55 protein-coding genes, 1 tRNA gene and 1 pseudogene are annotated in these 52236 nt (G+C 65.5%); 20 read left to right on the top strand and 37 right to left on the bottom strand.

What is annotated here, in order from left to right:
- Positions 1-34: 34 nt before the first annotated feature.
- Complete coding sequence (locus tag VL973_RS06255) at positions 35-700, bottom strand: carbonic anhydrase (RefSeq protein ID WP_325283167.1); 666 nt, start codon at positions 698-700, stop codon at positions 35-37.
- A gap of 106 nt (positions 701-806) precedes the next feature.
- Between VL973_RS06255 and lipA the strand changes: the two genes are divergently transcribed.
- Together lipA and VL973_RS06245 are read left to right on the top strand one after the other, a co-directional pair.
- On the top strand, positions 807-1736 hold the full coding sequence (lipA, locus tag VL973_RS06250) for a lipoyl synthase (RefSeq protein ID WP_325283166.1): 930 nt from the start codon (positions 807-809) through the stop codon (positions 1734-1736).
- Positions 1736-2239 (top strand): type II toxin-antitoxin system RatA family toxin, encoded by a 504-nt coding sequence (locus VL973_RS06245; protein WP_325283165.1) that lies wholly within the window; start codon positions 1736-1738, stop codon positions 2237-2239. Before lipA ends, VL973_RS06245 begins: the two co-directional genes overlap by 1 nt.
- Here VL973_RS06245 and VL973_RS06240 read toward each other — a convergent pair.
- From VL973_RS06240 to VL973_RS06230, 3 genes are read right to left on the bottom strand one after another with little or no spacing between them, the layout of a single operon-like run.
- Complete coding sequence (locus VL973_RS06240) at positions 2158-2709, bottom strand: CinA family protein (protein ID WP_325283164.1); 552 nt, start codon at positions 2707-2709, stop codon at positions 2158-2160. The genes VL973_RS06245 and VL973_RS06240 overlap by 82 nt on opposite strands.
- The gene (locus tag VL973_RS06235; protein WP_325283163.1) at positions 2706-3245 is read right to left on the bottom strand and encodes a hypothetical protein; all 540 of its coding nucleotides are present in this window, start codon (positions 3243-3245) and stop codon (positions 2706-2708) included. The genes VL973_RS06240 and VL973_RS06235 overlap by 4 nt, the downstream gene beginning before the upstream one ends.
- Complete coding sequence (locus VL973_RS06230; RefSeq protein WP_325283162.1) at positions 3242-4402, bottom strand: bifunctional 2-C-methyl-D-erythritol 4-phosphate cytidylyltransferase/2-C-methyl-D-erythritol 2,4-cyclodiphosphate synthase; 1161 nt, start codon at positions 4400-4402, stop codon at positions 3242-3244. The genes VL973_RS06235 and VL973_RS06230 overlap by 4 nt, the downstream gene beginning before the upstream one ends.
- Before the next feature lie 91 nt (positions 4403-4493).
- Between VL973_RS06230 and dusB the strand changes: the two genes are divergently transcribed.
- The 7 genes and pseudogenes from dusB to hflX all read left to right on the top strand — a co-directional run bounded on the left by dusB (position 4494) and on the right by hflX (position 13614).
- Positions 4494-5492: a tRNA dihydrouridine synthase DusB gene (dusB, locus tag VL973_RS06225; protein ID WP_325283161.1), complete on the top strand. Its 999-nt coding sequence runs from the start codon at positions 4494-4496 to the stop codon at positions 5490-5492.
- On the top strand, positions 5468-6553 hold the full coding sequence (locus VL973_RS06220) for a two-component system sensor histidine kinase NtrB (RefSeq protein ID WP_325283160.1): 1086 nt from the start codon (positions 5468-5470) through the stop codon (positions 6551-6553). Before dusB ends, VL973_RS06220 begins: the two co-directional genes overlap by 25 nt.
- Positions 6550-8001, top strand: a complete 1452-nt coding sequence (gene ntrC / locus VL973_RS06215; RefSeq protein ID WP_325283159.1) for a nitrogen regulation protein NR(I) — start codon at positions 6550-6552, stop codon at positions 7999-8001. The genes VL973_RS06220 and ntrC overlap by 4 nt, the downstream gene beginning before the upstream one ends.
- An 87-nt stretch (positions 8002-8088) precedes the next feature.
- On the top strand, positions 8089-10323 hold the full coding sequence (locus VL973_RS06210; protein ID WP_325283158.1) for a sensor histidine kinase NtrY-like: 2235 nt from the start codon (positions 8089-8091) through the stop codon (positions 10321-10323).
- Complete coding sequence (gene ntrX / locus VL973_RS06205; protein WP_325283157.1) at positions 10320-11696, top strand: nitrogen assimilation response regulator NtrX; 1377 nt, start codon at positions 10320-10322, stop codon at positions 11694-11696. The genes VL973_RS06210 and ntrX overlap by 4 nt, the downstream gene beginning before the upstream one ends.
- Positions 11697-11806: 110 nt before the next feature.
- A pseudogene (gene hfq, locus VL973_RS06200) lies at positions 11807-12316 on the top strand (RNA chaperone Hfq); the annotation flags it as partial.
- Positions 12317-12327: 11 nt separating this feature from the next.
- Positions 12328-13614 (top strand): GTPase HflX, encoded by a 1287-nt coding sequence (gene hflX, locus VL973_RS06195; protein ID WP_325283156.1) that lies wholly within the window; start codon positions 12328-12330, stop codon positions 13612-13614.
- Between the two features lie 2 nt (positions 13615-13616).
- Here hflX and mazG read toward each other — a convergent pair whose 3' ends face one another.
- The 10 genes from mazG to VL973_RS06145 all read right to left on the bottom strand — a co-directional run bounded on the left by mazG (position 13617) and on the right by VL973_RS06145 (position 22735).
- Positions 13617-14357, bottom strand: a complete 741-nt coding sequence (gene mazG, locus VL973_RS06190) for a nucleoside triphosphate pyrophosphohydrolase (RefSeq protein WP_325283155.1) — start codon at positions 14355-14357, stop codon at positions 13617-13619.
- A 63-nt stretch (positions 14358-14420) separates the two neighbouring features.
- Positions 14421-15008: a retropepsin-like aspartic protease family protein gene (locus VL973_RS06185; protein WP_325283154.1), complete on the bottom strand. Its 588-nt coding sequence runs from the start codon at positions 15006-15008 to the stop codon at positions 14421-14423.
- Positions 15005-15769 carry an MBL fold metallo-hydrolase gene (locus VL973_RS06180; protein ID WP_325283153.1) on the bottom strand — a complete coding sequence of 255 codons (765 nt, stop codon included), beginning with the start codon at positions 15767-15769 and terminating at the stop codon, positions 15005-15007. Before VL973_RS06180 ends, VL973_RS06185 begins: the two co-directional genes overlap by 4 nt.
- Positions 15766-16542, bottom strand: a complete 777-nt coding sequence (locus VL973_RS06175) for a TatD family hydrolase (protein ID WP_325283169.1) — start codon at positions 16540-16542, stop codon at positions 15766-15768. The genes VL973_RS06180 and VL973_RS06175 overlap by 4 nt, the downstream gene beginning before the upstream one ends.
- Positions 16542-18098 carry a methionine--tRNA ligase gene (gene metG, locus VL973_RS06170; RefSeq protein WP_325283152.1) on the bottom strand — a complete coding sequence of 519 codons (1557 nt, stop codon included), beginning with the start codon at positions 18096-18098 and terminating at the stop codon, positions 16542-16544. The genes VL973_RS06175 and metG overlap by 1 nt, the downstream gene beginning before the upstream one ends.
- Before the next feature lie 53 nt (positions 18099-18151).
- A complete protein-coding gene (locus VL973_RS06165; RefSeq protein ID WP_325283151.1) occupies positions 18152-19126 on the bottom strand; it encodes a DNA polymerase III subunit delta' in 975 nt (324 codons plus the stop codon).
- Positions 19123-19749, bottom strand: coding sequence for a dTMP kinase (gene tmk, locus VL973_RS06160; RefSeq protein ID WP_325283150.1), 627 nt, complete (start codon positions 19747-19749; stop codon positions 19123-19125). Before tmk ends, VL973_RS06165 begins: the two co-directional genes overlap by 4 nt.
- Positions 19746-20912, bottom strand: a complete 1167-nt coding sequence (locus tag VL973_RS06155; RefSeq protein ID WP_325283149.1) for a D-alanyl-D-alanine carboxypeptidase family protein — start codon at positions 20910-20912, stop codon at positions 19746-19748. Before VL973_RS06155 ends, tmk begins: the two co-directional genes overlap by 4 nt.
- Positions 20913-20943: 31 nt before the next feature.
- Entirely contained in the window at positions 20944-21726 is a 783-nt protein-coding gene (locus VL973_RS06150) for an SPOR domain-containing protein (RefSeq protein WP_325283148.1), read from the bottom strand.
- Positions 21710-22735 (bottom strand): lytic murein transglycosylase, encoded by a 1026-nt coding sequence (locus VL973_RS06145; RefSeq protein ID WP_325283147.1) that lies wholly within the window; start codon positions 22733-22735, stop codon positions 21710-21712. The genes VL973_RS06150 and VL973_RS06145 overlap by 17 nt, the downstream gene beginning before the upstream one ends.
- 119 nt (positions 22736-22854) lie before the next feature.
- Here VL973_RS06145 and VL973_RS06140 point away from each other — a divergent pair.
- Positions 22855-22944, top strand: a tRNA-Ser gene (locus VL973_RS06140).
- Between the two features lie 4 nt (positions 22945-22948).
- Here the strand turns inward: VL973_RS06140 and VL973_RS06135 are convergent.
- From VL973_RS06135 to rpsB, 13 genes are all read right to left on the bottom strand, one after another.
- The gene (locus VL973_RS06135) at positions 22949-23182 is read right to left on the bottom strand and encodes a hypothetical protein (RefSeq protein ID WP_325283146.1); all 234 of its coding nucleotides are present in this window, start codon (positions 23180-23182) and stop codon (positions 22949-22951) included.
- 358 nt (positions 23183-23540) lie between these two features.
- Positions 23541-23774, bottom strand: coding sequence for a 50S ribosomal protein L31 (gene rpmE / locus VL973_RS06130; RefSeq protein ID WP_325283145.1), 234 nt, complete (start codon positions 23772-23774; stop codon positions 23541-23543).
- Between the two features lie 116 nt (positions 23775-23890).
- A complete protein-coding gene (fabZ, locus tag VL973_RS06125; RefSeq protein WP_325283144.1) occupies positions 23891-24376 on the bottom strand; it encodes a 3-hydroxyacyl-ACP dehydratase FabZ in 486 nt (161 codons plus the stop codon).
- Positions 24373-25008, bottom strand: coding sequence for an OmpH family outer membrane protein (locus VL973_RS06120; protein WP_325283143.1), 636 nt, complete (start codon positions 25006-25008; stop codon positions 24373-24375). The genes fabZ and VL973_RS06120 overlap by 4 nt, the downstream gene beginning before the upstream one ends.
- A complete protein-coding gene (bamA, locus tag VL973_RS06115; protein ID WP_325283168.1) occupies positions 25008-27695 on the bottom strand; it encodes an outer membrane protein assembly factor BamA in 2688 nt (895 codons plus the stop codon). Before bamA ends, VL973_RS06120 begins: the two co-directional genes overlap by 1 nt.
- 131 nt (positions 27696-27826) lie before the next feature.
- On the bottom strand, positions 27827-28960 hold the full coding sequence (gene rseP, locus VL973_RS06110) for an RIP metalloprotease RseP (RefSeq protein ID WP_325283142.1): 1134 nt from the start codon (positions 28958-28960) through the stop codon (positions 27827-27829).
- Entirely contained in the window at positions 28957-30114 is a 1158-nt protein-coding gene (locus VL973_RS06105; RefSeq protein ID WP_325283141.1) for a 1-deoxy-D-xylulose-5-phosphate reductoisomerase, read from the bottom strand. The genes rseP and VL973_RS06105 overlap by 4 nt, the downstream gene beginning before the upstream one ends.
- On the bottom strand, positions 30111-30902 hold the full coding sequence (locus VL973_RS06100) for a phosphatidate cytidylyltransferase (RefSeq protein ID WP_325283140.1): 792 nt from the start codon (positions 30900-30902) through the stop codon (positions 30111-30113). Before VL973_RS06100 ends, VL973_RS06105 begins: the two co-directional genes overlap by 4 nt.
- On the bottom strand, positions 30899-31630 hold the full coding sequence (locus tag VL973_RS06095; protein WP_325283139.1) for an isoprenyl transferase: 732 nt from the start codon (positions 31628-31630) through the stop codon (positions 30899-30901). The genes VL973_RS06100 and VL973_RS06095 overlap by 4 nt, the downstream gene beginning before the upstream one ends.
- A gap of 37 nt (positions 31631-31667) precedes the next feature.
- Positions 31668-32225, bottom strand: coding sequence for a ribosome recycling factor (frr, locus tag VL973_RS06090; protein WP_325283138.1), 558 nt, complete (start codon positions 32223-32225; stop codon positions 31668-31670).
- Between the two features lie 24 nt (positions 32226-32249).
- Complete coding sequence (gene pyrH / locus VL973_RS06085; RefSeq protein WP_325283137.1) at positions 32250-32972, bottom strand: UMP kinase; 723 nt, start codon at positions 32970-32972, stop codon at positions 32250-32252.
- A gap of 110 nt (positions 32973-33082) precedes the next feature.
- Positions 33083-34015, bottom strand: coding sequence for a translation elongation factor Ts (tsf, locus tag VL973_RS06080; protein ID WP_325283136.1), 933 nt, complete (start codon positions 34013-34015; stop codon positions 33083-33085).
- 108 nt (positions 34016-34123) lie between these two features.
- The gene (gene rpsB / locus VL973_RS06075) at positions 34124-34939 is read right to left on the bottom strand and encodes a 30S ribosomal protein S2 (RefSeq protein WP_325283135.1); all 816 of its coding nucleotides are present in this window, start codon (positions 34937-34939) and stop codon (positions 34124-34126) included.
- A gap of 265 nt (positions 34940-35204) precedes the next feature.
- Here rpsB and VL973_RS06070 point away from each other — a divergent pair, with 265 nt between their 5' ends.
- On the top strand, positions 35205-35426 hold the full coding sequence (locus VL973_RS06070) for a hypothetical protein (RefSeq protein ID WP_325283134.1): 222 nt from the start codon (positions 35205-35207) through the stop codon (positions 35424-35426).
- Here VL973_RS06070 and VL973_RS06065 read toward each other — a convergent pair.
- On the bottom strand, positions 35377-36165 hold the full coding sequence (locus VL973_RS06065) for a CDP-alcohol phosphatidyltransferase family protein (protein ID WP_325283133.1): 789 nt from the start codon (positions 36163-36165) through the stop codon (positions 35377-35379). The two genes, VL973_RS06070 and VL973_RS06065, sit on opposite strands and share 50 nt — an antisense overlap.
- Positions 36165-36896, bottom strand: coding sequence for a phosphatidylserine decarboxylase (locus VL973_RS06060; RefSeq protein ID WP_325283132.1), 732 nt, complete (start codon positions 36894-36896; stop codon positions 36165-36167). The genes VL973_RS06065 and VL973_RS06060 overlap by 1 nt, the downstream gene beginning before the upstream one ends.
- 142 nt (positions 36897-37038) lie before the next feature.
- Between VL973_RS06060 and VL973_RS06055 the strand changes: the two genes are divergently transcribed.
- Both VL973_RS06055 and VL973_RS06050 read left to right on the top strand, forming a co-directional pair.
- On the top strand, positions 37039-38259 hold the full coding sequence (locus tag VL973_RS06055) for an NADP-dependent isocitrate dehydrogenase (RefSeq protein ID WP_325283131.1): 1221 nt from the start codon (positions 37039-37041) through the stop codon (positions 38257-38259).
- A 77-nt stretch (positions 38260-38336) separates the two neighbouring features.
- Positions 38337-39116 (top strand): TSUP family transporter, encoded by a 780-nt coding sequence (locus VL973_RS06050; RefSeq protein ID WP_325283130.1) that lies wholly within the window; start codon positions 38337-38339, stop codon positions 39114-39116.
- 3 nt (positions 39117-39119) lie between these two features.
- Here the strand turns inward: VL973_RS06050 and mltG are convergent, their stop codons facing one another.
- The 3 genes from mltG to VL973_RS06035 form a co-directional block, all read right to left on the bottom strand.
- Positions 39120-40088, bottom strand: coding sequence for an endolytic transglycosylase MltG (gene mltG / locus VL973_RS06045; RefSeq protein WP_325283129.1), 969 nt, complete (start codon positions 40086-40088; stop codon positions 39120-39122).
- Positions 40089-40098: 10 nt separating this feature from the next.
- Positions 40099-41361, bottom strand: a complete 1263-nt coding sequence (fabF, locus tag VL973_RS06040) for a beta-ketoacyl-ACP synthase II (protein ID WP_325283128.1) — start codon at positions 41359-41361, stop codon at positions 40099-40101.
- Between the two features lie 227 nt (positions 41362-41588).
- Positions 41589-41825, bottom strand: coding sequence for an acyl carrier protein (locus VL973_RS06035; RefSeq protein ID WP_256507241.1), 237 nt, complete (start codon positions 41823-41825; stop codon positions 41589-41591).
- A 122-nt stretch (positions 41826-41947) separates the two neighbouring features.
- On the opposite strand from VL973_RS06035, the gene VL973_RS06030 reads away from it, so the two are divergent.
- The gene (locus VL973_RS06030) at positions 41948-43177 is read left to right on the top strand and encodes a glycosyltransferase family 87 protein (protein WP_325283127.1); all 1230 of its coding nucleotides are present in this window, start codon (positions 41948-41950) and stop codon (positions 43175-43177) included.
- Here the strand turns inward: VL973_RS06030 and fabG are convergent.
- Entirely contained in the window at positions 43131-43871 is a 741-nt protein-coding gene (gene fabG, locus VL973_RS06025; RefSeq protein WP_325283126.1) for a 3-oxoacyl-[acyl-carrier-protein] reductase, read from the bottom strand. The two genes, VL973_RS06030 and fabG, sit on opposite strands and share 47 nt — an antisense overlap.
- Before the next feature lie 10 nt (positions 43872-43881).
- Positions 43882-44817, bottom strand: coding sequence for an ACP S-malonyltransferase (fabD, locus tag VL973_RS06020; protein ID WP_325283125.1), 936 nt, complete (start codon positions 44815-44817; stop codon positions 43882-43884).
- A 187-nt stretch (positions 44818-45004) separates the two neighbouring features.
- Here fabD and VL973_RS06015 point away from each other — a divergent pair, with 187 nt between their 5' ends.
- The 4 genes from VL973_RS06015 to rplI all read left to right on the top strand — a co-directional run bounded on the left by VL973_RS06015 (position 45005) and on the right by rplI (position 46826).
- Positions 45005-45388: an RcnB family protein gene (locus tag VL973_RS06015; RefSeq protein ID WP_325283124.1), complete on the top strand. Its 384-nt coding sequence runs from the start codon at positions 45005-45007 to the stop codon at positions 45386-45388.
- 185 nt (positions 45389-45573) lie between these two features.
- Complete coding sequence (gene rpsF / locus VL973_RS06010; protein WP_325283123.1) at positions 45574-45993, top strand: 30S ribosomal protein S6; 420 nt, start codon at positions 45574-45576, stop codon at positions 45991-45993.
- A complete protein-coding gene (gene rpsR / locus VL973_RS06005; protein WP_007403456.1) occupies positions 45993-46217 on the top strand; it encodes a 30S ribosomal protein S18 in 225 nt (74 codons plus the stop codon). Before rpsF ends, rpsR begins: the two co-directional genes overlap by 1 nt.
- A 12-nt stretch (positions 46218-46229) precedes the next feature.
- Entirely contained in the window at positions 46230-46826 is a 597-nt protein-coding gene (gene rplI, locus VL973_RS06000; RefSeq protein WP_325283122.1) for a 50S ribosomal protein L9, read from the top strand.
- Between the two features lie 246 nt (positions 46827-47072).
- Here rplI and VL973_RS05995 read toward each other — a convergent pair whose 3' ends face one another.
- From VL973_RS05995 to mutL, 3 genes are all read right to left on the bottom strand, one after another.
- A complete protein-coding gene (locus tag VL973_RS05995) occupies positions 47073-47402 on the bottom strand; it encodes an Mpo1-like protein (protein ID WP_325283121.1) in 330 nt (109 codons plus the stop codon).
- 76 nt (positions 47403-47478) lie between these two features.
- Complete coding sequence (locus VL973_RS05990) at positions 47479-48330, bottom strand: class I SAM-dependent methyltransferase (RefSeq protein ID WP_325283120.1); 852 nt, start codon at positions 48328-48330, stop codon at positions 47479-47481.
- A 65-nt stretch (positions 48331-48395) separates the two neighbouring features.
- Positions 48396-50177 carry a DNA mismatch repair endonuclease MutL gene (gene mutL / locus VL973_RS05985; protein WP_325283119.1) on the bottom strand — a complete coding sequence of 594 codons (1782 nt, stop codon included), beginning with the start codon at positions 50175-50177 and terminating at the stop codon, positions 48396-48398.
- Positions 50178-50334: 157 nt separating this feature from the next.
- Between mutL and VL973_RS05980 the strand changes: the two genes are divergently transcribed.
- Both VL973_RS05980 and VL973_RS05975 read left to right on the top strand, forming a co-directional pair.
- Positions 50335-51375, top strand: coding sequence for a rod shape-determining protein (locus VL973_RS05980; protein ID WP_325283118.1), 1041 nt, complete (start codon positions 50335-50337; stop codon positions 51373-51375).
- A 16-nt stretch (positions 51376-51391) separates the two neighbouring features.
- On the top strand, positions 51392-52236 hold an 845-nt coding region (locus tag VL973_RS05975), incomplete at its 3' end, for a rod shape-determining protein MreC (protein ID WP_325283117.1).

Raw genomic sequence — 52236 nt, 5'->3', positions numbered from 1 at the left:
CGGCGCCCGCCACCGTGGCGGGCGCCGTATCGGATTACGCCGCCTCGATCGGCAGCTTGACTTCGCGCGGCTGCGGGAAGCTGAACGCGCCGCTCTCGTCCATGACGTGCAGTTCGCCGTCCATGATCGAGAAATAGGCGCCGTGGACCTTCAACTGGCCCGCCGCCTTGGCGTCCTGCACGAAGGGGAAGGTGTCGAGGTTCTCAATCGAGGTGCGAACCGCCTCATATTCCATCTCACGCGCGGCTTCGGGTCCGGTGCCGTAAGCAGCCTTCACCTTCTCGCGCGCGTCGGACAGAATATCGACCCAGGCGGCGACGAAGCCGCCTTCACCGGGGGCGGCGTCCTTGAACACGTTCGACAACGCCGCCGCGCAGCCGCCACATGCGCCGTGGCCCATGACGACAACCTCCTCGACCTTCAGCTTGGTGACGGCGAACTCCAGTGCCGCCGACACGCCGTGACGGCCGCCATCGTCATCGAACGGGGGCACCAGCGCCGCGACGTTGCGAACGACGAAGATCTCGCCGGGCAGCGTGTCGAAGATCTGGGCCGGCTCGACGCGGCTGTCGGAGCAGGCGATAATCATCACCTTCGGCTCCTGCTTCTCGCGCAACGATTGCCAGCGTTCATGCTGGCGGTGCAGGTCGGACGTGCGGAAGCGGTGATAGCCGTCGACCAGTTCAGCGAAATGAGTCATCTGTCTCCTCTCTAGCTTGGGTGGAATCACAGGTTCCAACGCAGCACATTTAGCACCGTTTCCGCCGCCCATTGTATCAAAGCATTGCGAAGGCTATCTGCCGCCCATGACCGACAGCCCCGCGCTTGCCCCCCGCGCGCCCCGTTCGCGCAAGCCCGACTGGATCCGCGTCAAGGCACCGACCTCGACCGGTTTTGCCGAGACCCGGGACCTGATGCGCCGCCTGAACCTCGCCACCGTGTGCGAGGAAGCGGCGTGTCCGAACATCGGCGAGTGCTGGACCAAGAAACACGCGACCGTCATGATCCTGGGCGATGTGTGCACGCGCGCCTGCGCCTTCTGCAACGTCAAGACCGGAATGCCGCGCAAGGTCGATCCGCTGGAGCCGGAACATACCGCCGTCGCCGCCGCAGAGCTGGGCCTTGAGCATATCGTCATCACATCGGTCGACCGCGACGACCTGCCCGATGGCGGCGCCAGCCAGTTCGTCAAGGTGATCGAGGCGCTGCGCCGGAATACACCCAGGACGACGATCGAGATCCTGACCCCCGATTTCCGCAACAAGGCGGAAGCTGCGGTCGAGGCGATCGTCGCGGCGCGCCCTGACGTCTATAACCACAACCTTGAAACCGTGCCGCGCCTGTATCCGACGATCCGGCCAGGTGCTCGCTATTACGCGTCGCTGCGGCTGCTGGAGAGCGTGAAGAAGCACGATCCGTCGATCTTCACCAAATCGGGTATCATGCTTGGCCTGGGCGAACAGCGGCTGGAAGTGCATCAGGTCATGGACGACATGCGATCCGCCGATGTCGATTTTCTGACGATGGGCCAATATCTGCAACCCACGCCGCGCCACGCCAGGGTCGAGGATTTCGTGACGCCGCAGGCGTTTGATGCCTATGCAGCGATCGCGCGGGCCAAGGGTTTCCTGCTGGTGGCATCGTCGCCGCTTACCCGGTCGAGCTATCATGCGGGCGAGGATTTCGAACGCCTGCGCGCCAATCGCGAGGCGAAGCTGGCGCGCGTCAAGGCCTGATGCCCAGACACAACGAGACGCGGCATCTGCCCTATTCCCCCGAGCAGATGTTCGACATGGTGGCCGATGTCGGTCGCTATGCCGAATTTCTGCCGTGGGTCAGCGCCATCCGCGTGCGATCGGACAGCGACACCGAAATGGTCGCCGACATGATCGTCGGCTTCAAGGGCCTGCGTGAGAGTTTCACGTCGCGCGTGCAAAAGGAACGGCCCGGCCATATCCGGGTCGATTATCTCGACGGGCCGCTCAAATACCTGAACAATGACTGGACGTTCCGGCCCGACGGGCAGGGCGGCTGCATGGTCGACTTCTGCGTCGATTTCCAGTTCAAGAACCGGATGTTCGAAATGCTGGCCGGGCAGGTGTTCGACCGCGCGCTTCGCAAGATGATCGGCGCGTTCGAGGAACGCGCCGCTACGCTTTACGGCGCGGGTTCTTCAGCCGACGCCTCGGGTTCGGCGGCGCCCGGCAACAGCAGTTCGAGCGCGCACGACGCGGCCTGAAGCCGCACGCCCGCGCGGCCATTATCCTCGAACAATCGCGAATCGGCGTGGATGTCGCGCGGGTCGGCGCCGCGCACCGCCTTGGCAAAAACGACGGTGCCGACCGGTTTCTTGTCGGTGCCGCCGCCCGGCCCCGCAATGCCGGTGATCGCGACCGCCACATCGGCGCTTGAATGTTCGAGCGCGCCTTGCGCCATTCGCCAAGCCACCGCGATCGACACCGCGCCGAATGTTTCAAGCACGTCGAGGCTGACGCCCAGCGTGACGCGCTTGGCATCGTTGGAATAGGTGACGAAACCGGCATCGAGCACTTCGGACGAGCCGGGAATCTCGGTAATCGCCGCCGCGACCAAGCCGCCGGTGCAGCTTTCGGCCAGCGCGACACGACGCCCGGCAGCCTTGTTTTCCGCAACGACGCGACGCGCCAGTTCGACCAGTTTTTCGGGCAGCATCGTGGCTTGATCGGTCATCGCGGCTGGACCTCACAGATCGGAAGTGCGGGACGACGACCGGCCTTGCGATCACGATCCCCGGCAAGTTGCAGAAAAGCGACGGCAAGTCCCGCGACGTTGCGCGGCGGGAGTGGCGCCATCAGCGACAGGATGCGGTCGAGCCGCGGGCAGTCCGATGCCGTGATCTCGGCCGCGACCAGCGGTGCGACGAGCGAGGCGACCGCCGGCGCTGCAAACGCCGAGTCAAGCAGCGGCGCGACGTCCGGTCCGGCAATTTTGGCGATCGCGGTCCGGGCGGCGGGCCAGGCCTCGGCGCTCACGCCGGCATAACGCTGGCCCAAGGTTGCGCCGGATCGCCGCAGATAAGCGTTGGCGGGCAGGATCGGCGCACAGATGCGATTAGTCTGCGCCAGCAGATCGGGCGCGAGGTAGAGCAGCACCGATTCACCCTCCCGCTCGGTCAGGCACGTCGCTGCCGAGCGTGTCTGCGCCGCGACGCTCGCGGGCAATGCCATCAGCGTCAATGCCGCGCCCAGAACGGAAATCGCCTTCATGCGCCGTTCTCCCGAGTAACAGGCACGCGAACCGTGGCGAGCGCCTGCGCCGCGATCCCTTCGCCGCGCCCGGTGAAACCCAGCCGCTCGGTCGTGGTTGCCTTCACGCTGACCTGATTCTGATGCAGCCGCAGCAGGTCGGCGATGCGCGCGCGCATCGCTTCGCGGTGCGGACCGATCTTCGGCGCTTCGCACATCAAGGTCAGGTCGACAAAGTCGATGACGCCGCCCCGTTGCGCGACGAGCGCGGCGGCATGTTCCAGGAACTGCGCTGAATTGGCGCCCTTCCATTGCGGGTCGCTGGGCGGGAAATGCTGGCCGATATCGCCAGCGGCAATGGTGCCGAGCAATGCGTCGGTGATCGCGTGCAGCGCAACATCGGCGTCGCTGTGCCCCGACAATCCCCTGTCATGCGGGATCAGGATGCCGCCCAGCCACAATTCCTCACCCGCCTCCAGCCGGTGAACGTCGAAGCCGGAAGCGCTGCGGCTGACCATCTGTGCGCCGAGCATGGCTTCGGCACGCGCGGCATCGGCGGGCCAGGTGATTTTTTCCAGCATCGGGTCTCCTTCGACCAGAGCGACGACGTGACCCGCGCGGCGCAGCATCTGCGCGTCGTCGGTCGCATCGGCATCATGGGGCCAAGCGTCGTGGGCGGCGATCAGTTCCGCCAGGGCAAAGGCCTGCGGCGTCTGGATACGATACAGCCCCTTGCGATCGACCGTGTCGCCCAGCACGTCGATCCCGCGCGCCAGCGTATCGGCAACCGGCAGCGCGGGGGTCGCGCCAGCGTCGGTATCGAGCGCTGCGATCAGCGCGTCGATGACGCGATCGGGCACGAACGGGCGCGCGGCGTCGTGCACCAGCACCCGGTCGAAACCCGCCGCGGCCAGCGCGACCAGTCCGTTTCGAACCGATGCCTGCCTTGTCGCGCCGCCGGTGACGAACGCAACGTCGCCCAGCGCCTCGGCCAGCGCGGCTTGCTGCCCATCGGCGATCACGACCAGCACATGGTCGATGCCCGGATGTGCGGAAAAGGTCGCATGGCTCCATGCCAGCATCACACGCCCGCCCAGCAGCCGGAACTGCTTTGGCGCGCCCATGCGGGTGCCCTGGCCGGCGGCGACGATCAGGGCGGCGGTCTTGGCTCGGTCCATCCCGCGCCGCCTAGCTTAATCGCCTCGCCCCCGCCAGCCTTGCCAGGCCCCGGCCCTTGGGCTAGATGCTGCCCGTTTTTCAGGCAAGTCAATGACCATGCTCGCTCCTATCCAGGTCGGCCCGGTGCGGATCGACAACCCCGTGATCCTCGCGCCGATGACCGGCGTCACCGATCTGCCGTTCCGAAAGATCGTGCGGCGCTTCGGCTCAGGGCTGAACGTCACCGAGATGATCGCCAGCCAGGCGATGATCCGCGAAACGCGCCAGTCGCTGCAAAAAGCGGCCTGGGACCCGGTTGAGGAGCCGGTGTCGATGCAGCTCGCGGGCTGCTCGCCTCGCGAAATGGCCGAGGCGGCGCGGCTGAACGAGGATCGCGGGGCGGCGATCATCGACATCAACATGGGCTGCCCGGTGAAAAAGGTCGTCAATGGCGACGCGGGTTCGGCATTGATGCGCGACCTGCCGCTGGCGGCCAGCCTGATCGACGCGACGGTCAAGGCGGTCAAGGTGCCCGTGACCGTCAAGATGCGGATGGGCTGGGATCACACCAGCCTGAACGCGCCCGAACTGGCGCGCATCGCGCAGGACCTGGGCGCACAGATGATTACCGTGCATGGCCGCACCCGCAACCAGATGTACAAGGGCAGCGCCGACTGGGCATTCGTCGCGCGCGTCAAGGAAGCGGTGACGCTACCCGTCATCGTCAACGGCGACATCTGTTCGATCGAGGATGCGCGCACCGCACTGGCGCAATCGGGCGCGGACGGCGTGATGATCGGGCGCGGCGCCTATGGTCGGCCGTGGCTGCTGGGACAGGTCATGGCCGAGCTGGCCGGGGGCGGACCGATCCCCGACCCGTCGGTCGAGGCGCAGTATGACCTGATTGCCGAGCATTACGACATGATGCTCAGCCATTATGGCAGTGAAACCGGCGTCAATATGGCACGCAAGCATATCGGCTGGTATACGCGCGGGCTGCACGGATCGGCGGAGTTTCGCAACAAGGTGAACCAGCAGGCCGATCCGCGTGTCGTGCAGGCGATGCTGGCGGAGTTCTACGCCCCGTGGCGTTCGCGCGCGGCGGCATAGGCGCCGCTGCCGACAACGCGCCGGGTTTCGCCGACCTGTTCGCCGCGTTGCCGGTTGCGGTGCTGGTGCTCGATCCCGGCGATTGCATATTGTTCGCCAATGGCGCGTGCGAACTGCTGCTCAACCAGTCCGAACGTTCGATGCGTGGGCTGGGTCTGACACAGGTGCTGACGCTGCCGGAGGAATATGCGCGCAGCCGTGATCGCGGCGGTTTGGCGCTGTTCGATACCGAACTGGTGACGCGGCGCGGGCACCGGGTGCGCGTCGACATGAACGAAACCGTCCTGCCCGAAGGGCCGGGCTGGCGCGTCGTCACGCTGCACGATGCCGCCGCGTCGCGCCGCCACGCCGTGGGGGAGCGGGGCAGCGCCCGAGCCGCGATGGGCGCCGCCGCAATGCTGGCGCACGAAATCAAGAATCCGTTGTCGGGCATCCGCGGCGCCGCGCAGTTGCTGGAAGCGAGCGGCGGCGAAGTCGAGCTGACCGAACTGATTACGACCGAGGTCGACCGCATCGCCGCGCTGATCGACCGGATGCAGGATTTCACCGACACCCGCGCACCCAATCTGGAAGGGGCCAACATCTATCCGCTGCTTGCCCACGCCCGTCGCGTCGCCGAAGCGGGCTTTGCGCGCGCGGTGCCGGTGGAGGAGCGTTTCGACCCGTCGCTGCCGCCGGTGCAGGTCGACCGCGACCGCTTTGTTCAGGTCATCCTGAACCTGCTGAAAAACGCGACCGAGGCGGTGGCGGGGCGGCCCGATCCGCTGGTCCAGATCACCACCGCCTATCGCCACGGCATGTCCACCAGTGCTGCACCGGGCCGCCCGCGACAGAAGCTGCCGATCGAAATCTGCGTGGTCGACAACGGCCCCGGCGCTCCGGTCGATATCGCCGAGCATCTGTTCGACCCGTTCGTGTCGAGCAAGCCGGAGGGGCAGGGGCTGGGCCTGTCGCTGGTCGACAAGCTGGTGCGCGATATGGGCGGCATCGTTGCCTATACCCGCGAGGGAGAACCCGAATGCACGGTGCTGCGTATCCTGTTGCCACGGGCCGAACAATGAGCGCGGCGCAGTTGGGGCGCATCCTGGTGTGCGATGACGATGGCGCGATTCGCACCGTCATCGCGCAGGCGCTGCGGCGCGCGGGCCACCGTGTCGAAACCGTCGCCAGCCTGTCGCAGCTGCGTGCCGAGATCGCGCGCGGGCTGCCCGATGTGCTCGTGACCGACGTGATTCTGCCCGATGGCAACGGCCTTGACGTCGTGACGTCACTGACCAGCGATTATCCCGGCCTGCCGATCATCGTGCTGTCGGCGCAGAACACGCTGACCACCGCCGTTCGCGCGACCGAGGCGGGGGCGTTCGAATATCTGCCCAAGCCGTTCGACCTCGCCGCGTTGGCCGATGCGGTGCAGGGCGCACTGGCGCGGCGCGTGGCGCGACCGGTCGACCTGGGACCTGCGGAGGAGGGTGGGGGGCTGCTGATCGGGCGGTCGCCTGCGATGCAGGAAGTCTATCGCATCGTCGCGCGTGTGGTTGCCAACGACCTGACCGTCCTGATTTCGGGCGAATCGGGCACCGGCAAGGAATTGGTCGCGCGCGCGATCCACGAGCTGGGGCCGCGCCGCCGCGCGCCGTTCGTCGCGATCAACATGGCCGCGATCCCGCGCGAACTGATCGAGGCCGAGTTGTTCGGCCACGAACGCGGCGCCTTCACCGGCGCGGCGCAGCGCGTGGCCGGCCGGTTCGAGCAGGCGACGGGCGGAACGCTGTTCCTCGACGAGATCGGCGACATGCCGATGGAGGCGCAGACGCGGCTGCTGCGCGTGCTCCAGTCGGGCGAGTTCACCACCGTCGGGGGGGCGCGCACCATTCGCGCCGATGTCCGCATCGTCGCCGCGACCAACAAGGCGCTGGCCATGTCGGTGCAGCAGGGCGCGTTCCGCGAGGATCTGTTCTACCGGCTGAACGTCGTGCCGATCAGCCTGCCGCCGCTGCGCGACCGGCGACAGGATGTGCCGCTGCTGGCGCGACACTTTCTCGACCGCGCGGCCGAGAACGGCTTGCCGCGCAAGGGCATTGATCGCGGCGCGCTGACGTTGCTGGAGGCGCATGACTGGCCCGGCAATGTTCGCGAACTGGAAAATCTGATGCGCCGCGCCGCTGCTTTGGCCCGCGACGCGACGATCGATGCCGAGGAAATCCGCGCGCACATGGGCAAGGGCGGGCCGCCCGCCATCGCGACAATCGACGCCGATCCCGATCTGGCTGTCGCTGTGTCCGCGTGGCTGGCGCGCGTTGCCCGTGACAATCCGCAGGCGTTCGATGACGGTTCGTTGTATGAACGCATCATCGCCGAGGTCGAGCGGCCGCTGATCGAGGCGGTGCTGGCACGGTGCGGACAGAACCAGTTGCGCGCCGCGCGGATGCTGGGAATCAATCGCAATACGTTGCGAAAGCGGCTGGATACGCTGGGCATCGATCCTACTCGCCGAAGCGTGAGCGTCTAGCGATCAAATGAACCAAAGAATGTGTTTTCGCGGCAACGCCGACGTTGTATCGTTGCAACGATGGTGGCCGTCGAATCCGAACGCCTGATGTCCGAGCCTCGCCGTCGGCCGATCGTCATGCCGATTGTCGAGCTTGCGGTGCTGGCTGCCGCGATCGCGATCGGCATCGGCACCTATTTCATCATCACGGCGGACCCGGCATCGCCGCGTCCGTTGACGCCGCCGCTGGTCGCGGTGCTGATGGTCGCCAATCTGGTGCCTGCGGTCGCGTTGCTGGTGCTGGTGGGGCGCCGCATCGCCATCCGCCGGGCGGCGGCAATCGAGGGCGGCGGGCAGGGGCGGCTGCACGTCCGGCTGGTAGCGCTGTTCTCGGTCCTGGCCAGCGTGCCGATGATCCTCGTCACGATCGTCGCGTCGATCCTGTTCCAATATGGTGTCGAGTTCTGGTATTCCGACCGGGCGCGCGACATGATCGAACGCGCGGCGGTGCTGGCCAATGAATCCTATGTCGAGATGACGCGCTGGGTCGATGGCGAGAATATCGCCGTCGGCGTTGATGTCGCCAATCTGTTGTCGAGCGGTTATGATTTCGACACCGAAGAGTTCGTGTCGACCTATGCCCAGAGCGTGCTGCAACGCAGCCTGGCCGAATCGATCGTGTTCGGCGTGTCGCCGCAGGGCGAAATCCTGACCTTTGCGTTGCTCGACCCGTATGAGCGCGGGCTGGCCAGCAGCATCCGGGTCGAGGATGCGCGCGCCGTCCTGAACGGCCGCCCCAGCGTCGTGATCGTCAGTGGGGAGCGGGTCCAGTCGATCGCGCCGGTGCCGGGCACACAATATCTGGTGGCATCAAGCCGCGTTGTCGGGGCGCGCGAGTTGATGCAGCGCAAGGAACGCGCCGAGGGCGTGGTGGCCGATTACCGGGCGCTTCGCGAACGCTCACGAATGCTCCAGTTGCGCTTCAACCTGGCGCTGCTGGGCATTTCATTGTTCATCGTTGGCCTGGCGGTGTTCGCGGCGCTGGCGATCGCCGATCGACTGGTGCGCCCGGTCAACGACCTTGTGGCAGCGGCGCGGCGCGTCGCGGGCGGCAATTTCGACGCCCGCGTCCATCAGCCCAAGCGGATGGACGAAGTCGGCACGCTCGCCAGCGCCTTCAACACCATGACCGAACGGTTGAAGGAACAGACCGGCGCGCTTGTCGCCGCCAATGCGGAGGCGGAAAACCGGCGCGCGTTGATCGAGGCGGTGATGTCGGGCGTTTCCGCCGGAGTTATCTCGATCGGGCCGGAGCGGCGTGTCCGGTTGATAAACAGTTCGGCGGCGACGTTGCTCCAGACCGATGAGGCCGGCGTCATCGGTCGCCCGCTGGTGGATATCGCGCCCGAACTCGATGTGCTGCTCGCCGACGCGCAGCGCGAAGCCGTGGTCCTGTTGACCCGCGGCGGCGAAGCGCGGACGCTGGCCGTCAAGATCACGCGCGATGCCGCGGGACCGGTGCTGACCTTTGATGACATCACCCAGCAGCTTGCCGACCAGCGCCGCGCCGCATGGGCCGACGTCGCCCGCCGCATCGCGCATGAGATCAAGAATCCGCTAACCCCGATCCAACTCGCCGCCGAACGCCTGCAGCGGCGCTATGGCCGCAATGTCGAATCGGGCGACACCATCTTTGGCCAGTTGACCGAAACGATCGTGCGCCAGGTCGGCGACCTGCGCCGCATGGTCGACGAGTTCTCGTCCTTTGCGCGGATGCCCAAGCCGGTGTTCCGGCGTGAATCGCTGCTCGACATTGCACGCCAGACGCTGTTCCTGCACGAAGTGGGCAATCCCGGTATCAGCTTTCGCATGGCCGATGTGGGTGACGCCCCTGTCACCCTGGTCTGCGACCGCCGGCAGATCGGCCAGGCGCTGACCAACATCGTCAAGAACGCCGCCGAAGCCATCGCCGCGCGTGAGGGCGACGACCTGCCCCCCGGTGAAGTGGTCATGCGGCTGGGCGAGGCAGATGGCCGGGTCGCGCTGAGCATCGAGGATAATGGCGTCGGCCTGCCGGTCGAACGCGACCGCATCGTCGAGCCATATATGACGACGCGCAGCCGCGGCACCGGCCTTGGCCTGGCGATCGTCAAGAAGATTGTCGAAGAGCATCTGGGCAGCATCGCCTTTACCGACCGGCCCGGCGGCGGCACGGTGGTGACACTGGCCTTCGACCCCGCCGCGCTGGCGCCGCTGGCCGCGCCCGACGAAGCCGATCCTGCACCGGCGGACGATCAGGACCGCCTCCACATGCTGACAAGAACCCGGAACCCCGCATCATGAGCCTCGACATACTGGTCGTCGACGACGAACGAGACATTCGCGAACTGGTCGCCGGCGTGCTGGAGGACGAGGGATATCAGACGCGCGCCGCCGCCAATAGCGACGCCGCGCTGGAAGCGATCGCGACGCGCCGCCCCAGCCTGGTGCTGCTCGATGTATGGCTGCACGGCTCGCGCCTCGACGGGCTGGAGTTGCTGGAGGAGATCAAGCGCCGCGACCCGTCGCTGCCGGTGCTGGTGATTTCGGGCCATGGCAATCTGGACACCGCCGTCGCCGCGATCCGTCGTGGTGCGGTCGACTTCATCGAAAAACCGTTCGAGGCCGAGCGGTTGCTGCTGATGGTCCAGCGCGCGACCGAGACCGAACGGCTGAAGCGCGAGGTCGAGACGCTGCGCGCGTCGGTGGGGCGCGACACCGACCTGACCGGCAGCTCGAATGCGATCAACACCGTCCGCGCGACGTTGAAGCGCGTGGCATCGACGGGCAGCCGCGTCCTGATCTCCGGCGGACCGGGCGTCGGCAAGGAAGTCGCCGCCCGGCTGCTCCACGCCTGGAGCCAGCGCGCGGGCGCTCCGTTCGTCATCGTCAGCGCCGCCCGGATGACGCCCGACCGGGTCGAGGAGGAATTGTTCGGGGTGGAAGAGGCCGGCGACCTGGTGCGGCCCGGCCTGCTCGAACAGGCGCATGGCGGGACGCTGTTCCTCGACGAGATTGCCGACATGCCCGTCGCGACGCAGGCCCGTATCCTTCGCGTGCTGACCGATCAGAGCTTCAACCGCGTCGGCGGCACCCGCACGGTCAAGGTCGATGTCCGCGTGGTGTCCGCCACCGCCCGCGATCTGATGGTCGAAATCGGCGAAGCGCGGTTTCGCGAGGACCTGTATTACCGCCTGAACGTCGTGCCCGTCGTCATCCCGCCGCTGACCGACCGGCGCGAGGATATTCCGCCGCTGGTCGAGCATTATGTCGCGCGCTATGCCGCCGATCGTCGCGTGCCGACCCCCGAAGTCGCGCCGGACGCGATGGTCGCGCTGCAAAGCTATGAGTGGCCGGGCAATGTGCGCCAGTTGCGGAATGTCGTTGAACGCACGGTCATCCTTGCGCCGGGCGACCGCATCGGCCGGATCGACCTCGACCTGTTGCCCCCCGAAGTGCTGCAATCGGCACGCGATACCAGTGGCCTTGGCGCCAGCGCGATCATGGGCACGCCGCTTCGTGAAGCACGCGAGACGTTCGAACGTGAATATCTGCGCGTTCAGATCCGACGCTTTTCGGGGAATATCAGCCGAACCGCCAGCTTCATCGGCATGGAACGCTCGGCCCTGCACCGCAAGCTCAAGCTGCTCGGCATCACCGAAACGCGCGAGGAATGATGGCGGCGGTGCTGGACGCGGCACCGGTTCCATCCTACCTTGACCTAACGCGCCGCCGTGGCGCGCGACCGACGCCGTAAAAGCGGCGCGTAGCGGGTAAATGCCCGCCAAGAACAAGGGACCGTCAAATGGCCGAAAAGCAGACCTCGCTCCAGGATCAGTTCCTGAACGCACTTCGCCGCGCAAAAACCCCAGTGACCATGTTCCTGGTGAAAGGCGTGAAATTACAGGGCATTGTCACTTGGTTCGACAATTTCTCTGTCCTGCTTCGCCGCGATGGTCAGTCGCAGCTGATCTACAAGCACGCGATTTCCACGATCATGCCGGCGGGCAATATCGACCTGTCGCCCATCATTCAGAGCGTGTCCGAAAATGGCAGCCGCAATCCGGTGCTTCAGGACATTTTCCTGAACGCGGTGCGCCGTCAGGAGGAGCATGTGACCATGTTCCTTGTCAACGGCGTGATGTTGCAGGGGCAGATCGCTGCATTCGACCTGTTCTGCATGTTGCTGCAGCGCGATGGCATGTCACAGCTCGTCTATAAACACGCGGTTTCCACCATTCAGCCCGCCAATTCGCTGAACCTTGCCGAGGAACAGGCGCAAGGCGACGCGACCTGAGCGAGCGTTCGATGGGAAGCGGTTTCGACCGTGATGCCGACGAGTTCGCGCGCGGGGCGCGTGCGATCGTCGTCCTGCCCGATCAGGGCGGCGCGTCGCGCGACGCCGATGCCCGGCTGGAGGAAACTGCGGGCCTTGCCGCCGCGATCGGGATCGAGGTTGTCGATCGCGTTCCGCTTCGCGTGCGGACGCCGCGCCCCGCGACTCTGATCGGCGGCGGACAGGTCGAAGCGCTGCGTGAAAAGGTCGAGACACTGGGCGCGACGCTGGCAGTGTTCGACAGCGCGCTGACCCCGGTTCAGCAACGCAATCTGGAAACGGGGCTGGGCTGCAAGGTCATTGACCGCACCGGCCTGATCCTCGAAATCTTCGGGGAGCGGGCGCGCACTGCCGAGGGGCGGCTCCAGGTCGAACTTGCCCATCTCGATTACCAGTCGTCGCGCCTGGTGCGAAGCTGGACCCATCTTGAGCGGCAGCGCGGCGGCTTCGGCTTTCTCGGCGGTCCCGGCGAAACGCAGATCGAGGCCGACCGTCGCATGATCCGCGACCGCATGGCGCGGTTGCGTCGTGAACTGGATCAGGTCAGCCGGACGCGCACGCTCCACCGCGACCGGCGCCAGCGCGCACCGTGGCCGGTGATCGCGCTGGTCGGTTACACCAATGCCGGAAAGTCGACGCTGTTCAATCGCCTGACGGGTGCCGACGTCATGGCGGAAAATCTGTTGTTCGCGACGCTCGACCCGACGCTCCGGCAGATTTCGCTGCCAGGGATCGACAAGGCGATCCTGTCCGACACGGTGGGCTTTGTCTCCGAACTGCCGACCCAACTCGTTGCCGCATTCAAGGCGACGCTGGAAGAGGTCATATCCGCCGACCTGCTGATCCATGTCCGCGATATCGCGCACCCCGACAGCGAAGCGCAGCGTGCCGATGTCGAGTCGGTGCTGTCCGAGATCGGCGTGGATGCGGAAACGCCGCGCCTGGAAGCGTGGAACAAGCTCGACGCTCTGGGCGACGATCAGCGTGAACAGATCATGGGCGAAGTGGCGGGCAGGGGCGATGTCGTCGCGCTGTCGGCACTGACCGGGGAGGGGGCCGACCGACTGGTCGACGTTGCCGCGCGGCAACTGACCGCAGGCCACCGGCGCTACACGCTGTCACTCGACCCCGGCGATGGCGCCGGGGCGGCGTGGTTGTATCAGCATGGCGATGTTGTGGATCACTGGATCGACGCAGACGGCGCGCATTACGACGTGCGGCTGGCACCATCAGACTTTGAGCGGTTTAATAGCCGTTGATCCTATGTGTCTGACTTGGCCCGGTTCCACAGGTCTTCCTTGGCATGGAGGTCGAGCGAATTGAAATCGCCCGCCGCGGTGGCCTCCATCGTTCGGAACCGGCGCTCGAACTTGCCGTTCGCATGTCGCAGCGCCGCTTCGGCATCCACGCCCATATGCCTGGCCCAGTTGACGACCGAGAAGAGAAGGTCGCCAATCTCTTCGACACGAGCGGCTGCGTCGCTGGCGCTTTCAACCTCGGCGATTTCCTCGTCAATCTTGCGGCGCGGGCCATCGGCATCGGGCCAGTCGAAGCCGACGCGCGCGGCGCGCTTCTGCAACTTTTCCGCTCGCAACAGCGCCGGAAGGCCAGCAGCGACACCGGCCAGCGCGCTTTGATCGTCTTTTTCGGCGCGCTCCTCGGCCTTTATCGTTTCCCACAGATGATGGCCGCCATGGGGCGCATTGCCGAAGATGTGCGGATGGCGGCGCTCCATCTTGTCGCTGATCGCGGCAACCACGTCACCAAACGCAAATGCGCCGCGTTCCTCCGCGAGGCGACTGTGGAACACGACCTGCAACAGCAGATCGCCAAGTTCATCCTTCAACTCGGCCATGTCATCGCGTTCGCACGCGTCGGCGACTTCATAGGCTTCTTCGATGGTATAGGGCGCGATCGATCGAAAATCCTGCGCCAGATCCCATTCGCAACCATGATCGGGATCGCGCAACCGCGCCATGATGCCGAGTAGCCTTGAGATCAAGCGGGCCTCCCCAATCGCATAGATATAAGTCCGATAATCTACATTATGTAAAAAATGAGCCAGTTATCGCTTCGGCTCAAGGATCAGCGTCTGGCCTTCGACCCGCCAGCTTCCCAACTTTGATAGAAAGTTCATGCCGACCACGCTGGTGTCGCCGAAGCTCGGCGAAATGACGACGGACAGATCGCGCACTTCCAGTCCACCGATCCCGAATGTCTCCGCAACCCCGCGCCGCGCCGATATCTGTCCATTGGCGGTGCCCAGGATAACCGGGAACCCACCCGACGGCTCGACACCTGCCTTTGCCGCAGCGACTTCGGACAATGCGGTGATGGTTGCGCCGCTGTCGATCAGCATTCGCACGCCGGCGCCATTGACGCGCGCGCTGGCATAGAAGTGCCCATCGGCCGACTGACGGATCCGCACCGTTTCGCCGACGACAGACTGGCCGCCCAGGCCGGCGCGTTCAGCCAGCATCACAATCTCGTCGCGGCGGCTGAACAGGATGAACAGCACGGCAGCGATTGCAAGCCAGCCAAGCACCGAGCGAATGACCATGCCGATCGATAATCGCCGTGCCGTCAGCGCGCTCAGCACCAGCACCAATGCGCCGATCGCCCAGACGAGTTCGACGCCCTGGTCGCCCGTCACGGTTGCAGCACCATGCCGTCATATCCGGCCGCCACGCCAACAGGGAGGCGCGATGCAAGCCCCTGATAATCAAGGGAGTTATCCATGTGGATCAACACTGCCCGGCGCGGGCGCACACGCTCGACATAGGCAAGCGCCTGATCGAGATGATTGTGCGAGGGATGCGGCCGGTCACGCAGCGCATCCAACACCCACAGATCGCACTCGCGGAACAACGCCTCCATTTCAGGCGTCATCGCGTTGAAGTCGGTTGAATAAACTGCCGATTTCCCTTGATGGGTGAATCTCAGACCCGCGCTGGTGATCGAACCATGGGGCTGATCCACTGCCTCGACCACAATGTCGCCGATCGCCAGTCTGTCGGGTAAAGGGTTGAGCGTCGCCACCGGCCGATAGCCATTGGCGCCCCGGAAAACATAGTCGAACCGCGCCGACAGTGACGCCTGGGTCGCTGGGCGCGCGTAACAGGGGACCGTCGCCGCGCGCGCCTGTGCCATCTGACGCAGATCGTCGATGCCATGCGTATGGTCGGCATGATCGTGCGTCCAGATCACGGCATCCACGCATCCGATATCGGCGGCATTCAATTGCTCGCGCAGATCGGGACCGGTGTCGATCAGGATGCGGACGGCCGCGGTCTCCACCAACGCCGCGCAGCGTGTCCGCCGGTTGCGGGGGTTCGACGGATCGCACGCCCCCCAGTCGTTGCCGATCCGCGGCACCCCGGACGACGTGCCGCAACCGAGCAGCGTCACCTTCACGCATCGACCCCGCTGAACAATGTGCGGAAATTGGCGGCCGTCGTCGCGGCAAGCATTTCGGCGCCCTCCCCGCGCAGGTCGGCCAGAAACGCGCAGGTATCGGCAACGAACGCCGGTTCTCCGGTCCTGCCCCGGTGTGGCACGGGCGCGAGAAACGGCGCATCGGTTTCGATCAGCAGCCGGTCAGCAGGGAGTTGCGCGGCGACGGCCTGAAGCTCCCGCGCGCTTTTGAACGTGACGATTCCTGAGATCGAGATGTAGAAACCGAGTGCAAGCATCTGATCTGCAAAGGCCTGGGTGCCGGTGAAGCAATGGATGACTGCGCCGAACGGTCCCTTGGCGAGTTCATCCTCTAATAAGGCCCGCGTGTCGGCTTCGGCATCGCGGGTATGGACGATGATGGGCAGGCGGGTCGCACGCGCTGCCGCGCAATGCGCGCGGAAAAGGGCTGCCTGTCGCCCGCGGTCGCTGTGATCGTAATGGTAATCCAGACCGCACTCGCCCAGGCCCACGACGCGCGGATGGTCGGCAGCGGCGACCAGCGCGGCAGCGTCGACATGCCCATGGGCGTCGGCTTCATGCGGGTGGATGCCGACGCTGGCCCACACATCGGCGTTGCGCTCGGCCGTCGCGATGACATCGCCCCATTCGCTTTGCCGCGTCGAGATGTTGAGCATCGCCCCCACACCCCGCGTCCGCGCGCGTTCAAGGACGGCATCCTGATCCTCGACCAGTCCCTTGTAATTCAGATGGCAATGGCTGTCGGCCAGCATCATGCCGCGTCTTCCTCCGCCGGGATTTCCAATCGAGGGAAGATGGGGGTCGGCGCTTCGATGCGAAAGCCCTGTTCCGCCTGTCCGGCATACCATCCATCATCGGCAAGCGCGGCGTGGCTCCGGTCAGAGGCGCCCAGTTGATCGAGCAGCTGATCGGCAGCCGTCGGCACGACGGGCCGGATCGTGATCGCCAGCAACCGGATGGCGCGGACCAGCGTGCCGAGCACTGCGTGCATCCGCTCCGCATCGGTCTTGCGAAGCGCCCATGGCGCCTGCACGTCGATATACTGGTTGCACGCGAATACTCCGCGCATCCATGCCTCCAGCGCCTGGCTGAGCGACTGGTCCGCGAACAGACGGATGAACTCGGCATTGGCCTCCGCCACCGCGGCCAGCAGCGCATCGTCGGCGGGGTCATGGCGGCCGGCGTCCGGGAATGCCCCTCCCAGGTTCTTTGCGATAAAGCTCAACGTGCGCTGCGCCAGATTGCCAAAGCTGTTCGACAGGTCGGCATTGGCGCGTGTGGCGATGGCGCGCGGTGAATAGCTGCCATCCTGCCCCCAACTGATGTCGCGCAACAGGAAGTAGCGCAGCGGATCGACGCCGAACGCCTCTGCCAGTGCCATCGGGTCGACGACGTTGCCGACCGACTTCGACATCTTCTCACCCTTGTTCAGCACAAAGCCGTGGCCGAACACTTCGCGTGGCAGCGGCAGGCCAGCGGACATCAGGAACGCGGGCCAATAGACCGCGTGGAACCGCACGATATCCTTGCCGATCACATGGCACGCCGCCGGCCAGTATCGCCACAACTCACCCTGGTCGGGATAGCCGGCGCCGGTCAGGTAATTGGTCAGCGCATCGACCCAGACATACATGACATGGCCCGGACCGCCGGGCACCGGCACCCCCCAGTCAAAGCTGGTTCGCGATACCGACAGGTCGGTCAGCCCACCCTCGACAAAGCGCAGCACTTCGTTGCGGCGACTTTCCGGCCGGATGAAGCCGGGATTGGCGGCATAGAAATCGAGCAGCGGCTGCTGATATTTCGACAGGCGGAAGAACCAGGTTTCCTCCGCCGTCCATTCGACAGGCGTTCCCTGTGGCGACAGTTTCTGCCCCCCCTCCCCGTCGACCAGCTCCTTCTCCTCGTAAAAGGCTTCGTCGCGGACCGAATACCAGCCCTCATATCGGTCGAGATACAGATCGCCCGCTGCCGCCATCGCTTGCCAGATGGTCTGGCTGGCGCGGTAATGATCCGGCTCGACCGTGCGAATGAAACGATCGCACGAGATATTAAGCCGATCGGCCATATCACGGAAATATCCCGACATTTCATCGGCCAGCGCACGCGCCGTAATGCCCCGGTCCCGCGCGGTCTGCGCCATTTTCAGCCCATGCTCGTCGGTGCCGGTCTGGAACCGCACGTCGCGCCCCGCCTGTCGGTGAAAGCGCGCCAGCGCATCGGCCGCGATCATTTCATACGCATGGCCGATATGCGGTCGGCCATTGGGATAATGGATTGCAGTGGTGATATAATAGGGTTCGGCCATGCACCCGCTCTACGGCCACCGCCGCACTGCGGCAAGCAGCCGCGAGCGTCCGATTACCGGCTCAGACGCGCAACGATCCCGCATAGCTCGAACACGGTGCCGGCAATGTCCAGCGACAGCCCCATGGCGATGCCGCCGACGCGCAGCGCGTCATCATGGGCGTTCAATGCGGTGCGAAGGCGCTCCCCTACGGCGCCACGCGCGCGCTCGGCAATGAAACCGGGCACCCGCTCGACAAAGGCGGCGTAGCGCGCCTGTCCGCCGCGCGCCGAAAGCTGCCTTCTCAACCGCCCACGAGCCGCATTGTCGACGTCGCCGGTGTCGGCGATCAGCGCCAGTTCGCGGTCGATCTCGTCCATGTCCAGCCCGGCAAAGGCCAGCGCCCGGCCCGGCGAACCCGCCCCCGCACGCGCCAGCGCGGCACGCTCCTGCGCCGACGCATCGGGCGCTTGCCGTTCCAGAACGCGCTCCACCTCCGCGTCGCTCAGCGCCCCGAACCGCAGCATCCGGCATCGCGAACGGATGGTCGGCAACAGCCGTCCGGGCGCATGGCTGACCAGCAGGAAGATGGTGCCGACGGGCGGCTCTTCGAGGTTCTTGAGCAGCGCGTTGCTGGCGCCCCGTTCCAGATCATCGATCGCGTCGATGACGACCACCCGACGTTCCGACAGCGCCGGCTTGGTCGCGAACATCGGTTGCAACGCCCGCACTTGCGCGATGGTGATGCCGCGCGCCAGCCCGTCATCGGGCTTGGCAGCATCCTTGGGCAAGCGCACCAGTTCGCGATAGTCGGGATGCGCCCCGCTTGCCAGCAGGTGCGCCACCCGGTGATCGGGCGACACCGGCGCGTCGGCCGGCAATGCGGGGTCGAGTGCCCGCGCCAGCAGGACGGCTGCGGCATGGCGCGCGAAGCTGCCCTTGCCCACCCCTTCCGGCCCGGCGATCAGCCAGGCATGGTGCAGCGCCCCGCCCTCGACCGCGCGCGCAAAGGCCGCGCGCGCCGTGTCGTTGCCGATCGGGCCGGTCATGGCAGCAGATCGGCCAGCGCCCCGATCAGTCGATCCGTCACTTGACCGGGTTCGCCCGACGCGTCGATCGTGCGGAGTCGCGCCGGCTCGCTAGCGGCAATTCGCGCGAAACCATTGGCCACGGCATCGTGAAAGCGGTCGTCTCGTCCCTCGAACCGGTCATTCGCGGCCGGGTTGCGCCCCGCGGCGCGGGCGCGCCCCTCCCCCGCCGCCAGTTCGAGCAGAAACGTGCGGTCCGGCAACAGCCCGCGCGCCCCAAAGGCGTGGAGCGCCAGGATCGCGGCATCGTCGATCCCTTGCGCGCCCTGATAGGCCCGCGTCGAATCGAGGAAGCGGTCGCAGATCACCCAATGCCCCGCACCGATCGCGGGGCGGATGTACCGGTCGACATGGTCGGCGCGCGCGGCAGCGAACAGCAGGGCTTCGGCATGGGGGCTCCAGCGGCCGATATCGCCCTGCATCAACAACGCGCGGATCGCCTCCGCCCCCTCGCTGCCGCCGGGTTCGCGCGTGACGAGGACGTGCAGGCCACGCGCCTCCAGCGCATCGGCCAGCCGCCGGGCCTGCGTCGATTTGCCGACGCCCTCCCCGCCCTCCAGCGTGATGAAGCGCCCCGGCGTCAAGCGCCGAACAGCCCCATCAGACCCGCCCAGACGCGCCCGAAAAAGCCCGCTTCCGCAACCGCTGCCTCGGCGACCAGCGGCAAGCGCTGCTCACCGGTATCCGCGCTCGAAATCACCAGATCGGCGATATGCTGACCTTGCTTGATCGGCGCCTTGAGCGGTCCTTGATACACGACCTTCGCCGTCATCGCCGCCGAACTGCCCGACGGCACGGTGACGGTCAGGTCACGGGGCGCGACCAGCCCGATCGTTGCCGTATCGCCCAACTGGACATCGGCGGTTTCGACACGCTTGCCCTTCTTGACCAGCGGCTTGGCTGTCCACGCACGAAAGCCCCATTCCATGAACCGGACCGATTCCGAAATGCGCTGATTGAAGCTGGTCAACCCCGCCATCACCATCACCAGACGACGACCATTTTGTTCGGCCGAGCCGGTAAAGCCATATCCCGCTTCTTCGGTGTGCCCGGTTTTCAGGCCGTCGGCGCCGTCGACGCGGCCCAGCAGGGGGTCGCGATTGGCCTGAGTGATGGCATTGCCGCCCATCGTCTGGCCCCAGGTGAAATCCCGGCGGCTATAGAACTTCTTGTAGAGATCGGGATATTTCTCGATCGTCGCCTTGGCCAGCGTGGCAAGGTCGCGTGCTGTCACATAGGTGCGGCCTTCATCGGGCCAGCCATTCGAATTGCCGAAATTGCTGTTGGTCAGCCCGATCGACTTCGCGCGCTGGTTCATCAGGTTGACGAACGCCTCTTCGGTCCCGGCCAACCCTTCGGCCAAGACGACACACGCGTCATTGCCCGACAGCACGACGACACCGTAGAGCAGATTTTCGACGCTCACTTCTTCGTTGGGCGACAGGAACATCGTCGATCCCGCCTGTGGCCCATGCCACCGGCGCCACGTTTCGGGACGGACCCTGATCTTCTGGTCGAGCTTGACCTCGCCTTTGCGGATCATGTCGAAAACGACATAGGTCGTCATCATCTTGGCCATGGAAGCCGGCGGCATCCGGCGGTCGGCGTCCTTGGCATACAGCACCGCGCCTGACGACAGATCCTCCAGAAACGCGACCGGCGCGGGGGTATCGAACGGCGGGCGCTGCGCCGCGGCGGGCGCGGCGATGGCAAGGGCGATCGGCGAAATGGCAAGAAGACGGTTCATGGACTGCTTTGTCTCGGTGGCTTGAGGGAAATCAGGGTATCTTCACCAGCGTTGCCTGTCCCTGCCCTTGCCGGGCAAGGCGCAAGCGCGCGGCGTCAGCGGCAGCACGGTCGGCAAAAGGGCCAAGCTGCACGCGGAAAAGGCGGCCGGCTGGGCGCACCACGCCACCGACTCTCGTTGCAAGCGCATTGGCCCGTGCGGCGTCGGACAGGGCGGCGACCTGCACTCCCCAGCCCGTGGTGATGGCCGGTTTGGGTGCTGGGCGGGCGGGCGCCGGAGCGGCGGTTTTGGCAGCCGGTTTGACTGCCGCTGCTTTCGCCGCAGCAGGCGGCGCGGATGGTTTGGCGACCGCAGGTGCAGGCGTCGTGGGCCGAGGCGGAAGGTGCTTGCGTAAGCCCGTAAGCAGCGCGTCCGGTGCGTCCAGCCTTGTTCCCGCCGGGTGCCCGCCATTCAACGCGGCGATATCAGTCGGCATCGCCGTTGCGCTACGCACCCGGATCGGTGCGCCCGCCGCAATGCCAAGCTGCGACATGGCGTCGTTCGACAGCGCCACGGGCTCGTCGCTGCGTGCCGGTGCTTTTCCGGTCACGGCGAACAAAACCGTGCGGCCGGTGTCGATGGCGGTCACTTCGACATGGCTGCCGATCGGCAGACTGGCATGACCGACCCCACGCACGATGTCCCCGATCGCGGCATAGCCGATCGCGTCATATCGCTCGCTCTCGCTCGATGTGGCGCGCGGTCCCGGCCCGTCCGGCGGCGCGACCTGAACCGTCAGCAGCAGCGCCGCGGCCAGTTCAACCGGCGACGGCATCGGCCAGCAACCCTACCGACAAGGCATAGAAGTTCGAGCAGTTATAATCGAGGATCACCCGGTAATTACCCGTCAGCAGATAAGCGGTGCGACCCGGCCCATCGGGTTCGAGCAGCGTCGCCATCACGTCGTCGCCCGCCCACCGGCCGGATTGCGGAGCGATGCCCATCGCGCGCCACTCGCGCATCGTGCGCCATTGGCTGTGGCGTTCGAAAACGCGCGGACAGCGCGGCGACACGGTTCGCGTCTCCATCTCTCCGCGGTTGAATCCCGACGGCACGTTTACCGCGACGCCCCAGGGCTGACCCGGCCGCCACCCGGCATTGACGAAATAATTGGCGATCGAAGCCAGCGCGTCGGTCTCGCTGTTCCAGATGTCGGCATTGCCATCACCGTCGCCGTCGCGTGCCAGGCGCAGATAGATCGACGGCAGGAATTGCGGATGGCCCGTGGCCCCGGCCCAACTGCCCTTCAACCGTTCGCGCGGAATGCCCCGGTCCATCATCTTCATCAGGGCGATAAACTCACCCTCGAACAGGCTGCGCCGACGCCCTTCATAGGCCAGTGTCGCCAGCGACCGGGCGAGATCGAAATCGCCAGTATAGCCGCCATAATTGGTTTCATGGCCCCAGATCGCGACCATGATCGATTCGGGCACGCCCGTTTCAGCCTCGATCCGCGCCAGTCGCGACCGATTCGCCTGATAGGCGCGGCGCCCGCGGTTGATCCGCGCGGCATCGACATGCCGCGCCTTATAGGGGGCGAACGCCGGAATCGACGAACTGCTGGAGCCGCCGGGCTGTCCCCGGTCCAACTCGATCACGCGCGGATTGACGGTCAGGCCCGGCAGAACGGAATTGAGCGTGCGCGCGGACACGCCCTCACGCTGCGCGCGGGCGCGCACCTGATCGAGATAGGCGCGAAAGCCCGCCTCCTGCTGCGCCGATGCAGCCCCGACCTGTCCGACCGCCAGCCAAGCCGCCAGCAATACCGCACCCGTTTTACGCATAACCGATTGTCCCGCCATCGCCCAAGCTGTGCCACAGACACGCTGCCGCCTGAACCCCCCTTGTGCAACGACGCTTGCACAAATGCGCCAGACCAGCGTAACCGGGCACCAGCTCGCGCGGAGAGGTGGCCGAGTGGTTTAAGGCAGCGGTCTTGAAAACCGCCGTGGGTTCACGCTCACCGTGGGTTCGAATCCCACCCTCTCCGCCAGCGGTCAATCTTCGAACAGCGCGCCGGTCATGCGGATGATCGCAGCGCCCACACCGCCCAATGCGAAATCGGGGCGGAATGCGGATGCGCCGCCATCAAGGCGCATCGACATGCGCGCGCGCATCGGCGCACCGGGTTCGCGAGGGCGATTGTCGGGCGGCGGCGCGCATAATTCCGCTGTGGAGCGGTCGCCGGGCAGCAATTCGTCACCGTTCGATTGGGGCAGCACTCTGAACACAGGCGCGCGCACGGCCTGAGGGCCGGTCCACCGAAAGGACGCGATCGATGCCAGGATGGGCTGGGCCGCCCGCTCGGGTGATGATCGCCCCTCGGCGGAGGTCGCCGTCGCGCATGACGCCAGGCAGAATACAACGCAAAACCGTATGACCATGGGCGACCCCCATCACATTGCCGAACGGACAATGTGGCGGGATCATGGCGGCAAAAGACGCGGGGCGCCAGCGCAATTTTTGGACGATGAGGCAAACTCGCCGGGACACGCGCTCATCCAGCCATTCGCCACAAGCAAAAGGAGCCACGGCAACGCCGCAGCCCCTTGTTCGATCGGTTGGTCCAGCCCGTTGGGCCGAAATCGATCAGCTCTTGCGGAGCGAAAGACCGCCACCGAACCGCTTGTTGAAGCGCGCGACCTGACCGCCCGCGTCGACCAGGCGCGCGTTGCCGCCGGTCCATGCCGGGTGCGCCAGCGGGTCGATGTCGAGCTGCATCGTGTCGCCTTCCTTGCCCCAGGTGGAGCGGGTTTCGAACACGGTGCCGTCGGTCATCTGCACCTTAATCATGTGATAGTCGGGGTGGCCGGTCTTCTTCACGTCAGATCTCCGAGGAAAAGCCACTGGTTTCCGACCAGCGGCGAAGGGCGCGCACTTAGCAGCGGGCGACTGGCGGTGCAATGCCCGTGCCTCGCCACCGCCAGCCACACCCGCAATCAGGCGTTGCCGGGCGGGTCCGCAATCATCGCGGTGAAGTTCGCCGTCGCCGCCACCGCGCCGTCTATCAGCGCGCGGCCAGCGAATTTGCACACGCTGGAGCGCTTCTGGACGAACTCGACCTCCAGCGTCAGCAGCACGCCGGGTTCGACGGGCTTGCGGAACTTGGCTTCCTCGATCGCCATGAAATAAACGAGCTTGCCCGAACCGGCGAGGCCAAGGCTTTCGACCGCCAGCACGCCGGCGGCCTGCGCCAGTGCCTCGACGATCAACACGCCGGGCATGATCGGGCGACCGGGGAAATGGCCCTGGAAAAAGCCTTCGTTGATCGTCACCGCCTTGATCGCGCGGATCGAGCGGTCGGGGATGATTTCCTCGACCCGATCGACCAGCAGCATCGGATAGCGATGCGGCAGCGCCGCCATCACCCGCTGGATGTCCAGCGGGCCGATGGCGCGCGCGCCGGTATCGGCAATATTGCTCACCGGCCGGTCGGCGCCTGGGCCCGAGCGGCTGCCGGGGCGGCCGCGGGTGCGCCGGCCTGCTGCTGGCCACCTGGCTGCCAGTTGGCGGGCGGCGTGACGTTGACGCTGGGGACCAGCCGGTTCAGCTCGGTCGTGACATCGGCGGTGATGTCGGTCGAAGGCTGGGCTTGAACGGCGGCTTCTGGGCGCAGCAGCAGCGTCACCTTTTTGCGCGCCATTGCCGCGTTGACCGCGGCCTGAAGCTGTGCGCCGATCTGTTCGGCGGCATAGGCGCGGGCGCGCTGCGCCGGCTGGGTCAGGCGCTGGATTTCGGCATTGGCGGCTTCCTGCTTCTGCTGGATGGCGGTCGCCTGGGTCCGCAGCGAAGCCTCATTGGCGTTCGGCGCGGCGCGGGCCGTGTTGAATGCCTGAACCAGCGGATTGAGTTCGGCCTGAAGGGCGTTCTGGCGGGTCTGTGCCTGGTCGATCTGGGCCTTGTAGGTGGTCTGGATCTGCGACACCGCGGTCTTCCATGCATTGCTTTGCAGCACGGCGTTTTCCGGGTCGGCAACGGCGATGCCGTTCACCTGGGCAACGGCAGGCGCGGCGAGCGCGATCGGCGCGATCGCGGCAGCGATAAGGAACTTGGTCATCAGAAAGCGGCTCCAACGTTAAAGGTGAGAAGCTTCGGATCATCGCCGTCAACCGACACGATGTCCTTGGCAAGGTCGATCCGCAGCGGACCGAAAGGCGAATTCCAGTTCACGCCGACGCCGACGGTAATACGCGGCTTGGGCGTGTCGCCGACGAACTGCTCGAGGAACGGCGAGATCGTCTGCGTCGCGGCGGCGTTGGGATCGTTGCCCGCACAGGCGCCGCCATAGGTGTCGGCATAACCGACCGAACAGGTGGTCAGGCGCGTGCCGGTAATGCCGTCGTCGTTGGTAAAGCTGTTGATGTAAAGCTGCTGCCCCGCATCGCTGGTGACCGGACGCACCAGATCGAGCAGGCGCGGCGAGCCATCGACGTTGAATACGGGGTCACCGTTCGCATCGGTGGCCTGGGTAAAGGTCGCGGTCGGCAAGGGCCGCTGGATGCTGAAGAGCGAGCCGGCCTGCACATAGACCGAAGGGCGAAGGCCCAGTTCCTGTGCGCCCGCACCGAGCGGAATCTCAAGCTCCGCACGTCCCAGATAATAGGCCCGGCCACCCAGCGGATCGTCGACGATCTGGTCGCGATCGGTGACGAGGATCGTGTTGCCATCTTCGTCGGTGGTGAACGGCGTTCGCAGCACGCGCGGGCCGACGCCGCGAATGTCGAAACCGCGGAACTGCGGTTCACCCAGATAGAAACGGTCGACGATGCGGATCGCGTCGATGCCAGGGCCGGCGCTGTCCTCCAGCGAATGGATATAGCCGCCCTGTGCATTGACCGAGAAAATGAAGCCGCTGCCAAGACCCCAGAACTTGCTGTATTCGCCGCGCCCACGAACATAGCGAACATCGCCGCCAAGCCCGGCAAAGTCGGCGCCCACCACCAGTCGGCTGCCGCGCGTCGGGCGAAGGCGGCTGTTCAAGCTGTCAAAGACAAGGCTGAGACCGACGAGCGACGTCATCCGGTTGCCGATCTGCTCGCACAGATATCGCCCGGCGCGCAGCGGGTCACAGGAACCGTCGGTGAAATAGGTCGCTTCGTCCAGCGAAACATCGTCCTGCGACAATTGATAGCGCGCGGACAGCGACCAATATTCGGTCAGCGGCACACCCGCCACGATCTGAAACCCCGTCGAGGTTTGCGAGAAGGTCGTGTTGCGATCGTTGCCGATAAAATTGAACGCGTTAAAGTCGCGGCGGAAGATCGTGCCGCCCAGCGCGATGTTCTTGTCGAACAGATAGGGTTCGGTGAATCCCAGCTCGACTGACTTTGAATAGCTTGAATAATTGGCCTGCAGTCGCAGGTCCTGACCCTTGCCGCGGAAATTCCGCTGCCGGATCGAACCCTGCAGAATGAACCGCTCGAGGCTCGAAAAACCCGCCGAAAGCGTCAGTTCGCCCGTCGAACGCTCTTCGACATTGGCGCCCAGCACCACGCGGTCGGGCGATGAGCCTTCCTTTTCCTCGATCTCGAACTTGTCCTGGAAGAAACCGAGCGAGTTGACGCGATCCTGCGAACGCTTGCGAAGGAAGCTGTTATACGCATCGCCCTCCGCCAGACGCATTTCGCGGCGGATAACCTCGTCCTGGGTCTGGGTATTGCCGGTGATCTCGATCCGTTCGACATAGGTGCGCGCCGATTCAGCGATGTTGAACGCCAGACCCATGGTCAGGTTTTCGGGATCGCGCTGATATTCAGGGCGGACATCGGCAAAGGCATAGCCGAACAGGCCGGCAGTCTCGGTCAGCGACGTGACCGAATTCTCAACCAGCGACGCGTTGAACCAGTCGCCCTTCTTGATCGGCAGTCCCGCCGCCAGCTTTTCATTGTCGAAATCGCGGATACCGCTGTCGACCTCGACATCACCGAACTTGTAGCGCGGACCCTCCTCCACCACATAAGTGATGATGAAGTCCTCCTTGTCGGGCGTTAGCTCGGCAACGGCTGAGATCACCCGGAAATCCGCATAACCTTCGGTCAGATAGAATTGACGCAGCTTTTGCTGGTCATAGGCAAGCCGATCCTGGTCATAGCTGGTATTCGAGCTGAAAAAGCGGAAGAAGCGCGCCTGCTTGGTCGCCATCTCCTTACGCAGGTCATCGTCATCGAACTGTTCGTTGCCAATGATGTTGATCTGACGGACCTTGGACTTCGGCCCCTCGTTGATCTCGAACACCACGTCGACGCGGTTCTGGTCGAGCTGGACCTGCTGCGGCTCGACCACGGCGGCGAAACGGCCCTGACGGCGATACAGCTCGACAATGCGCGCAACATCGGCGCGCACGGCGGTCCGGGTAAAGATCTGGCGTGGCCGCAGCTTGATCTCGGGCAGGATCTTGTCGTTCTTGAGCCGCCGATTGCCCTCCAGAACGATGCGGTTGATGATCGGGTTTTCACGCACGCGGACGATCAAATCGCCCGTCTCCACGCCCTCGATCTGCACATCGGCCAGCAGGTCGGAAGCCAGCAAATCCTTGATGGCAAGGTCGACGGTCTCGTTGGTGTAGCTCTCACCCACGCGCAGCTTGGTATAGCTCAGCACGGTGTCGGGTTCGATGCGCTGGTTGCCGACGACACGCAGCGACTTGATCGTGCGCGCCGGGGCAGCCTGAACCGTCGGGGGCGGCGCGACGCTGGGCAGCGCCTGCTGCGGCGCGGTCTGGGCCTGTGCCATGCCCGCCAGCATCGTGCCGGCAAGCAGCACCGCGCCGCGCGCACTCTTCTTGCTTGCCTTGATCGCCGTCACCGTCGTTCCCACCTAAAAATGTTACGAAATGAAATCTTGTCCACGGGCGACACGCCCCTGCACGAAGCGCGTCAGCCGATCAACCCGGCCAGGCTGCGCCAAAGGCCGAATGCGCCGAGATCGTTGATTGTCACGAGGAGCATCAGCGCCAGCAAGGCCGCCAGTCCGCCGCGAAACGCCCATTCGAGGACTTGCGGCTCCACCGGCCGGCGCCGGATCGCCTCGATCGCGTAAAAGAGCAGGTGTCCGCCATCCAGCATCGGGACTGGCAACAAATTGATGAACCCCAAATTAATCGAGATGAGCGCGATGAGGCCGATAAACTCGGGCAGACCGAGGCTGAGCTGCTGGCCGGACACCTGAGCGATCCGCAACGGGCCGCCCAGTTCCTCCATCGATCGGCGGCCGGTCACGATCTGGCCGATCGTGTCGACCATCATCCCGACGATCTCGCCCGTCCGTTCGACGCCGATCGCCGGGGCTTCGATAAGCGACACCGGTTCCCGCACCGGCGCGGTCGGGCCGATGCCCACGCGACCGATGCGATAGTCGTTGCCGAAGCGGTCGCGTTCGCGAACCTCCCCGATCGTGGCGTTCAGCGTCTGGGCGCCCCCCCCTCGTTCGACCTGGATCGTCACGGCTTCACCGGGGCGAAGCCGGGCGAAATTGGCGATGTCGTCAAAGGTCGCAACCTGGCGGCCGTTCAGCGACACGATGCGGTCGCCAACCGCCAGCCCCGCCTGCGCCGCTGGGCTGCCGGGCTGGATGATGCCGATCACCGGCGGTGTGCGGCTGACGCCATAAGCATAAGCGAATCCAGCCAGGATCAGGATCGCCAGCGCGAAATTGATCGCCGGACCCGCGGCCACGATGATCGCGCGCTGCCAGAGTGGTTTGGCCTGAAACGTCTGTTGCCGTTTCGCCGCCGGCAGCGAAAGCCATTCGGCGCTGGGCTGGCTGGCGGGACTCATGTCGCCGGCGAAGCGGACATAACCGCCCAGCGGCAGCCATCCGAACTTCCAGCGCGTGCCCCGGCGGTCGGTAAAGCCCGCCACTTCCCGCCCGAAACCGATGGAGAACGCTTCCGCCTTCACCCCGAACCAGCGCCCGGCCAGATAATGGCCCATTTCGTGGATGAACACGAGCGGCCCGATGACACCGACAAAGGCAAGAAAGGTGAACAGGACACCTGGGTTTTCGATCAAGCGACGCGATCCCTTACCCGCTCGGCCGCAATCGCGCGCGCCTCGCCATCCACCGCCAGAACCGCTGCTACATCCTGCGGCGCGGGCGGATCATAATATGCCAATATATCCTCGACGATTGCGGCAATTTCGAGGAAACCGCAACGCCGTTCGAGAAACGCCGCCACCGCCACCTCGTTCGCCGCGTTCAGGATCGCCGGGCGGGCGCCCCCTGCCCGCAATGCCTCACGCGCCAGGCGCAGCGCCGGGAAGCGTTCGGGGTCTGGCGCCTCGAAATCGAAGCGGCCCAGCCTGACGAAATCCAGCGGTGCCATCGGCGTCGGCATCCGTTCGGGCCAAGCCAGCGTATGGGCGATGGGCACGCGCATGTCGCTCGGCCCAAGCTGGGCGAGCACCGATCCGTCGACATATTCAACCATCGAATGAATGACCGATTGCGGATGCACCACAATGTCGATTGCCGATTCATCGACGGGGAACAGTCGCGCCGCTTCGATCAGTTCAAGGCCCTTGTTCATCATCGTCGCCGAATCGACGGAGATTTTCGCGCCCATTGACCAATTGGGGTGGGCCACCGCCTGTTCGCGCGTGACCGACGCCATCCGCGCCAGGCTCCAGTCGCGGAACGGCCCGCCACTGGCGGTCAGGATCAGGCGACGGATACCGGCGGGACGGTCCCCGGCCATGCACTGGAAGATCGCGTTGTGCTCGCTGTCGGCGGGCAGGATGGTGGCGCCCGAGCAACGGGCGGCGGCAAGGATCAACTCACCGGCGGAAACCAGCGGCTCCTTGTTGGCGATGACGACGGTGCCGCCGCCCTCGATCGCGGCCAGCGTCGGGTTCAGGCCCGCGCATCCCACGATCGCGCTCATCGTCCAGTCGGCGCCTGCCCGCGCAGCCTCGCACACCGCCGCCGCCCCGCCGGCAACACGCGTTGCGGTGCCCGACAGCGCGTCGCGAAGGGCGGGCAGACAACGCTCGTCAGCGACCACCGCCAGTTCGGCGCGGGTCCGGCGCGCGGCGGCGGCAAGCCCTTCGACATCGCAATTGGCGGTCAGCGCGACGACGCGAAACGCATCGCCGCCGCGTTCCACCAGGTCGAGCGTCGAAGTGCCGATCGAACCCGTTGCGCCCAAGATCGACACTCGCTTCATTGCAGCGCGCCCAATGCCAGGACGAACAACGCCGCGATCGGCGCCACCGGCACGATACCGTCAAGCCGGTCGAGCATCCCGCCATGGCCGGGCAGCAGCGTGCCCGAATCCTTGATCCCCGCCCGGCGTTTGAGCCAGCTTTCATAAAGATCGCCCAGTGCCGAGACGATCGCCAGCACCGGCGTCGCCACGGCCAGCCACAGCGGCAGGCCATAAGGCACCATCACGCCCCCCATGACCGCCGCCGCGACCACCCCGCCGACAAAGCCCGACCAGGTCTTGTTCGGACTGATCGCCGGCGCGAACCTCGGTCCGCCGACCGATCGCCCGACAAAGAACGCCGCCGTGTCACACGCCCACACCAGCCCCATTGCCCAGAGCGAAATGAACAGGCCACCGGGTAGTGACCGCAGCAGCAGCAGCGACAGCGCAGGCAGGCCGATATAAAGAATGCCCCCGGCAAGTTCCCGCCGACCGCTGGCCGCGCCGACGAAAAACGCCGCGCCGACCACCAGGCCCAGCGCGAAAAAACTCGGCCCCGACGCGATCGGCGCCATGATCGCCAGCGGGATCGACAGCGCGAATTGCCCGATCCGCTTGTCGCGCGGCGTCGCGGCGAACATCGCCGACCATTCGCTCATCATGATGAGCGCGCCGATCACGACCACCAGCCAGAATGCCAGACCGCCCCACCACAACGCACAGAACGCCACCGTCAGCAGGCTGAAGCCGACTGCAAGCCGCTGATTCAGATTGGCCTTGCGCCGGGCGCGATCGTCCGGGGTCACAGGCCACCGAAGCGGCGCTGGCGGCGCGAAAACACCTCAAGCGCATCGGCAAGCGTCGCACCGTCGAAATCGGGCCACAGCGTGTCGACGAACAGCAACTCGGCATAGGCCGCCTGCCACAGCAGGAAGTTCGACAGACGCTGTTCACCCGACGTGCGGATCATCAGGTCCAGCGGCGGCAGGTCGTGCGTGGACAACTCGCTCTCGATCCGCGTTTCATCGATCGCGTCAGCTTCCATCGCGCCGTCGCGAACCGCACATGCCAGGCGCCGCGCCGCCGCCGCAATCTCTGCCTGTGCGCCATAGTTCAGTGCGATGACCAGGATCGGGCCGGTATTCGCCGCGGTTCGGGCAATCGCATCATCGATCATCGCCACCAGATCGGCGGACAGCGCCCGATAATCGCCGATCACGCGCAATTTCACATTGTCGGCCACCAGTGTGGCGATCTCGGCGCGCAGGAAATGGCGAAGCAGCCCCATCAGGTCGCTGATCTCGGCCTCGGGCCGCCGCCAGTTCTCGGAGGAAAAGGCATAGAGGGTCAGCACCTCCAGCCCCAGGTCGCGCGCTGCGCGGGTGACGCGGCGAACGGCCTCTACCCCCTGCTTGTGACCGGCGGCGCGCGGCAGGCGCCGGGCCTTGGCCCAGCGGCCATTGCCGTCCATGATGATCGCGACGTGGCGTGGGCGCGTTGCTGTGTCCGGCCGCGGTTCGATCTGCGTCGCCATCAGCCTGCCTGTGTCCCGTAAATGCCCCCGCGAACCGTCACTTGCCGAGAATTTCCTTTTCCTTGGCGGCGGCGACAGCATCGATATCGGCGATGGTGGCATCGGTCAGCTTCTGGACATCGCCCTCGTGACGCTTGCGCTCGTCCTCCGACATCACGCCCTTTTTCTCGTCGGTCTTCAGGCTGTCCATGCCGTCGCGGCGCACATTGCGTGCCGCCACGCGCGCCTTTTCGGCATATTGCCCGGCCAGCTTGGCCAGTTCCTTGCGCCGTTCCTCGGTCAGGTCGGGAATGGGAAGGCGCAGCGTTTGTCCATCGTTGATCGGGTTCAGGCCCAGGCCCGCCGATCGGATCGCCTTTTCAACGGGGCCGACATTGGACTTGTCCCAGACCTGCACCGACAACATGCGCGGCTCCGGCGCGGACACCGTCGCGACCTGCACCAGCGGCATCTGCGCGCCATACACCTCGACCATCACCGGATCGAGCAGCGAGGTCGAGGCACGACCCGTGCGAAGACCCGTCAGATCGCCTTTCAGCGATTCGACCGCGCCGGCCATGCGGCGTTCCAGGTCGGCCTTGTCATATGCGGCCATGGTTCGGCTCTCCTTCTTTTTGCTTCAAGCGGGCTGGCGGACGATGGTGGCGGTGCCTTCGCCGTGCAACACGGCGGCCAGGTTGCCCTCATCCCGGATATTGAACACCACGATCGGAATGTTGCTGTCGCGGCACAACGCCACGGCGCTGGCGTCCATGACCTTTAGGTTGTCCGCAAGCACACGGTCATAGCTCAGTTCGTCATAGCGCTTGGCGGTCGGCACCTTCTTGGGATCGGCGTCGTAAACGCCGTCGACGCTGGTGCCCTTGAGCAGCGCGTCGCACCCCATTTCGGCCGCACGCAGCGCCGCCGTGGTATCGGTCGTGAAGAACGGCAGGCCGGTGCCCGCCGCGAACAACACGACACGCCCCTTTTCCATGTGCCGCTGCGCCTTGCGGCGAATATAGGGTTCGCACACGCTGGCCATCGGGATCGCCGACTGGACGCGGGTGTCGATGCCCTGCTGCTCCAGCGCGTTCTGCATCGCCAGCGCGTTCATGACGGTCGCCAGCATCCCCATATAATCGGCCGAGGCGCGGTCAAAGCCCTGTGCCGCACCGGCCAGGCCGCGAAAGATGTTGCCGCCGCCGACAACCATGCAGACCTCATGCCCGCCATCGACCACGGCCTTCACCTCACGCGCGACGCGTTCGCACGTCGCAGGGTCGATGCCATATTGTCCCTGGCCCATCAGGACTTCGCCCGACAGCTTGAGGAGAATGCGGTTGAAGGTCGGGCGGGTCATGGCGTTCCGATGTCTGGAGGGGGCAGCAAAACGGCGCGGACCTTAGAAGCCCCGCGCCGCCATGCCAACCTACTTACGCCTGCCCCATAAAAGGGCAAGGCGCGATCGGGTCAGTTCTTGTGAAGCCCAGCGGTCGCCGCAACCTCGGCCGCGAAATCGCTTTCTTCCTTCTCGATGCCTTCGCCCAGCTGAAAGCGGACATAGTCGACCAGCTTGATCGACGTGCCCGCGTCCTTCGCCGCCTTGGCAACGACATCGGCCACCGGCGTTTTGCCGTCCATGACGATCGGCTGGCTCAGCAGCGCATTTTCCTTGGCAAACTTCTTGACCGAGCCTTCGACCATCTTGGCAATGATCTCGGCAGGCTTGCCGCTCTCAGCTGCCTTTTCGGTCGCGATCTGGCGCTCGCGCTCCAGCACGTCGGCGTCGAGACCGTTTTCGTCCAGCGCCAGCGGGAACGCGGCGGCAACGTGCATCGCGATCTGCTTGCCCAGCGGCTCCAGCACATCGACGCCCGCATCCGATTCGAGCGCGACCAGCACGCCGATCTTGCCCAGGCCCGGCGCGGCGGCGTTGTGGACATAAGGGATCACCGCGCCCTGCGACACTTCAACGCGCTTGGCGCGACGCAGAACCTGATTTTCGCCGATGGTCGAGATATTGCTGGTCAGCACGTCCTCGACGCTGCCACCCTGCGCCATCGGCGCTGCCTTGATCGCGGCGATGTCGTCGCCCGATTCCAGCGCAATCGCCGTCACGTCACGAACGAAGCCCTGGAAAATTTCGTTCTTCGCAACGAAGTCGGTCTGCGAGTTGACCTCGACCGCCACGCCCCTGGTGCCGGCAACAGCGACGCCGACCAGACCCTCGGCGGCGGTGCGGCTCGACTTCTTGGCGGCGGCGGCCAGGCCCTTGGTTCGCAGCCAGTCGACGGCAGCTTCCATCTCGCCGTTGTTTTCAGCCAGCGCCTTCTTGCAATCCATCATGCCGGCGCCCGAACGCTCGCGCAGTTCCTTGACGGCGGCAGCGGTGATCTCGGCCATGTTCATATCCTTCTTATGATGCGGGCGGGGTCAGTGCATCGCGCCCTGCCCCGCCCGGATGACAAATCGGTGACGCGCCCGGCCACTGACCTGGCGCGTTCAGGCGGTTCAGGCCTGTGCGGGTGCCTCGGCGGCAGGTGCTTCTGCCGCAGGCGCCTCCGCAGCGGGCGCTTCCTCGGTCAGGGCCGGCTCGACCGGCGGTTCGGCCATCGCGCCGAAATCCTGGCTCTGCATCGCGGCCTGGTTGTTGCCGCGCGTGGCGGCGATCGCCATGGCTTCGCAATACAGGCGGATGGCGCGGCTGGCGTCGTCATTCGCCGGAACCGGGAATGCGATGCCGTCGGGCGAAACGTTCGAATCGAGGATCGCGACGACCGGGATGCCCAGCGTGTTGGCTTCCTTGATCGCCAGCTCTTCCTTGTTCGCGTCAATCACGAACATGATGTCGGGAATGCCGTTCAGGTCGCGGATGCCGCCCAGCGACAGCTCAAGCTTGTCGCGCTCACGCGTCAGGTTCAGCACTTCCTTCTTGGTCAGGCCGTGCGTGTCGCCCGAAAGCTGCTCTTCCAGCGTCTTGAGGCGCTTGATCGAACCCGAGATCGTCTTCCAGTTGGTGAGCATACCGCCCAGCCAGCGGTGGTTGACGAAGTGCTGGCCCGACTTGCGCGCTGCATCGGCAACGGCTTCCTGCGCCTGGCGCTTGGTGCCGACGAACAGCACCTTGCCGCCGCCAGCAACGGTCGACGACACGAATTCCAGCGCGCGCGCGAACAGCGGCACGGTCTGACTAAGGTCAAGGATATGGACGCCGTTGCGGTCGCCAAAGATGTAGGGCTTCATCTTCGGGTTCCAGCGATGAGTCTGGTGGCCGAAATGCGCGCCTGATTCGAGAAGCTGCTGAAGCGTGACGACGGGTGCCGCCATGGGATATTCTCCTTCCGGTTAGTCCTCTGGGAAGCGAGCGACCCCGAACATACCTGAAAGGCTGCCCGAAGCACCGGTATATTGAGCTTCCCATGCGGGTTGAGCGCGCGCCCTTAACCGAAGCCGCGCTTGCGATCAAGGCTTGACAACGGAACGCAATGGGAACATATAGCGTCCATAACGGGTTTTCGGAACCGTTTCGTCGCAAAATGGTTCGCGGTTATCAAATCGTTAACGGAACCGGACAGGTTCGGGAGTTGGTCAGATGATGAGCATGTCGGCATTCGCTCTGTTCACGTTCGCATTCATGGTGGCGCTGGCCACCATCCTGTCCACGGTCCTGCCCTATCGCGCGCGTATCCTGTGCCTGTTGGCGCATGGCACGCAAAGCCGCGTCGGCGCCCTGCCCCCGCTGGCGTCGCGCGGGGCGCGGCGCGCTACCCCTCGGCTGACGGCGTTGCCGGCGAACTTGCGCGCTGTCGCCTGACCCGCGAATAGCTGGAAATGCTGAACGGAATGGTGACGACATAGGCGATGGAGATCGCGGACAGCGTCTGCCATGGTGCCGACACGATCGCGGCGGCAAAGATCACCATCACCGCCAGCGCCTCGAACCGCACATTACGGCGCAGGCGAAGCGAGGACCATGAAAAGGTCGCCACGCTTGATACCATCAGGAACGCGATGAACGCGACCCACGGCGTTACCAGCCAGGGGGACCGGAACACCGCTTCGCCGGTCCAGAACCACAGATATAGCGGCAACATGGCCAGCCCCGCCCCGGCAGGCGCGGGTACGCCCGTCAGGAATCCGGCTGATTTATGCGGTTGATCCTTGACGTCGATATTGGCGTTGAACCGCGCGAGCCGGAGCGCGCAGAACACGGCATAAATCAGGGCGGCCAGCCAACCCACGCGCACCGCGTCCATCATGGACCACAAATACAGGATCAGCGCCGGCGACACGCCGAAGCTGATGGCGTCCGACAGGCTATCCAGCTCGGCGCCGAACCGGCTCTCGCCACGGATCGCACGAGCGATGCGGCCGTCGATGCCGTCAAGCGCACCAGCGAGCAGGATCATCAGAACGGCGCGTTCCCACTCCCCGCCGATCGCGAAGCGGATACCCGTCAGGCCCGAACATAGTGCAAGGGCCGTGACGGCGTTGGGCGCGACCGCACGAAGCGGGAGTCCCCGGCGCGTGCGGGCCGGACGCGGCGGCACCATTATTGTGCCACCCCGGCGGGACGTTCGGCATTCAGGCGACCGATGATCGTCTCCCCGGCGATGCTGCGCTGGCCCAGAATCACTTGCGGCGCATAGCCGTGCGGCAGGAAGACATCGACGCGGCTGCCGAACCGGATCAGGCCGATCCGCTGGCCCGCGACGATCATGTCGCCCGGCTTCACAAAGGCGAGAATGCGGCGCGCGACCAGTCCGGCAATCTGCGTGAAGCCGAACCGGGTGCCGTCGGGTGCCTCGACAATAATGTGCTGGCGCTCATTCTCATCCGACGCCTTGTCCAGATCGGCGTTCACGAACTTGCCGGAGATATAGACGACCTGCCGCACCGTGCCGGTCACTGGCGTGCGATTGATGTGCACGTCGAACACGCTCATGAAAATCGACACGCGCGTCAGCGGGCCGTCGCCCAGGCCGTGCGGCCCCGCCAGTTCCGGCGGCAGCGCGACCTGCTGGATCATCGTCACCAGTCCGTCGGCAGGCGCGACGATCAGCCCCGGTCCCTGCGGTGTCACGCGCACCGGATCGCGGAAGAACGCTGCGACCCAGATCGTCAGTCCGATGATCGGCCAGGCCCAGAACCAGCCCCCCAGGAACAAGGCAAGCGCAGCAAGCGCGGCCGCGATCAGCACATATTTGCGCCCCTCCGGATGGACGGCGGGAAAGCGCCATTTGACAGTCGTTGTCGCGATCGGTGGCTTTTCAAGTGAAGGCATCGGTCCCGTCTATCCCTCCTGTCATCGCGATACAATAAAATGCGGCGGGCGGGCTTGGGCGGCATCGCACCGCCCGGTTGATCCGCGTGCGCGCAGCCCTTAGGGGGTTCGTCATTCCTCCCTCAGGCATAGCGAGACATTGATGGCGAAGATCAAGGTAAAGACGCCGGTCGTGGAGATCGACGGCGACGAAATGACGCGGATCATCTGGGCATGGATCCGTGAGCGCCTGATCCTCCCCTATCTCGACATCGACCTCGAATATTACGACCTTGCCGTCGAGAAGCGTGACGAGACCGATGACAAGATCACCGTCGATTCGGCCAAGGCGATCCAGAAATATGGCGTCGGCGTGAAGTGCGCGACGATCACTCCCGACGAGCAGCGCGTCGAGGAATTCGGTCTCAAGAAAATGTGGAAGTCGCCCAACGGCACGATCCGCAACATCCTGGGCGGCGTCGTTTTCCGCGAACCGATCGTGATGAAGAACGTCCCCCGCCTGGTGCCGGGCTGGACGCATCCGATCGTCGTCGGTCGCCACGCATTCGGCGACCAATATCGCGCGACCGATTACAAGGTGCCCGGCCCCGGCAAGCTGCGCCTGGTGTTCGAAGGCGACGACGGCACCGTGATCGATGAAGAGGTGTTCAAGTTCCCGTCGGCGGGCGTCGCGATGGCGATGTATAACCTGGACGACTCGATCCGCGATTTCGCGCGCGCCAGCCTGAATTACGGGCTGGACCGCAAGTGGCCGGTCTATCTGTCGACCAAGAACACGATCATGAAGGCCTATGACGGGCGCTTCAAGGACATCTTCCAGGAAGTGTTCGAGAATGAATTCGAAGCGCAGTTCAAGGAACTGGGTATCGAATATCAGCACCGCCTGATCGACGACATGGTCGCATCGGCATTGAAATGGCATGGCGAGTTCGTCTGGGCGTGCAAGAATTATGACGGCGACGTTCAGTCGGACACCGTCGCACAGGGCTTCGGTTCGCTGGGCCTGATGACCTCGGTGCTGATGACGCCCGACGGCAAGACGGTCGAGGCCGAAGCGGCGCACGGCACCGTCACGCGCCACTATCGCCAGCACCAGCAGGGCAAGTCGACCTCGACCAACCCAATCGCGTCGATCTTCGCCTGGACCGGCGGTCTCAAATATCGCGGCAAATTCGACGGCACGCCCGACGTGACCCGCTTTGCCGAAACGCTGGAGCGCGTCTGCGTCGAGACGGTCGAGGGCGGTCAGATGACCAAGGATCTCGCGATCCTGATCGGCCCCGATCAGCCTTGGATGACGACCGAGCAGTTCTTCGAGGCGATCCGCGTCAACCTCGAAACGGCGATGGCCGACTGGAAATAACCAGGCTGCTTTGCGGTATGAAAGCAAGGGGCGTCCCGGTCTGCCGGGGCGCCCCAGTTCGTTGGAGAGGTATCGCGATGATCGATCTGAGCTTCGATTCGGCTCTGTTCATCGTCACGATGGCGTTTCTCGCTGGCGGTGTCGACGCGATTGCCGGTGGCGGCGGGCTGTTGACGATTCCCGCACTGATGGCCGCCGGGGTGCCGCCCGTCGCGGCGCTGGCCACCAACAAGCTGCAAAGCACGTTCGGCACTGCTTCGGCTTTCCTTCGATACTACCGCGCGGGTCATGTCGATTTGCGGGCATTCCTTATACCCGCAGCGGCTGCTTTTGGCGGGTCGGCCGCAGGGGCGACGGCGGTGCAGTTCGTCGACCCCGCATTCCTGGCGTTTGTCGTGCCCGTGCTGCTGATCGCGATGGGTCTCTATTTCCTGCTTGCTCCGCCGATGAGCGCGGTGGATCGCCACGCGCTGCTCGGTCGCGCGGGCATGACGACGGTGGCGGCGGGCATCGGGTTCTATGACGGTTTCTTCGGCCCCGGCACCGGATCGTTCCTGACGACCGCACTCGTCGCGCTGGGCGGTCTCGGCCTGGTGCGGGCGATTGCCAACACAAAGTTTCTGAATCTTGCGACCAACCTTGCCGGGCTGATCGCGATGATGGCGGGCGGCAAGGTTTTGTGGGCGCTGGGACTGACCATGGCGGTCGCCAGTGTGCTCGGCAATCAGGCCGGGGCGTGGTTTGCGCTGCGCTATGGTGGAAAAGGCGCGCGGCTGCTGCTGGTTGTCATGTCGTTCGCGCTGACGGCGAAGCTGCTGGCCGATCCCGCCAACCCGGTTCGCACGCTGTTCGACTGAACGCTACATCTCTCCCCGCGCGCGGCGGATCGCATACCATTTCGCCACATTGGCGTTATGCTGCTCCAGCGTGTCGGCAAAGACATGCCCGCCGGTCCCGTCCGCGACGAAATACAACGCGGAAGTATCTGCCGGGTCCAGCACCGCGTCGATGCTCGCGCGGCCCGGATTGGCGATCGGCCCCTGCGGCAAACCTGCCATCGAATAGGTGTTATAGCCGTTCACCGCGCGCACTTCGGAACGCAGGATGCGACGGCCCAGCGGTCGCCCCCTGGTCAACGGATAGATGATCGTCGGATCGGCCTGAAGCCGCATTCCCTGTCGCAGCCGGTTCGAATAGACCGCGGCCACCGTCCGCCGCTCGGCTTCCCTGGCGGTTTCCTTCTCCACGATCGATGCAAGGATCACCGCCTCGCGCGGGGTATTAACGACCAGCCCCGGCTTTCGCCGTTTCCACGCATCGGCCAGATAGCGATCCATCGCCGTCTGCATCCGCGCCAGCACCTCGGCGCGGGTTTCGCCGCGCTCATAGCTGTAGCTGTCGGGCAGGACCGAGCCTTCCTCCGGCACGGCCACGTCGCCGGTCAGTCCGGGCGCGCGCATCAACGCTTCGTGCACCAGCACCGAGGGCAATCCCTCCGGCACGGCGACCAGACGCTGGACGACCTTGCCCTCCTGCATCAGCGTCAGCAGGTCGGCCTGGCTGATTCCGGCGGGGACGGCATATTCCCCCGCACGGATCGTGTCCGAACCGCCCAGCAGCTTCGACAGCAGCACGAACCGGCGCGCGGAGGTGATTGCGCCGGCGCGCTCCATCTCCTCGGCCGCGCGGGTCAGCGTCGCGCCTTGCGGCACCACGACGTTGCGTGCTGCCGCAAGCGGCCCGGCGCCGCTCCAGGTCTGGACCAGCGTGAACAACGCCATGACCAGCGCCAGACCGAGCAGCAGCCCCAGACAGCCGACCCGCTTCATCGCATTTGGTTCAATCGATTGCCTTCATCACCAGCGAGGCATTGGTACCGCCGAAACCGAACGAATTGTTCAGGATCGCGCGCACCTTGCGCTCCTTGGCGACGTGCGGGACCAGATCGACGCCCGCGCAATTCTCGCTCGGATTGTCGAGGTTGAGTGTCGGTGGCACGATGCCGTCGCGCATCGCCAGGATGCAGAAGATCGATTCGACCGCCCCCGCACCGCCCAGCAGATGACCGATCGCCGACTTGGTCGAGGACATCGACATCCCATCCAGCGCCGGACCGAACAAGCGACGCACCGCGCCCAGCTCCAGTTCGTCGCCCAGCGGCGTCGACGTGCCGTGCGCGTTGACATAATCAATGTCGGCCAGCGACAGGCCCGATTTACGCATCGCCATTTCCATGGCGCGATACGCACCCGACCCTTCGGGATGTGGCGCCGTGACGTGATAGGCGTCGCCAGACAGGCCATAGCCGATCACCTCGGCATAGATCTTGGCGCCGCGCGCCTTGGCCCGTTCATATTCCTCGAGCACGACCACGCCCGCGCCTTCACCCATGACGAAGCCGTCCCGGTCGCGGTCGTAAGGGCGGCTGCCCTTTTCAGGCGTGTCGTTGAAGTTGGTCGACAGCGCGCGCGCCTGGGCGAAACCGGCGATGCCGATCGGACAGATCGCCCCTTCGGCGCCGCCCGCCAGCATCACATCGGCATCGTCCATCGCGATCATGCGCGCGGCATCACCGATCGAATGCGCGCCGGTCGAACAGGCCGTAACGACGGCGTGATTCGGACCCATCAGCCCGTATTTGATCGAAACCTGACCCGAGATCAGGTTGATGAGGCGGCCATGGACGAAATGCGGGCTGACGCGGCTCGGCCCCTTGCGGTCGAGCACCAGTGATTCGCTTTCGATACCCGGCAAGCCGCCGATCCCCGCGCCGATGGAGCAACCGGCGCGGAACCGCTCTTCCTCCGTCATGTCGGTCAGTCCGGCGTCCTCGATCGCCTGGCCCGCAGCGTCGATCCCGAACACGATGAAGGGATCGACCTGTCGCTGGACCTTGTGGTCGACGCGCTTGTTGGCATCGAAACCATATTCATGGTCGGCGGGCTTCACCTCACACGCGATGCGGCATTTATAATCGGTGGGATCGAACCGGGTGATGCGCCCCGCGCCCGATTTGCCTGCGATAAGGTTTTTCCAGACAGTCTCCACTTCCGCCCCAAGCGGCGTGACGAGACCAAGGCCGGTGACGACGACGCGGCGCATTCAGACTCTCCGTTCAGCGGCCCGGCAGGGGCCATAACCCTGGCGGCGCCGACCGGTCGGCAACCGCGCGATGGTCGCAATTGCCGTGACGGCGGTCGCGATCGCGGTTTGCGATCAACGACCTGCCAACGGCGCTGTCAAGCATCGCCTTGATAAACAAACGGCTCTCCGCCCGGCCGAACGGCACGGGCGGAAAGCCGCGAATGCTTCAACGAAGCTGGGGCAAATCAGCCCTTGTGCTCGTCGATATAGGTGATCGCGTCGCGAACGGTCGTGATCTTTTCGGCCGCATCGTCGGGGATTTCGACGCCGAACTCTTCCTCGAACGCCATGACCAGCTCGACGATATCGAGGCTGTCGGCGCCCAGATCGTCGATGAAGCTGGCGTCCTCGGTCACCTTCTCGGCCTCGACGCCCAGATTTTCGACGACGATCTTCTTCACGCGATCGGCGGTGTCGCTCATTCCCAAATTCCTCTTGTGGGTATCTTTAGAGTTCCCGAACGCCCTAAAGCCGCACGTTCCGGCTGGCAAGAGGCTCGCTCAGCTTAGCGATCGGTCAACGGCCGCGCGCTATGAGCGGTGCGATGTCCGCTCGACCCCAACCCATCCCCGATCAGCAGCCATGGCTGAACGAGGCGCGCCTGCATCACTGGCGAATCGCGGCGGGCGTGACGGTCGCCGCGGTGCTGTGCTGCTGGTTTCTGGGGGCGCGTAACGGTCTGGACCTGAACAGCAAACCCATCGGCACCGATTTCGTCAGCTTCTGGACGGCGGCAAGGGCGGCGCTGATGGTCGACCCGGCGACCGCCTATAATCCGGTCGCCCACGCCGCGCTGCAAATCGAATCGTTCGGGCCGGGCGCGGGCTATTTCGCCTTTTTCTATCCGCCGCCGTTCCTCCTGCTCTGTCTGCCGCTTGGTCTGCTCGGTTATGGCGCCGCGCTGGCGGCATGGCTGGGGCTGACGGGCGCGGCCTATGTCGCCGTCGCGGCGCGTGCGCTGCAATGGCCGCCGGGGCGGGCCGCCATGCTCGCGCTGGCCTTTCCGGCAGTGCTAATCAACATCGGCCATGGGCAAAACGGGTTCCTGTTCGCCGCGCTGATGGGTGGCGGGCTGCTGTTGCTGGATCGGCGGCCGATCCTCGCCGGATGCATTCTGGGTGCGCTGGTGATGAAGCCGCATCTGGCGTTGCTGCTGCCGCTTGCGTTTGCGCTGCGTGGCGCGTGGCGCGTGCTGATCGCGATGGGCCTGTCGGCGTGCGCGATCTGTCTGGTCAGCCTGTGGTTGCTGGGACCGGATGCCTGGCGCGGATTCCTGGACGGCGCACCGTTGGCGCGCGTCACACTGGAAACCGGGCTGGTTTCGCCTGCCAAGATGGTGAGCCTGTTCGCCGCAGGACGTGTCGTCGGGCTATCGGTGCCCGCGAGTTACCTGATCCACGCCATCGGCGCGGCGATTGCCGGCGTCCTTATCTGGCGAGCAGCCCGGAAGCGGATGCCGGCGGCGGACCAGAATGCGCTTCTGGTCGCTGGGACGCTGGCGATTTCGCCGTTTCTGCTCGATTATGACCTGACGCTGCTGGCATGGCCGCTGGCGTGGATGGCGGTGCGAGGCCGCTCAACCGGCTTCGTGGCGCACGAAAGGCTGGCGATGCTCGCCATCTTCGTCGCACCCCTGATCCTGCGGCCATTGGCGAGCGCGACGGCATTGCCGTTCGCGCCCGCGATGACATTCGGGCTGTTGGCGCTGTGCTGGCGTCGCGCGACGCTTACAGCATTGCCATACCGCCATTCACATGCAGCGTCTGTCCGGTGACATAACCCGCCTCTCGGCTGGCGAGATAGACGACCGCGGCGCCGATATCCTCGCCCGTGCCCAGGTCGCCGGTCGGGATACGGCCCAGCAAGGCCGATTTCTGCGCGTCGGGCAGCACGTCGGTCATGGCGGAACGGATAAAGCCCGGCGCCACGCAATTCACGGTGATGCCCCGGCTGGCGAGTTCCTGGGCCATGGCCTTTGACATCCCGACCAGCCCCGCCTTGGACGCGGCATAGTTCGCCTGCCCCGGATTGCCCGTCGCACCCACGACCGAGGTGATCGACACGATCCGGCCAAAGCGCGCCTTCATCATCGGGCGCGCCGCCGCGCGGGCCAGGCGGAACGCGGCTTCAAGGTTGACGCGGATCACCTGATCCCATTCGTCATCCTTCATCCGCATCAGCAGGTTGTCGCGCGTGACCCCGGCGTTGTTGACCAGAATGTCCAGCTTGCCGCCCAGCGCCTCGACCGCCTGCGGCACCAGCGCGTCGACCACCGCGCCGTCCGACAGGTTGCAAGGCATCGCAACATGATCGCCGCCCAGCTCGGCGCGAAACGCCTCCAGCTTGTCAGCGTTCGAGCCGGACAGCGCCAGTCGCGCGCCCTGCCCCGCCAGCGCCCGCGCGATAGCCGATCCGATGCCGCCCGATGCGCCGGTGACGAGCGCGGTCATGCCTGTAAGGTCGAACATCTTCATCTCCTTAAAGCGTCTTCAGCAGCGCTTCGATATCGTCCATGCCGATGATGCTGGCAGTGACGGCGTCGGGCGCGATGCGCTTGACCATCGGCGACAGCACCTTGCCGCCAAGCTCGACAAAGTGGTCGACGCCCGCTTCGTGCATCGCCAGCACCGATTCGCGCCAGCGCACCATGCCCGTCACCTGCTCGACCAGCAGCGCGCGGATCACCACCGGGTCGGCGACCGCCGCCGCCGTGACGTTGGCATAAACGGGCACCAGCGGCGACTGGATGGGGGCGGCGGCCAGCGCTTCCTCCATTACATCTGCTGCCGGCTGCATCAGCGGGCAGTGGAACGGGGCGGACACGGGCAACAGCACCGCGCGCTTGGCGCCATGATCCTTGGCGATCGCCACCGCCCGCTCGATCGCGCCGCGCGCGCCCGAAATCACGACCTGTGACGGATCATTGTCGTTGGCGATGGTGCAGACCTCACCCTCGGCCGCAGCATCGGCGATCGCCTGCGCCTTTTCGCGGTCGGCACCCAGCAGCGCGGCCATCGCGCCCTCACCCACCGGCACCGCCGCCTGCATCGCCTGCCCGCGTCGCTTCAACAGGCGCGCGGTGGTCGACAGGTCCAGCGCACCCGCCGCGCACAGGGCTGTATATTCGCCCAGCGAATGACCCGCGACGAAATCGGCCTTGTCGGAAAGCGTCACGCCGCCTTCTTTTTCCAGCACGCGCAGCACCGCGATGGCATTGGCCATGATCGCGGGCTGGGCGTTTTCGGTCAGCGTCAGGTCGCTCTCCGGCCCTTCGCTCATCAGGCGAAACAGGTTCTGGCCCAGCGCCTCGTCAACCTCGCCAAAGACTTCGCGGGCAAAGGGGCTGGCCTCGGCCAGCGCGCGGCCCATGCCGACTGACTGGCTACCCTGACCGGGAAAGATGAACGCGCGCATTGGACCGCTCCTGGGACGTGGAAGCGCCCGCGCCTACGCCCGAACGGCGAAACCTTTCAAGTCCCGCCGACCTTGCGACAATCTGTGACCCTTTTGTTCACCTGTCGCGATAGGGCTGCGACAAGGGAGCGCCAGATTGTCTTCATCGCCGGAACAGACCGGCAAGGTTTGAACGAGGAGACGACCGATGAAGAAGCTGATGCTCGCCGCCGTCGCCGCATCCATGGTTGCGGCGCCCACCATCGCCAGCGCCGCGCCGCAGGGCTACCGCGTAGTCAAGGAACGGCCCAACCGCACCGTGATCGTCGATCGGGGTCGCGGCTATCGCGAACGGACCGTGATCCGTCACAATAATAACCGCCAGTGGAACAATCGCCAGTGGGCGCGCGGCCAGCGATTCGACCGGCGCTATGCCAATAATTATCGCCAGATCGACTATCGCAGCTATCGCAACCGCGGCGTCTATGCCCCGCCCCGCGGCTATCAGTGGGTGCAATCGGGGAACGATGCGGTGCTGGTCGCGCTGGCATCGGGCCTGATCGGCGCGGTCATCGGAGGGGCGATCCGCTGAGCGTCCGGCCGAGGCAGGAGGACGGCCTCTCCCCTTGCCTTTCGGCGCAAAATCCGTAAGAGCGTGCTGCATCCGGGGTGGAAGGGTTCGCCTTTCCGCCCCGGATCATATTTGCACGGACGACAGCCGGAGGGGCCATGCGATGGGCGCATGGGCCAGCGATCGGCCAAGACAGGAACGAAGACATGGCTCTTTACGAGCACGTCTTCCTCGCCCGCCAGGATCTGGCGCAGGCGCAGGTGGACGCGTTGGCGGAAAACGCCACGAAGATCGTCGAATCGATGGAAGGCAAGGTCGTCAAGACCGAGACCTGGGGCCTTCGCAGCCTCGCCTATCGCATCGCGAAGAACCGCAAGGCGCATTATGTGATGCTCGAAATCGACGCTCCGGGCGAGGTCGTGGCCGAGCTGGAGCGCCAGACCCAGATCAACGAGGACGTCATCCGCTACATGACCGTCCGCGTCGACGGCCATGAAGCCGGCCCGACCGTCATGATGCGTAAGGGCGACCGTGAACGTCGCCGTGACCGCGACGATCGTGGCGACCGCGGCGACCGTGGTGATCGCGGCCCCCGCCGCGAGCGTGAGGAAGGGGAGAACAACTGATGGCCCGCCCGTTTTTCCGCCGCCGCAAGAGCTGCCCCTTCTCGGCCAAGGACGCACCGCGCATCGATTATAAGGACGTGCGCCTGCTCCAGGGTTTTGTGTCGGAGCGCGGCAAGATCGTGCCGAGCCGCATCACGTCGGTGAGCGCCAAGAAGCAGCGCGAACTGGCCCAGGCCATCAAGCGCGCCCGTCATCTGGGCCTGCTGCCCTACGTCGTGAAGTAAGGAGCGGACCCCATGGAAGTCATTCTGCTCGAGCGTGTCGAAAAACTCGGCCGCATCGGTGACGTGGTTACGGTGAAGGACGGGTTCGCCCGCAACTTCCTGCTGCCGCGCAAAAAGGCGCTTCGCGCCAATGACGCGAACCGCCGCGTGTTCGAAGCCAATCGTGAGCGTCTGGAGGCCGACAACGCCACCCGCCGCACCGAGGCCGAGGGCGAGGCAAAGGCACTGGACGGCGTGACCGTCACGCTCATCCGTCAGGCGTCGAACGTCGGCCAGCTCTACGGCTCGGTCGCGGTGCGCGATCTGGTCGAAGCGCTGGAGGCCGAAGGCCACAAGGTGAACAAGGCGCAGATCGTGCTGGACAAGCCGATCAAGTCGATCGGCCTGCACGACGTTCGCGTCGCGCTGCACCCGGAAGTCGCAGTGACCGTCAAGGTCAACGTCGCACGTTCGCCTGAAGAGGCGGAGATGCAGGCGCAGGGCGTCGACGTGATGTCCGCGATGTTCGAGAAGGAAGAAAGCGGCTTCATCGAAGACCGCGATCCCACGCTCGAAGCCGGCGAGATCGCCCGCGACGAAGAACAGCCCAGCGAGGAAACCGAGGCGTAAGTCCCGGTCTCGTCAAGGCAAAGAAAAGGGGCTGACCGGGCGACCGGCCAGCCCCTTTTCTGTTGGATCGCATTTCGATCAGGAACGCATTGCCATCAGGGGACGGCAACACACGCACCGATCACTGCGGCGAGCGGGATCAGCGACAGGATCAGGGGAACAGCCTTGCTCATTTGAACGCCTTCATAAAACCATGTGCCGCATCAATGCGCGGTGTGGCCGAAGGTTTCCGAACGATGAACGCGGCTATCCGCGCGAATCGACGCCCGCCGCATCCAGATGTGTGCCAAGTCGCCCTGAAAGCCACAGAAAGAACATCCGATAATCGCTGAGCAGCGACCACAGCGGATGGGTGAACGTCGCCGGACGATTCCGCTCGACGCGGAAATGGGCATACCAGGCAAAACCATAGCCCGCGACCGGAACCATCACCCACCAGCCGCCCGATGCCAACGCCAGCCCGGCGAACACAAAGGTCAATGCTGTCCCGGTATAATGCAGTCGCCGTGTCCGCGCCTTGGCATGTTCGCGCAGATAGAAGCGCCAGAAGTCCGCATAAGTCGCGATGCGTGCCATTCGCTAAGGGTATCCCAACGAGCAGGCGACACAAGCCTCGCCGCGTCGGTTTACAAAAGTTTGCGCGTTGGCCCTTTTATCGCTCTGCCGCCGCCAATTCGCTGCCGCGTCGGGTTTGTCTCGACAAAAGACGGGCCTGCCAGCCGGCACCCGCGATCCGGTCATCGCTCACGACGCCCTGATAGCTTCGCCCCAATGCGGTGAACCGGATGATAGCGCCACTCATGCGGCCATCGGTCAATGGCGCGACCGTTCCGGCGCGCGTCACGGTGCCGCCGATACGCTGAAAATGCTGCTGCAGCGACAGGTGGGTGCCGTCGTCAAATTCCCAGTCGCCCGCAACCATCGCCGGCACGCGCCACAGATACAGTCGCGATCCGCCAGCCCGCTGTTTCCCGTCGGGCGACCAGTCGCCCATGTCGAAAGCGTGACTGACGATACGCGTGCCAGGCGCGAGTTCACGCAACAGGCGCGGCCGCAATTGCAGGTTCACGCGCGGCAACAGGAACATCGTCACCACCGTGTGGCCCGCCAGCGGCGTTTCGAAGAGGTCCCCCGTCACGAACCGGGTCCGGTCGGCCACGCCTGCGCGTGCGGCCGCCGCTCGCGCCTCGCCGATCAGCACGGGGTCGATATCGATCCCTACGCCTGACGCGCCGCGCCGCGCCGCTGCGATCAGGATGCGGCCATCGCCGGTGCCCAGATCGAGCACCCGGTCGCCCGGCCCCGCCCCCGCCATGTCCAGCATCGCCTCCACCGCTTCGGGCCGCGTGCCCAGATACGGCACGTCCAGTTTGGGGGCGTTGCCGGTCAGTGATGCCCATGAACACCGGGCGACATCGGGTGACAGGCACCGCGCACCGAGTGCCACGCTGCCACTGGCAAACAGGGTCAGGGCAAGGGCGGCGATGGTGGAACGGCGGGACATCGCGTCGCCGCGTAACGCCGCAAGCGCCACAGCGCCAGCCCCGGCCACCGCGTCATCCCGCCCCGTCAGCGGCGTCCGAACAGCTTTTCGATGTCGCCGTGCGCCAGCTTCACCCAGGTCGGGCGGCCATGATTGCACTGACCCGAATGCGGCGTCACTTCCATTTCCCGCAGCAAGGCGTTCATCTCGGCGACCGACAGCACGCGCCCCGCACGAACCGAGCCGTGGCACGCCATCGTCGCCGCGACGTGATCGAGCCGTTCTTTCAGCGACAATGCCTGATCGTGCGCGGCGAGTTCGTCGGCAAGGTCGCGGACCAGCCCCGCGACATCGCCCTGACCCAGCAATGCCGGGGTCGCGCGCACCAGCACGGCCTGTGGCCCGAAGCGTTCGATGTCGAGACCGAATTCGGCAAGTTCGCTCGCGCGCTCCTCCAGCCGGTCGCAGGCGGGTTCGTCCAGTTCGATGACTTCGGGCAGCAGCAATGCCTGCGCGCGCACCCTGCCATCGGCCATCGCGCGGCGCATCCGTTCCAGCACCAGGCGCTCGTGCGCGGCGTGCTGATCGACGATCACCAGCCCGTCCTCGGCCTCGGCAACGATATAGGTCCGCGCGACCTGCCCGCGAGCAACGCCAAGCGGGTGCTCAACCGTAGCGGGGACCGACATCGCCGCCGGCTCGGCACGCGCGGCAGGGGGCGGGGTCAGAAAGGTGGGTCGGGCATCGCGGACGAGCAGGTCGTGCATCGGCGCGGCGGCGGCTGTCCAGCCTGACGATTGCGCCGCCGTCGAAACCGGCTCGGCTGTCCAGTTCGCCATCGCACCCGCATCCGCCGCCTGCACCACCCGGTGCCCAGCCTCGTCCAGTGCACGGCGAAGGCCGCTGACGATCAGGCCGCGCACCAGCGCCGGATCGCGGAACCGGACTTCGGTCTTGGCGGGATGGACGTTCACGTCGACATCGCCCGCCGGCACGTCGAGGAACAGCGCGACCACCGCGTGCCGGTCCCGTGCCAGCATCTCGGCATAGGCGCCCCGCACCGCGCCCACGAGCAGTTTGTCGCGCACCGGGCGGCCGTTGACGAACAGATACTGGTGATCGGCAATACCCCTGTTGAAGGTCGGCAGCCCCGCCACACCGCCCAGCACATGACCCGCCCGCTCAAGATCGACCGCCACTGAATTGTCGGCCAGCGCGCGGTCGGTAAGCGCCGCCACCCGCTCCGGTCGGCTTTCCTCCGGCGGCACCGACAGGACGCGGCGGCCATCATGTTCCAGCGCAAACCCGGTTTCGGGCCGCGCCATGGCCAGGCGCCGGACGACATCGAGGCACGCTGCATATTCGGACCGCGCGCTACGCAGGAACTTGCGGCGGGCAGGCACGCGCGCGAACAGGCCATCGACGCGCACCCGTGTGCCCGGCGGCAGCGCGGCCGGCCCTTCCTCCAGCAATACGCCGTTATCGACAACGCGGCGCCAGCCATCGGCTCCGCGCGCCCGGCTTTCCAGCGTCAGGCGCGCGACGCTGGCGATCGAGGGTAACGCTTCACCGCGAAATCCGAGCGTTGCGACGCCTTCGATCGCGCCCGAATCCCACAGCGATTCGGGCAGTTTCGACGTGGCGTGCCGCTCCAGCGCCAGTTCCATGGCGGCGGCGTCCATTCCGCAGCCATCGTCGGCAACTTCGATCCCGTCGACGCCGCCCGCCGACAACCGAATGGAAATTCGGCAAGCCCCTGCATCGATTGCGTTTTCGACCAATTCCTTGAGCGCGGAGGCAGGGCGTTCGACAACTTCGCCAGCGGCGATGCGGTTGATGAGATGCGAAGGCAGGCGACGTATTGACATGATCCCGGTCCTAGCCCAAGCGGCGGCATCCCGCGACCCGCAACCGCCATCCCATTTCCGGCGCTGGATTTCTCCGGCAGGCGGCGGGTTTCGGCTAGACGCTGCAGTATCCAAGTCCGCGTGCCGTCCCGGCAGTGCGGCAAGAATGGGTTGGTCGATGATTTTCTCGCGATTTTTCAAGTTCATGTCGCACGATATGGCGATCGACCTGGGGACGGCGAACACCGTCGTCTATCTGCGTGGGCGCGGCGTCGTGCTGAACGAACCTTCGGTGGTCGCGGTCGAGACGCTGAACGGCGTCAAGAAGGTCAAGGCCGTCGGTGACGACGCCAAGCTGATGATGGGCAAGACGCCCGGCACGATCGAGGCGATCCGCCCTTTGCGTGACGGTGTGATCGCCGACATCGACGTCGCCGAACAGATGATAAAGCACTTCATCGAGAAAGTGCATGGCGGGCGAAAGTTCATCCGCTGGCCCCAGATCGTCATCTGCGTGCCGTCGGGTTCGACCAGCGTCGAGCGCCGCGCGATCCGCGACGCTGCGTCGAACGCGGGTGCCAGCCAGGTTTTCCTGATCGAGGAGCCGATGGCCGCCGCGATCGGCGCCGATATGCCCGTGACCGAACCGATCGGATCGATGGTGGTCGATATCGGCGGCGGCACGACGGAGGTCGCGGTGCTGTCGTTGCGCGGTCTCGCCTATTCGACCAGCGTTCGCGTCGGCGGCGACAAGATGGACGAAGCGATCGTCAGCTATGTTCGCCGCAATCACAACCTGCTGATCGGCGAAGCCACCGCCGAGCGGATCAAGCAGGAAGTGGGTTGTGCCAAGCCGCCCGCCGACGGCATCGGCGCGACGATCCATATCAAGGGTCGCGACCTGGTGAACGGCGTGCCCAAGGAAATCCAGATCAACCAGGGCCAGATCGCGGAGGCGCTGTCCGAACCCGTCGGCACCATTGTCGAGGGCGTTCGGATCGCGCTGGAAAACACCGCGCCCGAACTGGCCGCTGATATCGTCGACCAGGGCATCGTCCTGACCGGCGGCGGCGCATTGCTCCAGGGCATTGACGAGGTGCTTCGTGACGAGACGGGGTTGCCCGTCACCATCGCCGAGGACCCGCTGACCTGCGTGGCGCTGGGCACGGGCCGCGCGCTCGAAGATCCGATTTTCCGCGGCGTCCTGCTCGCCGTCTGACAAGGGGGGCGGGCGGATGGCGCCGCCACGCAAGCGGCGTCCGGGTTTTTCACGCCGGGCGCAGTTCGTCCTGTTTCTGGGCTATGTGTTCGCAACGCTAGGCGCGTTGATCGGCGCGATCCTGCTCGGCCTGTCCATCCTCAATCCGCCCGCTTATGTCGCGGCGCGCGGTATCCTGCGCGAAGCCACGACGCCGGTTTCCAGCGGCCTGCACTGGGTGCGCCGGGGGATTGCCGATATCCCGCCCGGCGTCGGCGGCTATTTCGGTGTGATGCACGAGAATCGTCGCCTCAAGGACCAGCGCGCCGCCGAAAAGCGGCTGGTCGATCAGGCCCGCCGGGTGATGATCGAAAACATCCGGATGCGTCGCCTGCTCCAGGTCCGCGACCGGGAAGCGCAAACGGTCGTTGCCGCGCGTCTGGTCAATGCCAGCGCCAGCAGCACACGCCGCTTTGCGACGCTGAACGCCGGATTATGGCAAGGCGTGCGCGCCGGCTATCCGGTGCGCGGGCCGGAGGGCCTGGTGGGCCGCATCCTCGAAGTCAGCCCGAATACCGCGCGCGTGCTGCTGGTTATCGACCCTGAAAGCATCATCCCGGTGCGGCGCGTGCGCGACGGGATGCCGGCGATCGCGACCGGTCGGGGCGACGGCCTGATCGAAATCCGCGTCGCGGGTATTGCCAACATGCCGTATCGCGCCGGCGACATCTTTGTCACTTCGGGCGCGGGCGGCATCTTCCCGCCGGGCATTCCGGTCGCGCGCGTCCGCCGCAATGCGCGCGACACGGCCGAGGCAAGGCCGCTTGCCAATCCTGACATGCTCGATTTCGCGCTGGTCCAGCGCCCCTATCTGCTGCCCCC

Origin of the sequence: Sphingomonas sp., assembly GCF_035490575.1 — a bacterium.
GTDB lineage: Bacteria > Pseudomonadota > Alphaproteobacteria > Sphingomonadales > Sphingomonadaceae > Sphingomonas.
This window is presented reverse-complemented; position numbering and strand designations above follow the sequence as displayed.

Coding starts and splice junctions, on each gene's coding strand:
- VL973_RS06255 (WP_325283167.1), bottom strand. CDS start 700: ATGACTCATTTCGCTGAACTGGTCGACGGCTATCACCGCTTCCGCACG.
- lipA (WP_325283166.1), top strand. CDS start 807: ATGACCGACAGCCCCGCGCTTGCCCCCCGCGCGCCCCGTTCGCGCAAG.
- VL973_RS06245 (WP_325283165.1), top strand. CDS start 1,736: ATGCCCAGACACAACGAGACGCGGCATCTGCCCTATTCCCCCGAGCAG.
- VL973_RS06240 (WP_325283164.1), bottom strand. CDS start 2,709: ATGACCGATCAAGCCACGATGCTGCCCGAAAAACTGGTCGAACTGGCG.
- VL973_RS06235 (WP_325283163.1), bottom strand. CDS start 3,245: ATGAAGGCGATTTCCGTTCTGGGCGCGGCATTGACGCTGATGGCATTG.
- VL973_RS06230 (WP_325283162.1), bottom strand. CDS start 4,402: ATGGACCGAGCCAAGACCGCCGCCCTGATCGTCGCCGCCGGCCAGGGC.
- dusB (WP_325283161.1), top strand. CDS start 4,494: ATGACCATGCTCGCTCCTATCCAGGTCGGCCCGGTGCGGATCGACAAC.
- ntrC (WP_325283159.1), top strand. CDS start 6,550: ATGAGCGCGGCGCAGTTGGGGCGCATCCTGGTGTGCGATGACGATGGC.
- VL973_RS06210 (WP_325283158.1), top strand. CDS start 8,089: ATGTCCGAGCCTCGCCGTCGGCCGATCGTCATGCCGATTGTCGAGCTT.
- ntrX (WP_325283157.1), top strand. CDS start 10,320: ATGAGCCTCGACATACTGGTCGTCGACGACGAACGAGACATTCGCGAA.
- hflX (WP_325283156.1), top strand. CDS start 12,328: ATGGGAAGCGGTTTCGACCGTGATGCCGACGAGTTCGCGCGCGGGGCG.
- VL973_RS06175 (WP_325283169.1), bottom strand. CDS start 16,542: ATGCTGGCCGACAGCCATTGCCATCTGAATTACAAGGGACTGGTCGAG.
- metG (WP_325283152.1), bottom strand. CDS start 18,098: ATGGCCGAACCCTATTATATCACCACTGCAATCCATTATCCCAATGGC.
- VL973_RS06165 (WP_325283151.1), bottom strand. CDS start 19,126: ATGACCGGCCCGATCGGCAACGACACGGCGCGCGCGGCCTTTGCGCGC.
- VL973_RS06155 (WP_325283149.1), bottom strand. CDS start 20,912: ATGAACCGTCTTCTTGCCATTTCGCCGATCGCCCTTGCCATCGCCGCG.
- VL973_RS06150 (WP_325283148.1), bottom strand. CDS start 21,726: ATGCCGTCGCCGGTTGAACTGGCCGCGGCGCTGCTGCTGACGGTTCAG.
- VL973_RS06145 (WP_325283147.1), bottom strand. CDS start 22,735: ATGCGTAAAACGGGTGCGGTATTGCTGGCGGCTTGGCTGGCGGTCGGA.
- VL973_RS06120 (WP_325283143.1), bottom strand. CDS start 25,008: ATGACCAAGTTCCTTATCGCTGCCGCGATCGCGCCGATCGCGCTCGCC.
- bamA (WP_325283168.1), bottom strand. CDS start 27,695: ATGCTGGCGGGCATGGCACAGGCCCAGACCGCGCCGCAGCAGGCGCTG.
- VL973_RS06105 (WP_325283141.1), bottom strand. CDS start 30,114: ATGAAGCGAGTGTCGATCTTGGGCGCAACGGGTTCGATCGGCACTTCG.
- VL973_RS06095 (WP_325283139.1), bottom strand. CDS start 31,630: ATGGCGACGCAGATCGAACCGCGGCCGGACACAGCAACGCGCCCACGC.
- frr (WP_325283138.1), bottom strand. CDS start 32,225: ATGGCCGCATATGACAAGGCCGACCTGGAACGCCGCATGGCCGGCGCG.
- pyrH (WP_325283137.1), bottom strand. CDS start 32,972: ATGACCCGCCCGACCTTCAACCGCATTCTCCTCAAGCTGTCGGGCGAA.
- tsf (WP_325283136.1), bottom strand. CDS start 34,015: ATGGCCGAGATCACCGCTGCCGCCGTCAAGGAACTGCGCGAGCGTTCG.
- rpsB (WP_325283135.1), bottom strand. CDS start 34,939: ATGGCGGCACCCGTCGTCACGCTTCAGCAGCTTCTCGAATCAGGCGCG.
- VL973_RS06070 (WP_325283134.1), top strand. CDS start 35,205: ATGATGAGCATGTCGGCATTCGCTCTGTTCACGTTCGCATTCATGGTG.
- VL973_RS06065 (WP_325283133.1), bottom strand. CDS start 36,165: ATGGTGCCGCCGCGTCCGGCCCGCACGCGCCGGGGACTCCCGCTTCGT.
- VL973_RS06060 (WP_325283132.1), bottom strand. CDS start 36,896: ATGCCTTCACTTGAAAAGCCACCGATCGCGACAACGACTGTCAAATGG.
- VL973_RS06055 (WP_325283131.1), top strand. CDS start 37,039: ATGGCGAAGATCAAGGTAAAGACGCCGGTCGTGGAGATCGACGGCGAC.
- VL973_RS06050 (WP_325283130.1), top strand. CDS start 38,337: ATGATCGATCTGAGCTTCGATTCGGCTCTGTTCATCGTCACGATGGCG.
- mltG (WP_325283129.1), bottom strand. CDS start 40,088: ATGAAGCGGGTCGGCTGTCTGGGGCTGCTGCTCGGTCTGGCGCTGGTC.
- fabF (WP_325283128.1), bottom strand. CDS start 41,361: ATGCGCCGCGTCGTCGTCACCGGCCTTGGTCTCGTCACGCCGCTTGGG.
- VL973_RS06035 (WP_256507241.1), bottom strand. CDS start 41,825: ATGAGCGACACCGCCGATCGCGTGAAGAAGATCGTCGTCGAAAATCTG.
- VL973_RS06030 (WP_325283127.1), top strand. CDS start 41,948: ATGTCCGCTCGACCCCAACCCATCCCCGATCAGCAGCCATGGCTGAAC.
- fabG (WP_325283126.1), bottom strand. CDS start 43,871: ATGTTCGACCTTACAGGCATGACCGCGCTCGTCACCGGCGCATCGGGC.
- fabD (WP_325283125.1), bottom strand. CDS start 44,817: ATGCGCGCGTTCATCTTTCCCGGTCAGGGTAGCCAGTCAGTCGGCATG.
- VL973_RS06015 (WP_325283124.1), top strand. CDS start 45,005: ATGAAGAAGCTGATGCTCGCCGCCGTCGCCGCATCCATGGTTGCGGCG.
- rpsF (WP_325283123.1), top strand. CDS start 45,574: ATGGCTCTTTACGAGCACGTCTTCCTCGCCCGCCAGGATCTGGCGCAG.
- rpsR (WP_007403456.1), top strand. CDS start 45,993: ATGGCCCGCCCGTTTTTCCGCCGCCGCAAGAGCTGCCCCTTCTCGGCC.
- rplI (WP_325283122.1), top strand. CDS start 46,230: ATGGAAGTCATTCTGCTCGAGCGTGTCGAAAAACTCGGCCGCATCGGT.
- VL973_RS05995 (WP_325283121.1), bottom strand. CDS start 47,402: ATGGCACGCATCGCGACTTATGCGGACTTCTGGCGCTTCTATCTGCGC.
- VL973_RS05990 (WP_325283120.1), bottom strand. CDS start 48,330: ATGTCCCGCCGTTCCACCATCGCCGCCCTTGCCCTGACCCTGTTTGCC.
- mutL (WP_325283119.1), bottom strand. CDS start 50,177: ATGTCAATACGTCGCCTGCCTTCGCATCTCATCAACCGCATCGCCGCT.
- VL973_RS05980 (WP_325283118.1), top strand. CDS start 50,335: ATGATTTTCTCGCGATTTTTCAAGTTCATGTCGCACGATATGGCGATC.